Source organism: Phaeobacter sp. PT47_59, from assembly GCF_028890025.1.
Lineage (GTDB): Bacteria > Pseudomonadota > Alphaproteobacteria > Rhodobacterales > Rhodobacteraceae > Phycobacter.
Genome location: NZ_JARCJL010000010.1, coordinates 1 through 56,717 on the forward strand (window position 1 = coordinate 1; position 56,717 = coordinate 56,717).

Genomic DNA, 56,717 nt, shown 5'->3' on the forward strand with positions numbered 1-56,717 from the left:
AGATCAGACATGTTTACCGCTCGTTTTTCGAGCCGTGGATCATGCCGCCAACCGGAAATCAATGGGTCCTGAGCCTAATGTCTTTGGGGGATGAAATCGCTCCGCGTTTTCAGCATCGCTGCGTGGGTCCTGCTGTCATGACATGTGACGGCCAAGTGATTATCCTACCCGACATGATCGCTAATGCAACCATTCCACCTCAGCACGTATGGGTCGATGGCTGGACATAAGTACCATCTTTAGCTCGAACGAGACAGGTTCAGTCGTTATTGGTGCTATAGTCCGCTTCGGACTGAAAGTACCCCAAAACACTTTGCGAACCTCCCCCTCGGAAGTGCGCCCCCCGCGCCGCGCCAGCGGCGCCGGGCCCAACCGGGGCGGCCCATCTTCATAGAAGGGCCAGACACGGGCGGGAGCGCCCTGCCCTTCCGCACTCAGGCGTATTTCTCGAGGAACTCTTCCGCCTTCAGCGCACGGAAATCCGGCAGGGCAGCGCGTAAGGTCGCGTTGTCCCAGTCCCACCAGGCGAGATCCATCATCGCCTCACCCACCGCCTCGGGGTAACGGCGGCGGATCAAATGCGCGGTGTTGCCGCCGACGATGGTATAGGGGGCGACATCCTTGGTCACGACGCTGCCAGACGCCACAACCGCGCCGTGGCCGATGGTGACCTCGGGCTTGATCATCGCGCCGTGGCCGATCCAGGTGTCATGGCCGATATAGGCTGTACGGCTGGCTCGGTGGGCGAACCAGTCGGCGTCCGCTTCGGCATCGTCCCAGTAGTCGGCTGAGCGATAGAGGAAATGGTGCAGGGAGGCCTTCTCCATCGGGTGATCGGTCGCCCCGATGCGGGTGAAGCTGGCGATATTGGCAAACTTTCCCACCTGAACATTGGCGATGTCGCAGGTGCGGTCGCAGTAGCTGTAGTCGCCAAAGCGGCTGTTGGCGATGCGGCTGCCCGCACCGATCTCAACATAGGCGCCGAAGTGGCTTCCGGTGATCTGGCAATCGGGGTGGATGAAGGGCTGATCTGCCTGGAGGCGGGCCATACTCGGGTCTTTCTTTTGAGGGTCAGGGCAGCACGAAGGGCATGTTGCGCAGCGGCGGCTTCTTGGTGGTCTTGCGGCGCGGCTTGCCGCTGTCGCCCTGGATCAGGCGGCGACGCAATATCCCTGAGAACCAGTCCATGACCATCACCATCAGGATCACCAGCACGATGTAATAGGCCACCTCTTCCCAGTCCTTCTGGGTGATGATGGCCTGGGTCAGCAACAAGCCGATACCGCCGCCGGTGATGGCGCCGATGATGGTGGCGCTGCGGGTGTTGGATTCAAGGAAGTAGAGAAGCTGCGACAACAGAACCGGCGTCACCTGCGGGATCACCCCGAAACGGTAGCGCTGGATCGGTTTGGCGCCGGTGGAGGCGACGCCCTCGATCTGCTTTTCGTCGACGTTTTCCAGTGCCTCGGAGAAGATCTTGCCGAAGGTGCCGGTGTCCGTCACCAGGATCGCCAGCGCACCGGTCAGCGGGCCGGGGCCGAAGGCGCGCGCCAGCACAACCGTCCAGATCAGGCTGTCCACGCCGCGCACGAAGTCGAACAGGCGGCGGGTGGCGAACCTCAGCGTGCGGATCGGCATGAAGTTGCGGGTGGCCAGGAAGGCCAGCGGCAGCGCCACGATGCCTGCGCCGATGGTGCCGAGGAAGGCCATCAGCAGCGTCTCACCGATGGCCCAGGCTACATCCTGGTGCCGCCACATCTTGTTGGTCCAGAAATCATTGAGGATCGCACCGGCTTCACCACGGAAGGCTTTTTCCAAGAGCGCAACCGGGCCAAGGCCATGATAGGGGCTGTCGAGGGTGAAGAAGAACAGCTCCCAGCCCATGAAATAGCGGAACACTTCCGAACGGTTGCGGGTCACGGTCAGGCGGCCCGCCTCGGTCTTGATCGCCAGGCGGTTCTTGGAGACGCTGATCCAGTCCGGCACATCGCCCGCAGGCAGTTCCGCCTGCACGCCTGCACTGCGCGACGGGGTGGCACGCACGGTGCCGTAACCGGGAATGTCATATTCCACCGTCTCGGGGCCAAAGCGCACGATGTGACCGTTCTCCAGATCGATGACCGTGGTTTCTCCCAAGGTGACCCATTCGGGGGCCTCACCTTCGGGGTAGCTACCCTTGCGCTCCCCTTCGATGGCGACCGAGACGGAGGCATCGCGGTTGTCGCGGGTCACATGGGTCTTGTAGCTGTAGCTGTCGCTGACCAGGGTGCGGGCATTGTCCAGGCTGGCGCGCTCCCACAGGCCCGGCACCTCGAAGGCGAAGAAGACATAGGTCATATAGGCCAGCACGATCAGCGGCAGCGCGAAGGCCATCAGCTTTTTGGCGCGGAACAGCCGTGCCATATCCTGTTTCAGCGCGGCGGCGTCACGGGGCAGGGTCGCGCCCGGGTTCACATCAAGGGTGGTCATTGATTGGCTCCGTTGATCAGCCGGTCACGCAGCTTGCCAGAGATCTGGTCGACCACGACGATGGTGACAAAAAGCAGGATGAAGATGGCGGCGGCCTCGTCATAGCGGCCCTTGCCCCAGGACATGGCGTTCTTCAGCTCGTAGCCGATGCCGCCCGCGCCGACAAAGCCGAGGATCGCCGAGGCGCGAATGTTGATTTCAAACCGCAAGAGCGCGTAGCTGACGTAGTTCGGCCCCACTTGCGGGATCACCCCCAGCCACATGCGCTGCGCCCAGGTGGCGCCCACCGACGAAAGCCCCTCGATCGGCTTCAGCGAGGCGTTCTCGTTCACCTCGGAAAACAGCTTGCCCAGGGCACCGGCCGTGTGGATCGCGATGGCGATCATGGCGGGCACCGGGCCACCGCCCAAGAGGAAGATCAGCACCAGGGCAATGACGATTTCCGGGATTGCCCGGCAGATATCCATGACCCGGCGAAACAGCGGGATCAGTGAGGGCCAAAGCGCCATGCCCCGCGTCGCCAGGAGCGAAAACAGCGTGCCGAAGATCGCCCCGATCAGGGTCGAGGCCGCCGCGATATTCAGCGTCTCCACCAGCGCCGGGAAGAAATGCATCACATGGCCGGGCAGCTGAACGGCCTTTTCCGTGGCTTCGCTCAGCACCTCGGCCGGGTAGTCGAATATGCGCGTGAACCCGACGGCAAAAGATCCGGCGTTGCGGTCATCGGCGGTGCGGAAGCCCGCCACCATCATGGCGATGAAGACGATCAGAAGGATCGACCCGTAAAGGCGCTTGCGCCGCGTGAGGTCCACATATTGGGCGCGGATCGCCTCTGTCGTGGAGGCGCCGGAGGGCGGGGCCGCTGTCAGATCTGCCATGAGGATGTCCTGGTATTCGAATGAGGCTCTAACGGTCAGGCAATGGCACAAGGCCAGCCTCCCTCAGAGGAATACGGGGCCCGGCACAAAGACCGGACCCCGCCGTTTTGGTTCTGGGAAATTAATTGGACTTCAATTTGCGTGCTTCGATGATCACTTCGTAGGCGTCGTGGGTGATCGGCATGAAGCCTTTGGCTTCGCCTGCAGCCACACCGTAGAAGCAATCGGCATCCATCGACTTCAGGCTTGCCATCAGGCCGGTCATCTTGACCTTGACGCTTTCGGGCAGATCCTTGCGCAGAACAACGGGGCCTTCCGGGATCGGCTTGGACTGCCAGATTTTGACCAGATCGTTCATGTCGATCAGACCGGCATCGACCGCCTTGCGCAGGGCGCCGGAGTTGTAGCCGTCTTCCCAGTTGCCCAGACCGTCGGCCCAGGTCACGCCGCCGTCGAAGTCGCCGTTGTTGACGCCAACGATGGTCTGCTCGTGACCGCCGGAGAATTTGACCTCACCGAAGTAGGCGCCGGATTCCATGGTGGAGCCGGTGGCCTGCGGGATCTCGATCGAGGGGATCAGGTAGCCGGAGGTGGAGTTCGGGTCACCAAAGCCGAAGACCTTTCCCTTCATGTCTTCCAGCGAGGTGATACCGCTGTCCTTGCGGGCAAAACCGACCGAGTAGTAGCCGTAGCCGCCATCGGTGTTCACCTTGACCAGGATCGGCTCAACCGCGTCGGGGTTGGACAGGAAGGTCTTGGCATAGCCGGAGGCGCCCAGCCAGGCCATATCGATGGTGCCGCCCAGCAGACCCTGGATCACGCCGTTGTAGTCGGCGGGGGCGAACAGCTTGGTTTCGACACCCAGCAGCTCTTCGGTCTTGGCGCGCAGGCACTCGTTGTTGTTCAGACGGTCCTGGGCGTTTTCACCGCCAAGGATGCCGATACGGAATTCCTGAATGTCCTCGGCCATGACCGGGGTGGTCAGTGCGGTGGTCATCAGGGCGGCAGCAATCAGTTTTTTCATCTCTAGGTCACTCCGGTTTGGTTGGCCCAAAGCGTCGTGCTTTGGGGGGATGAAAAGGGTGGAATTCACAGCGCGGCGGCTTCGGCCTCGCGGATGGGGGTGTCGGCACGCTCCAGCGTCTCGATCTCGGTCGATGTGGCGGCTTCGGAGAAATCGGCGCCTGCGCCGTAGATCTCGCGGGCAACGCCGGTGGTCAGCTGTTCGGGCAGCCCGTCAAAGACGATGCGCCCGTCGCGCATGCCCACCACCCGGTCGCAATAGCGGCGCGCGGTATCCAGCGTATGGAGGTTGGCGATCACCGTGCGCCCGTCTTCCTCGTGGATGCGGCGCAGCGCCTCCATCACGGTTTGCGCGTTCATCGGGTCAAGCGAGGCAATGGGCTCATCCGCCAGGATGATCTTGGGATCCTGCATCAGGGCGCGGGCGATGGCGACGCGCTGCTGCTGCCCGCCCGACAGGGCCTCGGCCCGCTTGGCCGCATGTTCGGCAATGCCGAGACGATCCAGGATGTCGATGGCCCGGTGGATGTCCTCCATCGGGTATAGGTTGAACATGGTCGCCAGTGCCGAGCGGCGGTTGAGCGTGCCATGCAGCACGTTCGACACCACGTCCATGCGCGGCACCAGATTGAACTGCTGGAAGATCATCGCGCAGTCGGACTGCCAGGCGCGCTTCTCGCGGCCCTTCAGCGTGGTGACATCGCGGCCCTCGAACAGGATCTTGCCTTCGGTGGCATCGCCCAGGCGATTGATCATGCGCAGCAGCGTGGATTTGCCCGCACCGGAGCGACCGATGATGCCGATCATGCAGGGCTTGTCGATATCGAGCGTGGCGGCATCCACCGCGGTCTTGTCGCCAAAGCGTTTGGTGAGTTTGTCTATGCGCAGCACAATCGGCCCCCGTTCGTTTCCGGGACTGCCTAAAGGGGCTGCTCAAACCATTTGTGTAAGAGTCGTGAATTATTTGTAACGCGACGCGGGCCAGTCCCTCACGCCTGTCACAATCCGGTCATACGCATGCAGTCCGAACTCGCCTCCATCTGGCTCGCCCCCATCTGGCCTGTGTGACACCGGCAAGAGACAATCTGCCCCTGTGCAGGAGGCGCCAGCCGGTCTATATGGCCCTCAGACCCCAACCTTGCCCCAAGCCTGAAGGAAGCCTCCCCGATGTCCTTTGACCGCAGCGTGAAGATCGCGCCCTCTATCCTCTCTGCCGATTTCGCCAACTTCGGCCAGGAGATCCAGGCCATCGAGGCCGAAGGCGCCGACTGGGTGCATGTGGACGTGATGGACGGTCACTTCGTCCCCAACCTCACCTTCGGGCCGATGGCGGTGAAAGCCTTCCGCCCGCATGTAAAAACCGTGATGGACGTGCACCTGATGATCGCGCCGGTCGATCCCTACATCGAGGCCTATGCCGATGCGGGCGCCGATGTGCTGACCGCCCATATCGAGGCTGGCCCGCATATCCACCGCACCCTGCAGGCCATTCGCGGCGCGGGCATGAAGGCGGGTGTGGCGCTCAATCCCGGCACCCCGGCCGAGGCGGTGGCGCATCTTCTAGACCTCACCGATCTCATCTGCGTGATGACGGTGAACCCCGGCTTCGGCGGGCAGAAGTTCATCGACATGACCGGCAAGATCGCCACCCTGCGCCAGATGATCGGCGACCGCCCCGTGCATATCGAGATCGACGGCGGCGTCGATCCCACAACCGCGCCCAAGGTGCGCGCGGCGGGCGCCGATGTGCTGGTGGCGGGCTCGGCGGTTTTCAAGGGCGGCTCAGTCGACAATCGGTCGGTCTATGGCACCAACATCCGCGCCATCCGCGAGGCCGCCGAAGGCACCTGGGCCTGAGGCAGACACCCCCGCCCGCCACATGGCCTTTGGGGGAGATTCGGGTCAAGGGCCGCAACGCGGCCGCGCCCTGGCGCGGTTCACCCTTGAGGCGACTCTTCCCTTTCCAATACTGGACAACGCGCTTTCAGGGGCAGACCTGCCCCTGAAACGCTTCTCGGCAGGACCCTTTTGCGCCGCGCCAGCGGCGCCACGCCCAACCCCGAACAAGGTCTGCAGCGCAGACCGCCGGTCAGGGGGCGGGAGGCCGCCGCCTCACCTCAAGCAAGCTGCTCGGCAAAGGTATCCAGCAGTTTGTGCTTGAGGATCTTGCCCGTCGGCGCGGCGGGCAGCGCCTCCACCGCGATGATCTGGGCGGGGCATTTGTACCCCGCCAGCTGCTGACGCACGAAATTGGTCAGCTCGGCCGGATCGGGCGCATCGCCCGGTGCCACCTGGACAAAGGCCAGAACCTGTTCGTCGCCCTTGGCCCGGCGCCCCACCACCGCCGACTGCACCACCTGCGGATGGGCGTTGAGCGCGGCTTCCACCTCGGGGGGGAAGACGTTGAACCCGCCGTGAATGATCAGCTCCTTCGACCGGCCCTCGATATGCAGGAAACCGCGCTCGTCCAGCCGCCCCATGTCGCCGGTGCGCAGCCAGCCCTCGGCGTCCAGCACCTTGGCTGTCTCCTCGGGGTTACGGTAATAGCCCAGCATGATGTTCGGCCCGCGCGCCAGCACCTCACCCACACCGTCACCACCGCCCGGTACGGTTTCATCGATCCGTACCTCCACCTCCGGCAGCGCCGGTCCGGTCGAGATATCAGGATCCCCCAATTGGCTGTTCTTGGTGGCGCAGATCCCGGCAGTGGTTTCGGTCATGCCGTAGCCGTTCTGCAAGGCGACACCGTAGAACTCTTCCGCCTTGCGCTTCCATTCCGGATCAAGCGGTGCAGCCCCGGACGAGACATATTGCAACACGTCGCTGCCCAGGCGCACCAACCCCTGCTCCTTGGCATATTGCATCACCAGCGCGTGCATCTGCGGCACCGCCGACAGGCGCGTCACGCCATCGCGCAGCGCCTGATACAGCTTGGCTGCCGAAAACCGCGCCTCCAGCCGCACCTCGGCACCGGCATGGATCGCCGCCGTCATCACCGAGGCGAGGCCAAAGACATGGGTGAGCGGCAGCACACCATAGATCACGTCCCCCGGCGCCATATCGCGCAGCTCTGCCGAGGACTTGCCCCCAAAACGCACATTTGCATGGGTCAGCATCACCCCCTTGGGATCGCCCGTTGTCCCCGTGGTGTACAGAAGCACCGCCACGCCGTCGGGTGCATCGCCATCGGACGGAAACGGGCTGGTCAGATGCAGGCGGCCAAAGGCGCCTGTGATCTCGGAGGCCTGCATGCGCTCGGCATGGGCTTTGGCCTCGACCGAAATCTCGGAGGTGAACAAGACCGCCGCCGGGCGCGCATGGGACAGGATGCGGTCCACCTCGCCCGCGCTCATACGGGCATTGACCGGCACCGCAATGGCGCCAAGCGTCGAGGCTGCCAGCATCGCCGCCACGGCGGAACAGCAGTTTTCCGAAACCACCATCACCCGGTCGCGCGGCTCAACGCCCGCGCTGCGCAGATCTGCCGCCAGCTGCTCCACCGCGGCAGACAGGTCGGCAAAGGACCACTGCGCACCGCCACTGTCGGAAAAGGCCGGAGCCTCGGGGCGCAGTTTCACCTGCGCCGCCAATAGATCGTGCCAAAACTCCATCGCCGTCTCCTCTCACGTCAGGCGTAATTCTTCTTCCCCGGAGGCTAACCGCCGAATTGGGGGGCGCGTTTTTCCAGAAAGGCGGCGATCCCCTCGCCGGCTTCCGAGCCTCCTGCAGCCCGCGCCATGGCACTGCATTCGTGATCCAGCTGCGCCGCCTCGCTTGCCTCATAGGCATGCGAGACCAGCTGCCGGATGGTGCCCTGGGCCTCCCGAGGCCCCTGTGCCAGCGTATCGGCCAGGGCATGGGCGGTGCTGAGCACCCGCTGCGGCGCCACCACCTGATTGACCGCGCCGAGGGCGGCCAGACGGCCCGCCGTCACCGGACGGCCCAACAGGCACATCTCCATCGCTAAGGGGCGCGGCAGCATCCGGGCAAGCGAGGCGGTCAACCCGCCATCGGGCACCAGCCCGGCCTTCACATAGGCGGCCGTGAACTTTGCCCCGTAAGAGGCCACGATCAGATCCGCCGCCATCGCCAGCGACACGCCCGCACCCGCAGCACCGCCTTCGACGGCGGCGATCACCGGCACCGGACAGTCGCGGATGCCACGGATCAGATCATGCAGGTTGTTGACCTTGGCGCGGCGCTCGTCCTCGCTGAGGCCGCGCCGGTCGATCAACACGTTGAGATCGCCGCCGGCACAGAAGAACCCGCCTTCCGAGGTCAGAAGAACAGCGCGGATGCGCGGCTCCTGCGCCAGCTTCAGGGCTGCTTCGATCGCATCATAAAGGTCCTGCGACAGGGCACCCCGGCGCGCAGGATTCATGTTCACGACCACCGCGCGGTCGCCCAAATCGTCCATCCGTGCAAGTTGGCTCATTTGCGTATCCTCTTGAAAATCCCGTTGGCCGTGGCCAGCAGGCGCCCTTCATCATCAAACAGTTCACCAAAGATATAGGCGATGCTCTTGCCGCCTCCGGTGGGCCGCGCCCGGGCCGTGATCACCCCCTGTCGCGCCGCGGCCACATAGGACAGGTTCAGAGATACCGTGACCAGATCCGCGTGGTTTTCGGGATCGAAATACTGCGAGGCGGTGTTGCCACAGACCACATCCAGAACCGTCGCCACCATACCGCCATGCAGGATGCCATGGCGGTTGAGGTGCCTGGGTTCCAGCTCCAGCGTCACCGTGCAGGAGCCATCTGTCCGGTCGATCTCGGTCCGGTAGCCAACCATCTGCTGGCAACCGGGGTCCTCGATCAGGCGGATCTCGCCCCTCTCACGCGGCGCTGAGGTCAAGGAAACGCTCCAACTGCGTGTCCGCATCACCAAAGCGGTGCTCGGCCATGACGATGCGCTTGGCGATATGGGCCAGCTCATACTCCTGCGTCATGGCGATGCCACCATGTAGCTGGATCGAATCCTCGGCCACCAGACGACCTGCACGCCCGATCAGGTTGCGCGCCGCAGCGATATTGAGATCGCGCATGCGGGTGTCGCCCTCCAGGTGACCGGCGGCGTTGATCACCCCCGAGCGCGCCTGCTCAATCTCGATCAGCAGTTCGGCAACCCGGTGTTGCAGCGCCTGGAAGGTGCCGATGGGGCGGCCAAACTGGCTGCGAGTCAGCAGGTACTGGCGGGTGAGCTCGGTCGCGGTCTCCATCGCGCCCAGGGTTTCGGCGGCCAGGGCCACCTCGGCCCGGGCGATGACACCGGCGATCGCCTCCCAAGCACCTCCGGCGGCACCTAGACGCGCGCTGACAGGCAGGCGCACCGCGTCCAGATCAACTTCGGCAGCGCGTCCACCGGCCAAGAGCGCATAGCCCCGCAGCGACAGACCCGCCGTATCGCGCGGCACCAGGAACAGCGAAATCCCGTCCGTCGCATCCACATCGCCGCTTTCGCGGGCCGATACGATCAGGTGGTCGGCCGCTTCGGCATTGACGACAACCGCCTTCTTGCCGGTGAGGATGATCTCGTCGCCCTCGACCGTTGCGGTGGTTTCCACCCGCGTCAGTTCATAGCGGCTGGTCGGTTCTCCATGGGCAAAGGCCAGCTGCACAGCGCCGCCGATCACCTCTTCCACCAGCGCCTTCTGGTCATCATTGCCAAGGGCCGCGATCAGCCCGCCGCCCAGAAGCGCCGTATCCAGCAAGGGTTCGACCACGCCCGCGCGGCCCAGCTCCTCGAATACGGTGGAGATGTCAAAGCCCGCTCCGCCAAAGCCGCCGTCCTCTTCGCTGAACAGCGCGCCGATGACGCCCAGTTCGGCCAGTTGCCCCCAGATATCGGCAGAGTAACCTGCCTCGCTTTCGAGGATCTCGTTGCGCACCGAGGTGGTGTAGCGGTCGGACAGGAAACGGCGCAGGCTGTCCTGCAGCATCTGCCGCTCTTCGGTCAGGTCGAAATTCATGCCCGGCCTCCCATTTTCACTTTTGCGATGATGTTCTTCTGGATCTCGTTGGAGCCACCAAAGATCGACAGTTTGCGGTTGTTGAAATACTGCGCGGCCACGGCTGCGGTGCCTTCGGGGCCGATGGGCGGCTCGTTGCCCCCTTCCACCGCTTCCGAGGCGAAGGGCATCGCGTAAACGCCCGCGGCGCGGCGCGCCATGTCGTTGATCTCCTGGCGGATCTCGGTGCCTTTCACCTTCAGCATCGAGCTTTCGACGCCCGGCGCCTGCCCCGAGGCGGCGGCAGAGATGATGCGCAGGTTGGTGGTGGCCATGGCCATCAGATCGATCTCCGCCTGCGCCACACGGGCGGCGAAATAGGGGTTCTCGATCAGCGGGCGGCCCTTGTGCATCTGGCTGCGCGCCAGGCGCTTGACCGCATCAAGCCCCGCCTGGCTGAAGCCGACACCGGCAATATTCGTGCGTTCATGGGTGAGCAGGTACTTGGCGTAGGTCCAGCCCTTGTTTTCCTCGCCCACCAGGTTCTCGACCGGCACCTTCACATCGGTGAACCAGACCTCGTTCACCTCATGGGTGCCATCCAGAAGGATGATCGGGCGCACTTCGATGCCGGGCGTGTCCATGTCGATCAGAAGGAAGGAGATCCCCTCCTGCTGCTTGGCGTCCGGATCGGTGCGCACCAGGCAGAAGATCCAGTTGGCGTATTGGCCAAGGGTGGTCCAGGTCTTCTGGCCGTTGACGATATAGTGGTCCCCCTCGCGCACGGCCTTGGTCTTGAGGCTGGCAAGGTCCGAGCCCGCGCCGGGTTCCGAATAGCCCTGGCACCACCAGTGCTCGCCGCTCAGGATCTTCGGGAGGTAATAGTCCTGCTGCTCCTTGGAGCCGAATTTCTGCAGCACCGGCGCCAGCATGGTCAGGCCAAAGGGCACGATGCGCGGCGCATGGGCGCGGCAGCATTCTTCCTCGAAGATATGGCGCTGCACCGCGTTCCAGGCGCAGCCGCCGAAGTCCTGCGGCCAGTTCGGCGCCAGCCAGCCCTGCTCGTTCAGGATGGCGTGCCAGCGGTCGTGGCCTTCCTTGCCCAGGCCGCGTCCCTCGCGCACGGCGTCCGACATCTCCTTGGGCAGTTTTTCCTCCAGGAAGCTGCGCACCTCCTGGCGAAAGGCCTGCTCTTCTGCGGTATAGCTCAGATCCATTTCTTTCTCCTCCTGGCCGATCCCTGTGGACGGGCCAATGCACGGCCCCTTTCAAGGGGCCGGGTAGCGCCCGGTGGACCCTCGATGGGTTCGCCGGGCGCCGCCTGTTTTCATGTTGCGCTTCAGTAGATTTCGAACAGACCCGCCGCGCCCATGCCGCCGCCGACACACATGGTGACGACACCCAGCTTGGCACCACGACGCTTGCCTTCACGAAGGATGTGGCCGACCATCCGCCCACCGGTCATGCCGAAGGGGTGGCCGATGGCGATGGAGCCGCCGTTGACGTTGCATTTCTCGTCATCGATACCCAGCCGGTCCCGGCAGTAGAGCGCCTGGCTGGCGAAGGCTTCGTTCAGCTCCCAAAGATCGATGTCATCGACGGTCAGCCCGTGACGCTCCAGAAGACGCGGCACCGCAAAGACCGGGCCGATGCCCATCTCGTCGGGCTCGCAGCCTGCAACGCAGAAGCCCTTGAAGGCGCCCATGGCCTCAAGACCGCGTTTCTCGGCCTCCTTGGAGTCCATCAACACCACAGCAGCGGCGCCATCGGACAGCTGGCTGGCGTTGCCCGCGGTGATGAAGTTGCCTGCGCCACGCACCGGCTCAAGGCTGGCCAGACCGTCCAGGGTGGTGGAGGGGCGGTTGCATTCGTCGCGGTCCACCACGACCTCTTTCATCGAGATCTCGCCACTCTCCTTGTCCTTCACCGCCATGGTGGTGGTGACGGGGATGATCTCATCGGCGAACAGACCCGCCTCCTGCGCGGCAGCGATACGCTGCTGGCTGCGCAGACCATAGGCGTCCTGGTCTTCGCGGCTGATGCCATAACGCTGGGCCACGATATCCGCGGTTTCGATCATGGTCATATAGACGGCAGGCTTGTGCTCCATGAGCCAGGCCTCATGTGCGGGACGCAGTTTCGGCTGCACCATCGAGATGCTTTCGACGCCACCCGCAACCATGGGACCGGCGCCTTCGCAGATGATCTGCTGCGCGGCCAGGGCGATGGTCTGCAGACCGGACGAGCAGAACCGGTTCACGGTCATGCCCGATGCGGTGATCGGCAGGCCGCCACGCAGGGCGATCTGGCGCGCGATATTGGCGCCGGTTTCCCCTTCGGGAGCGCCACAGCCCATGATGCAGTCTTCGATTTCCGCACCCTCGATACCGGCGCGGGCCACGGCCGCCTCGACGGCCGCGCCGCCCATGGTGGCACCATGGGTCATGTTGAAGGATCCCCGGAAGGACTTGGCCAGCCCGGTACGGGCGGCGGAGACGATAACGACTTCTTTCATATCAGCTGTTCTCCTTGTTCAGATCGTCAAATGTACGCCCTTCGGCGACCAGCTGCTCAAGCAGAGGCGCGGGCTGCCAGAAGAAGTCGTCTCCCTCGGCATAAGATTTGATATTGGCCAGAAGCACATCCAGCCCCTGCATATCGGCCCATTTCAGCGGCCCGCCGCGATAGCGCGGGAAGCCGTAGCCAAAGAGCAACGTCATATCGACGTCCAGCGGACGGCGCGCGATGCCCTCGCCCACCACCTTGGCGGCCTCGTTGACCATGGCCGCCATGTAGCGGGTCACGATTTCCTCGTCCGAAAACGCTTTCGGGGTGATGCCCTTCTCGGCACGCTCGGCCTCGATCAGCGCGGTCACCTCGGGGTTCGGGGTGCCGCCGCGCTTGCCTGCCTCGTAGACATAGTAACCCTTGCCGGTCTTCTGACCAAAGTTGCCGGCCTCGCAGATCTTGTCCGCATAGGTGCTGTCGCGTTCGCGCGGGTCCATGCCTTCGGCGCGCTTGCGCTTGCGCACGGCCCAACCGATGTCGAGACCCGCCAGATCCGCCACAGCAAAGGGGCCCATGGCAAAGCCGAAATCGGTGAGTGCCTTGTCGATCTGATAGGGCGAGGCCCCGTCCAGCACCATGTGGTCGGCCGCCTTGCGATAGGTCGCCAGGATCCGGTTGCCGATGAAGCCATCGCAGACACCGGCGCGGACCGAGATCTTCTTCAGACGTTTGCCCAGCTCGAACCCGGTGGCAACCACGTCGAGCGCGGTCTTGTCGGCCACCACGATTTCCAAGAGCTTCATCACATGCGCCGGAGAGAAGAAGTGCAGCCCGATCACATCCTCGGGACGCGAGGTGCAGGCGGCGATCTCGTTCACATCCAGATAGGAGGTGTTGGAGGCCAGGATCGCGCCTTTCTTGCAGACCGCATCCAGCTTGCCGAACACCTGTTTCTTGACGCTCATTTCCTCGAAGACCGCTTCGATCACCAGATCCACGTCGCTGAGGGCGTCATAATCCGTCGCCAGCGTCAGCGCCTCACCGGTCAGGTGATCGAATTTCTCCTGGCTGATCTTGCCGCGTTTCAAGGCACCTTGCAGGTTGCCCGAAATGCGACCCTTTGCGGCCTCGGCGGCCTCGGGGGTCATTTCCAGCATGACAACCGGCAGACCGGACAGCAGCGCCGCCGTGGCAATGCCTGCACCCATGGTGCCGCCACCGATGACGCCAAGGCTGTTGACCTCGCGCGGCGCAACACCTTTCAGTTCCGGCAGCTTGCTGACCGCCCGCTCCGAGAAGAAGGCGTGGATCATGCCCTGACGCTGGTCGGTGCCCATCAGCTCCATGAAGAGTTCCCGCTCGCGCTTCATACCCTCGTCGAAGGGCAGCTCACAGCAGGCCTGGATGCCGCGGATCGCAACGGCCGGTGCCAGCAGGCCGCGGCCCTTTTTCAGGACAGTCTCGTATAGTGCATCGAAATCGACCGCTTCGGGTGCGGGCATTTCGCTGATGGCACGGCGGGTTGCGCCCTGATCCAGCAGCTCCTGGGTATAGGCCAGGCCGATCTCGCGCGGCTCGCCCTCTTCGACGCGGTCCAGAATGCCGAGGCTCAGCGCTTCCTTGGCGCCGACCTGACGGCCCGAGGTGATCACATCGACCGAAGCGTCAATACCGATGAGGCGCGGCAGGCGCTGGGTGCCACCGGCGCCCGGCATCACGCCGATCAGCACTTCCGGCAGGCCGATGCGGGCCGAGGGCACCGCGATGCGGTAATGCGAGCCCAGCGCGACCTCCAGACCGCCACCCAGTGCGGTGCCATGCAGCGCCGAGACCACCAAGAGCGGCGAAGCTTCGATGCGGGTGCAGACATCCGGCAGGAAGGGCCCCTGCGGCGGCTTGCCGAACTCGCGGATATCGGCGCCCGCGAAATAGGTGCGACCCTCACCGTAAATCAGCACCGCCTTGGCGCCCTCCGATTCGGCGCGCTCGATCCCGCTCACCAGTCCCTGGCGCACATCCAGTCCCAGCGCGTTCACCGGCGGATTCTGCGCCTTCAGGACCGCGATATCACCAACGCGCTCATATCCAATGGCATCCGTCATTCGTTTTTCCTCTCCTTTGCGGGGCTGGCAGCCTTGGCCCGCAACAGCACCGCTATTCCCGTCGAGATCTAGCCATGCTCCCCCTGCCTGCGCCAAGCCCTGCCTTTGCAACGTGTGCAAGAACCCGGCGTCAAATGCGGGCCACAGCGGTCAGGTCTCGAGGAGTGGCTTCACCTCAATTCCACTATGTGGAACATCGTTCCACTAATTTGACAACACCCTAGGCCGCGGCCTCTCCCATGGCAAGCAATATAATTGCGTGTATCGGACAGGTTGGACAGGAAAATGCTGTTTGGACCCGGAGGTCCGCCCCCATATGTAACAAGGGCGCCTGCATGAGCAAGCGCCCTGTAACTCATTAAGCGTGATGCAAGGGTTAGGCGGATCCGCCCGGAATCACCCCTTCCGCCACCCAGGCGTCGAAGATCTCCAACACCTTGTCCGCGAATTCCGCATCGTTGATGTGGCAGTCGAGGGCATGCAGCGCTGCATTCTTCGGGTAGGCCGCCTGCATTTCGTCGCAGAAGGCGGCAAGGCCTTCACCATCATGCAGATCGGCGCCGGGGCGGTCCCATTCATTGCAGCCCCCCTTGGGGAGCAGGACCGCAACCGGCCCCTTGGCCTGCCCCAGCTTGTCGCAGATGGTACGGGCCACCAGACGGCGTTCCTCCGCATCCAGAACGGCGGAGGTCAGCAGCCGGTTATGCGCATGGGTGGGGCGTCCCTGCAGTTGCGGCGGGGTCTCCTGCCAGCCGATGAAATCCACCAGATCATAACAGCCCGGCGCCACCAGCTGCGGCGTGCCTGCAGCACCTGCATTGGTCATCCGGTCCGCCCCTGCCGACAGCCCGCCAAAGAGGTGATTCGAGACCTCCTGCGGCGCAAAGTCCAATACGGCGGCAAAGGCCCCTTCGGAAGCTAGGCTTTCAAAGGCCCGTCCGCCCATGCCGGTGGCATGGAAGACGGCGACCTCATAGCCGCGCGCCTCCAGCGCCGGTTTCAGGCTGACCATGTAACGCAGCACCGTCTTGCCAAATGACGTCATCCCAATGAGGGGCCGGTCGCGTTTGGGGGGCTCCACCGCGCGCGCCGCGCCCAGGACCGCCCCCGCCGCCTGGCTCAGCGCCGCCTTGCAGACGGAATTGAGACCGTAAAGCCCCCCGGCCCAGAGGATCATCTGAACATCCGCCGCGATCCGCTCGGGCGGCATCAGGGGCGAAAAGGACACCGTCGAGACGATGTATTTCGGCACCCCCACCGGCAGCGCCGCGCAAAGATCCAGCGCCAGATCGGTGCCCATGGTGCCGCCCAAGACGATCACTCCGTCGATGGTGCCAGCCCGGTACAGCTCCAGCGCCTTTGTCGCCGCCCCCCGCGCCATGATCTGCATCGCGGTATTCTCATCACCACTGTCGATGGCGGCCTGGATCGAACTGCCGCCTGCCTCGGCCACCTCGTGCTTGCTGACGTCAGTGGGCTGGCTGGGATCGCCCAGGACACTCACATCCATGGTCAGCACGCCGCCGCCCTGCCCCCGGATCACATCGGCAAGATAGGCAAGTTCGGCATCCTTGGTGTCATAGGTGCCTGCAATCAGGATGGTCTTGTCGGGCATGGGGTGTCCTTCCGTCACAGCTGGATCCAGGCGGTTTTGAGATCCACGTATTTATCAAGCGCATGGAGCGATTTGTCATGGCCGTTGCCGGATTGTCCGACACCGCCCAGCGGCACCGTATTGTCGGCGCCGCCATAGGTGTTCACATGGACAACGCCCGCGCGGATACCCGCCACCATGCGATGCGCGCGGGAGAGGTTTGCGGTCCAGACACCAGAGGCGAGGCCAAACTCGGTCGCATTGGCAAGGCGCAGCGCCTCTTCTTCCGTCTTGAAGGGCGTGACCGACAGGACCGGGCCAAAGACCTCCTTCTGGAACAGGCTGTGACCTTGGGCGACACCGGTCACGATGGTGGGCGCCATATAGGTGCCACCGGTATCTTCCAGGATGCGGTTGCCGCCGGTCACGATCTCTCCGCCCTCGGCACGGGCCGTGTCCATGAATGATAGGTTCCGACTGAGTTGATCCTCGGAGTTCACCGCGCCGATAGTGTTGCTGAGATCCAGGGGATCGCCAACGCGCAGGGCCTCGGCCTCTGCCACCAGCAGGGCCACGAATTCATCATGGATGGACTGTTCCACCAACAGGCGCGAGCCTGCGACGCAGACCTGCCCCGAATTGCGGAAGATCCCGGCGGCCGAGACCTTGGCCGCGTGGCGCAGATCGGGGGCGTCGGCAAAGACGATATTGGGAGATTTGCCGCCCAGCTCAAGGTAGCAGCGTTTGAGGTTGGAGCGTGCCGAGGCCTCCAGCAGTTTGCGCCCCGTCGCGCCAGACCCGGTGAAGGCCAAGACATCGACGCCCATGGATTCGGCCAGCGCAGCACCCGTTTCCGCACCTGCGCCGGTGACGACATTCAGCACCCCATCTGGCAGGCCGCAGTCTGCGCAGATCTCGGCCAGGCGCAGCAGCGACAGCGAGGCGGTTTCGGCCGGTTTCAGCACCACGGAATTGCCCATGGCCAGCGCAGGTGCCAGTTTCCACGCCCCGATCATCAAGGGGAAGTTCCACGGCACGATGGCGCCCACGACACCCACCGGCATCCGGTGGACAAGGCCCAACACATCGGGGGCGGTCGGCGCGACCTCCCCGGCAAGTTTGTCCAGCGCTTCGGCATAGTAACGGAATGTGCCCGCCGCCGATCCCGGCTCGGCCTTCAGCGCCATGCCCATCTCGGTACCATTGTCGCGCACACCCAGAACGGCCAGCGCCAGCGCCTCTGCCTCGATCCGGTCAGCGATCCTGTGCAGCACCTTCTTGCGGGCAGCCGGGGCAAGCCGCGACCAGCGGCCATCCTCGAAGGCCGCGCGAGCGGCAGCCACGGCACGCTCCACATCTGCCTTTGACGCGCCCTCAAGGGTGGTCAGAACAGATCCGTCAATCGGCGAAGTAACTTCGCATGGCGTGCCCGTACCTGCTTGCCACGATCCTTCAAGAAAGAGTTTTTGCGGCGCCACATCAGCCCGCCGAAGCTCATTGATGAGGTTTTGATCTGCCATTCGGCCTCCTTCAGCTCCTTGCGGTCGCGGAAGGCACGGATGATGTGCAGCGCAAGGACCAGTATGATGATGGAAAACAGGATGAACGCCACCGGGCGGTCAATGAAATCAAAGGGGGTTTTGACCCGTGCCATGGCCGCGCGCAGCTTGACCTCCATGATGCCGCCCAGGACCATGCCCAGGATGATCGGCACCGCGGGCAGCGACAGGCGTTTGAGGATGTACCCTACAAGGCCAAAGGCCGCCGCCATCACGCAGTCGGTGGCAGAGTTGCGCAGGGAATAGACCCCCACGAAGCTGAGCGTCAGGATGCAGACACCAAGGAAGCGGTTGGGGATCTTCACCACCTGGATCAGGCTGCGGGTCGCGAACAACAGGAAGATCAGCACCAGCACGTTGAGGATCAAAAGCGCGAGATAAAGCGCAACGACAAAATCCATGTCGTTCTGGAACAGCCCCGGCCCCGGCACCACGTTGTGCACGTAAAAGACGCTCAGCATCATTGCCGTCAGCGCCTCGCCCGGAATGCCCAGCGCCAAGAGCGGCACCATGGCGGCGGCGGGCACGGCGTTGTTGGCGGTCTCGGCGGCAATCAGCCCTTCCGACGATCCACGCCCAAAATCCTGCGGTCGTTTCGAGGTCTTTTGCGCGTAGGTATAAGACATGAACTGCGCGGTGAATTCACCGACGCCGGGGATCATCCCCATCAACACGCCAAAACCTGCCGAGACCGACGCCACACGCGGATGGCGCGACAGCTCTCGCAACCCCTGGAACATGCCCCCCCGCAACCGGGTGAGGTGGATCTTCTCGTCCTCATCCGTCAGCAGCACAAAGGCTTGCGAGATCGCAAAGAGGCCCAGCACCACGACGATCAGGTTGATGCCGCCGCCCAGGAAATCCTGCCCGAAGGTGTATCGCTGGGTGTATTTCACCGGCTCCATGCCGATGGTGTTAAGGAAGATGCCGAAACAGGCCAAGGCGCCCGCGATCAGCGCCTGCCCGCGATGGGCCACGACGACAAGGATCAGCCCCAGAAGTGCGGCAAGGAAGATCTCGCGACTGCCGAACATGGGTGCGACCTTGGCCAGCACCGGCGCAAAGAGGATCAGACAGATGACCGAGAAGACCCCGCCAAAGAAGCTGGCGGAATAGGCAAGGCTCAGGGCGCGGCGCGGCTCTCCGCGTGCGGTCATCGGGTAGCCATCATAGGTGGTGAGCGCATTGACGGCGGTGCCGGGCGTGTTGATCAGGATCGCCGGGATCGCGCCGCCATACATGGAGGAGCCGTAGATCCCCAGAAGAACGGTGAGGCCGACGATGGGATCCATCGAGAATGTCGCGGGCAGCAGGATCGCGATCGCCACGGCCGGGCCGACGCCGGGAATGGCGCCGATCAAGACGCCGCCCACCGACCCCGCCAGAAGGGCCAGCGCCACGTCCCAGCGCATCAGGATCTCGATTGCAGAAAGGATAAGGTCCATCGGGGGTCCCGTCGAAATGAAGGCCTAGAGATAGAGAATGGCGAAGCTGCGCAGGGAACCGGGCAGGTATTCGTACAGCAGCGCGCCGGGGATGCGCACCGACAGAAGCCCCTTGAAGACCAGCACAACCGCGATGGCGAAACAGGCGCTGATCCACAGCATGCGCGGGCTGCGATAGCCCATGCGCCAGGTCAGCAAGGGCACGAAGACCAGCGTCACCGGCAGGTAGCCAACGATGGGCACCAACAGGACATAGCCCATGAACCACAGCACATATTCCAGCGCCTGCCCCCAGCGCCGCGCCTCCCAGCCGTCATAGCGCGTGACCCGCCGCCAGGGCATCCGGTAAAGATGCAGCCCCCCCATCAGCACCATGCCGCCAAGGGCCACGGCGGGCCAGAAGCGGGGCTGGGCAAAGAACTTGGTCTTTTTGACCCAGGCTGTCTGCTCACCGATCAGCGCCAGCAGCAGCGCCGCGAGCGCCACAAAGGCCAGGGCAAAGATCAGCTGTCCGCGCCGGGGTCCGGGGAAACGGCGTTCGCGTTCTGTGGTCATGGGAGGGGATCTTTATGTCGCGCGAAAGACATGCACCGGGACGCCCGAAAGCGCCCCGATACGGGAGGAGGACTTATTCGAGGATGGAGCCGATACGGTCCATGGTCTCGATGTCAGTGGCCACGCGGGCGGCACTGTCCGCAGCACTCTGCCAGTAGACCAGCGCGCCGGTCTCCTTGGCCACCGCCTGTGCGCGCTCGCTCATCACGGTCTTCTCGGCCACGGCGATGATCTTGGCGCGCACGTCCTGCGGCGTGTCCTTGGTCACGAAGAGACCGTTCCACAGCGCGATATTGAGGCTTGCGTCCAGCTCACCAATCGCGGGCGCATCGGGCACCAGCGGGATGCGCTCATCGGTGATCGAGACCAGCACCTTCACATCGTCAAGGCAGGGCAGGATCAGCTGCAGCGTGGTGTTTATCACATCCGCATCGCCCGAAGCCAACGTGTTGCAATCGAGCGCGTCAAAAGCCGCGTCAGAGCCCCACTCGAAACCGGCGTTCTTGGCAAAGGCCTTGGTCACCTGTGTGGGCGTCAGCACATCGCCGAAATGACCCAGCGCCACCTCGTTCTCCTTTGCGTAGGCCGCCAGTTCCTCCATCGAGGAATAGGGCGCATCGCCAGAGGTGGCGATCACGAAGGGATAGGTCAGGAAGATGCCCAGCGGGTCGAACTTGGCCGGGGTCAGCGGCGGGATGTCGATCTGGTGCCCCACCACCGGCACGCCAATCACGAAGGAGCCGATCGTGTAGCCATCAGCGGGCGCATTGGCGACCTCGATCGCACCGGGGAAAGGACCACCGCCGCCACCGGGCTTGTTCACCACCGCAGCCGCAACGCCATATTCCGCCTGGAAGTCCTCGGCGATCATCCGCGTCAGCACGTCTTCCAGATCACCCGGAGGCCAGGGCACGATGAAGTTCACCGGCTTTTCCGGATACTCGGCCTGCGCCGCAACGGCGCTGAGGCCAAGGGCGGCGGCTGCCGCTGCGCCTTTGACGATGGTGGTCAGTTTCATTGCAAGTCTCCCGGTTGTTGTCAGTTGGGGTCGGCCTATTGTCGGTTCATTATTTGAACCATTGGTTTGTTTTTAGATTGACAGCCTCCCCGGTTATCTGTCAACAAAATTGAAAGACGGGGGCGGATTTTCTTTGCATTCGCCTCATCACACAGCAGTCACGGGATCGCCGCACCACATGGGAACAGTCACCAAAGCCCTGTCCTTATTGGGATATTTCTCTCATGGCCGCCCCGAGATCGGGCTCAGCGACCTCACGCGCCTGTCGGGGATGAACAAGGCGACCGTCTATCGGCTGATGAGCGAATTGCAGGAATCAGGATTTGTCGAACAGGCCGATGGTGACCGCTCCTACCGGCTGGGACCGCAGGTTCTGCGCCTTGCCGCCCTGCGCGAGGCTGCCGTTCCGATCCTGTCGGTGTCGCGCCGGGTGCTGAAGGATCTGAGCACACAGACCGGCGAGACCACCCACCTGTCGCTGGTGCAGGGCAGCCAGCTCAACTCCCTCAGCCATGCTTATTCACCGCGCCACGCCACCCGCGTGATGATGGAGGACGCCGAGGTGCTGACCTATCACGGTACCGCCTCGGGCCTTGCAGTGCTGGCCTTTGCGGAACCCGATTTTGTCGACGCCATCCTGTCCGGTCCGCTGCACAGCCACACCGCCGCCACGGTCACCGATCCGGAGGCGATCCGCGCCCATCTGCGCGAGGTGCGAAAAGTCGGCATGGCGCAATCGGTCGGCGGCTTCGAGGCCGAGGTCCATTCCCACGCGGTGCCGGTCTTTGGCCCCGATGCCAAGGTCATCGGCGCGCTGGCCGTGGCCGCGCCGGTGTCGCGCATGACGGCGGACCAGGCCACCCTGATCCCCGAGGCCCTGCGCCGCGCGGGCCAGACCCTGACCCATCGCATCGGTGGCGCTGCCCCTGCCGATTATCCGAATGAGGCCGCGGCATGACCTGCCAAAGCCGACACCCGTTTTTCGCCCTTCCCCCCTTGCCCGCCGTCCATGGCGCCGCAGTCAGGAGCTGATTTCATGAAAGATTCCAACTACCTCAAGGAACATAATGCCAAATCCCTGTGGCATCCGATGGCGCATCCGGCCGACAGCCTCGCCAATCCGCCCACCATCGTGACCGGCGCCTCGGGCGTGCGCATCCGGGACGTGGACGGGCACGAGGTCGTCGATGCGGTCGGAGGTCTGTGGAACGTGAACCTCGGCTTTTCCTGTCAGCCGGTGAAGGACGCCATCGCGGCACAGCTGGATGTTCTGCCCTATTACTCGACCTTCCGCGGCACCACCAACGATCAGGTGATCCAGCTGGCCGAGGAACTGAAGGCGTTCTTCGCCCCCGATGGCCTCAGCCGCGCCTTCTTCACCTCTGGCGGATCGGACTCGGTGGAAACCGCCCTGCGGCTGGCGCGCCAGTATCACAAGATCCGCGGTCAGGAGGGGCGCACCAAGTTCCTCAGCCTCAAGAAAGGCTATCACGGCACCCATATGGGCGGCGCCTCGGTCAACGGGAACGCCAATTTCCGCACCCAGTACGAGCCGCTCCTGCCCGGCTGCCACCACATCCCGGCGCCCTATACCTATCGCAACCCCTTCAATGAAACCAACCCCGAACGCCTGGCGCAGCTGTGCCTGCAGGCGCTGGAGGATGAGATCGCCTTTCAGGGCGCAGGCACCATCGCGGCCTTCATCATGGAGCCGATCCTGGGCGCCGGCGGTGTGATCCCGCCGCATGAAAGCTTCATGCCGGGCGTGCACAAGATCTGCTCGAAACACGGGATCCTCTTGATAGCGGATGAGGTGATCACCGCCTTCGGACGCACCGGATCCTGGACCGGCTCGCGTCACTGGGGGGTGCAGCCCGACCTGATGTGCACCGCCAAGGCGATCACCAACGGCTATTTCCCCTTTGGTGCGGTGATGATCTCCGATGCGGTGGCCGAGGTGTTTGAAGGCGACGAGAGCGGCAAGGCCGCCATCGGCCATGGCTATACCTACTCCGGCCACCCGGTGGGCGCGGCGGCGGCGCTGGCCTGCCTGGCAGAGACCAAACGCCTGAACGTGCCGGAAAACGCGGCAGCGCGCGGAAGCGAGCTCCACCAGGGCTTGCTGGCGCTGAAGGACAAACACGGGTTGATCGGCGATGTGCGCGGCGGCCATGGGCTGATGTGCGCGCTGGAACTGGTCGGCGATCACGTCAGCAAGACCCCGGTCGACAAGAAGACCATCGGCATGCTGCAGGAGATCGCCTACCGCGAGGGCGCCATGGTGCGGGTGTCCGGCCCCAATATCATCCTGTCCCCGCCGCTGGTGCTGGAGACTGCGGATGTGCAGGCGATCCTCTCCGCACTTGATGCCGGATTTGCGGCGGTCAGCTAAGTCCTCGATAATGCGCGGGCGCCTCTGCAGGGCCCTTGGCCCTGCAGAGGCCACCAGATACCATGGCGGGCCCGAAGCGCATGCGCTTCGGGCCCGCGCCTTTTGGCGGCGCCGCTGGCGCGGCGCGGAATCGGGATATGGCAAGTAAAGCGGCTATCGCAGAAACAAAATCAGCCCCGGCATCAAGCCCGTGATCCGGAAAAGGTGATACCCCAGCCCCGTCACCTTCCAGACATGGGACCGGGTCAAAGCGCGACCTCGGACACTGTGATACCCGTGTCAGGCGTCGGGAACGATCAGCACCAGACCATCCAGCGCATCAGAGGCCTCGATCTGACAGCTGAGCCGCGAGGTCTCATCGCGGTCATCCGCCATATCCAGCATGGCATCCTCGAAATCCTCGGGCGCGCCGCAGGCCTCTGCCCACTCTGGCGCCACATGAACGTGGCAGGTGGCACAGCTGAGCGTACCGCCGCATTCGCCGATGACCCCCGGCACATCATGGGCGAGGGCCGCCTGCATCAGGTTTTGGCCAGCCTCGGCCGCGCCGGTGATTTCCGTGCCATCCGGCAGTTTCCACGTCACTTTCACTGTCATCTCTCCTGAGGTCATTCGCCGAGGGGCCGTCAGACAAAATGCACGTAGAAATCGCGCATCCCGTCGCCTTCCAGATCGCGGGTCTTGCGCACTTCCTTGCGCTTCATAAAGACGTGATTGGCGACCAGCTCGGCCCCGACCGCCTCGGCCAGAACCGTATCGCGCTCCAGATCGGCAACCGCGCCTTTCAGGTCGATGGCAGTGCCCTCACGCGCATCGGTCTTGTCGAACCCGTCGCCGGTCTCCATCGGCGGCAGGCTGTAGCCCTTGTCCACCCCGAGAAGAGACGCCTGCAGGACCGCAGCCACTGCGGTGTAGGGGTTGGCCGAGGCGTCCGCCATCCGGTGTTCCAGCCGCGCCTTGGCGCCGCCTTCGGAACTGATCCTTGTGGTGACATTGCGATGGTCGCCGCCCCAGTTCTGCCAGTAGCCCGACAGGCTCCCCGGCTGCAGGCGCATATAGCTGTTGGCGGTGGGCGCGATCAGACCCGCCAGCCCCTTGTGGTGATGCAGCACGCCCGCCAGGCAGCCACGCGCCAGGTCATTCATGTGTTCAGGCCCGCCACGCGGACCGGAAGACAAAGCATTGCCGCCCGCCTCATCCACGAAGGAATAGTTGATATGCATGCCCGATCCGCCCGCCTCGGCGATGGGTTTGGGCATGAAGGTCAGGACAATGCCGTATTCCAGCGCGATCTCCCGCGCCATCAAGCGGAAAAGCACGATATCGTCCACCGCCTTCACCGCATCGTCGAAGGTCAGCGTATATTCAAACTGCGGGCTGTCGAATTCGGCGGTGATCATATCGAGGCTAAAGCCCATCTCATCCGCCATCGCCCAGATCCGGTCGTTGAACCGCAGGGGATCGGCAAAGGGACCGGTGCCATAGACCACGCCGCCCGGTGCATCATAAGGCACAAGGCGCCCGTTTTCGTCCGCTTGCAGGGCAAAGGCTTCCAGCTCGATCCCCACCTTGGGTTGCAGGCCCTTCGCGGCCCAGGCCGCCACCGCCCGTTTCAGCGCCCCGCGCGGGCAAAGGGACAAAGGCTCCCCCTCATCGTCATAGAGATCGCCCAGCACCACCTTGGTGGAGGCATGCCAGCTGTCGCGGATATCGTCATGGAGCCATTTCAGCTCCATATCCGGCAGGCCCTGTTTGACCATGGACCCCGGCGCATCCAGCAGGTCCTTGTCGTAATGGGTGCCAAAGACCGAGCGGCAGAACCGCGTGGCATCGTCTCCGATCTTGGAGTTGGGGAGATATTTCCCCCGCATGATGCTGAGGTGGTCGCAGAACATCGCGCGCAGGCGGGTCTTCATAGCTTAAGGTCCTTCCAGTTGGACGGGCTGCGGAGTCTTATTGCACCGCTTGGCCCTGCATTCGGTGGCGCAGCACCATCGAGAGGGCGGCGCCCGATCCTGGGTGGGCGCGGTAGCGCCCTCCCGGGGGGAGGGTCGGGCGCTGCCCGGGCTTGCGCCCGGGTGTCCCGGATGTTTTCAGCCTATGCCGCCTCGACCCGCACCGGCAATTCCTTGATGCCGCCGACAAAGTTCGAACGCAGGAATTTATGCGGTCCGGCCGCCTCGATATGGCTGATCCGCTTGGCCAGCTCCTGAAACAGCACGGTAACTTCCAGCCGGGCAAGCCACATGCCCAGGCAGACATGCGGGCCGAACTGCCCGAAAGACACATGCCGGTTGGGGCTGCGCATCAGGTTGACGCGGAAGGGATCCTCGAAATGGCTCTCGTCGCGGTTGGCCGAGATGAACCAGTAGAGCACCTTGTCGCCTTCGCGGATCGTCTTGCCGTGCATCTCCACATCCCGCGTTGCGGTGCGGCGGAAGTAAAGCGCGGGCGTGGCCCAGCGGATGATCTCATCCGCCGCCGTGTCCCACACATCGCCACCCGCCTGCATCTGCGCCAGCAGCTCGGGCTGATGGCACAGGGCCTGAATGCCGGCCGCGATGGAATAGCGCGTGGTGTCATTGCCCGCCGCCACCAAGAGGCAGAAGAAATTGCGGAACTCCGTCTCGGTGATGGTCGAGCCATCCTTGGTCGGCTCCAGGATCAGGTTCAGCACACCCGAGGTGTCGCCCTTCTTCGCCTTATCCTCCATCAGCTCCTTGGCATAGACATAAAGCTCGGCCCCGGCGGGCGAGTTGAAGGGCATCATGCGGAATTCATCCGTGTCCATCTTGTCGAGCACATGCGTGGTGAAATCCGGGTCGGTATTGGCAATCAGCGCATCACCCTTTTCCACCAGCCAGGGCAGATCCTCCTCCGGCAGGCCCACCACGCGGCCCAGCATCCGCATCGGCAATTGCCGGGCGATTTCCTTGGTGGCATCAAACGTGCCTTTCGCAAGCGCCTGATCCAGGATCTCGGCGCACAGGGAGCGGATGTCTTCCTCATATTGCGCCATGGTGGTCTTGGAAAACGCCTTGAGCAGCTTCATGCGCACCTTGGAGTGTTCCGGCGGGTCGGTCTCCTGAAAGGTGCGGCGGGCCAGATATTCCTCGTAGGACTGATCTTCCATCCGGATCCCGCGCGCGGAGGAAAACACCTCGGTGTTCTTGTTCATCGCGGTGATGTCCTCGTAGCGGGTCACCGACCAGAAGTTTTCGCCGCCCGCGTAGTCCGTCCAGTGCAGGGGGTCATCCCGGCGCAGCCGGGCAAAGGTGTTATGCGGCGCGCCGGTTGCGAATGTGTCGTGACTGCTGAGATCGGCAAAGCCGTCGTCCTGCGGTGTCCAGATCGTCATGAGGGGCTTCCCGAATGGTTGCTTTGTGTATATTATTGGACCCCATAAATATGTAAATGAAAATCTTACGAGGCAAATCATGCACTTGGCCATTCTGATGACCAACACGGACGAGAGCGACTTTGCCGCGCGCCACCCAAAGGACGGGGTGAAATTCGCCGATCTCATCCACATGGCCCGCCCCGGCTGGCGGGTCTCGGTGTTTTCGGTGAAGGATGGGGAGTTCCCTGCGGACATGGCCGCCTTTGATGGCGCGATGATCACTGGCAGCCCGGCCTCGGTGCGCGATGATCTACCCTGGATCCCCCCGCTGATGCAGCTGATCCGGGATATGCACGCCCGCAAGCAGCCCCTGTTCGGGGCCTGTTTCGGCCATCAGGCCGTGGCGCTGGCGCTTGGCGGCAGCCTTGGTGACAACCCCTGTGGTTGGGTGCAGGGGCTGACGCTCAATACCTTGCAGAACACTCCGCCCTGGGCGCGGGAGCTGCCCAGCCCCTTGCGCCTTTATGGCTCTCACAAGGAATGCGTGACTGCCCTGCCGAAGGACGCCGTGCAGACCGCAACCAGCCGCGACATCATCGCGGGTTTCATCATCGGACGCCACATCTGGACCACCCAGCATCACCCAGAGATGACCCACGGCTTCATCACTGCCCTGACCAAAGAAATGAAGGGCATGCTGCCGGACAAGGTCCATGCGCAGGCCGTGGATAGCCTGACGCAGAGCTCCGATCAGGCGCGCTTTGCCGAGGCCCTGGCGCGGTTCTTCGAGCAGGCCGGGGCTTAGGCTCAGAAGATGAAGATCGTCGAATCAGGGCTACTGTCGTAAAAATGCGCAAGACGGTGATAGCCGGACAGAAGGATGATCGTCCCGGCACCATCGTCGATCACCGCTCCGGCGAAACTCAGCCCGCCCATCAGATCCTGGTAGCCCTGCTCATGCTCTGACGGGGGGATATATTCGCCCGCCTCGTAAAAGGTCACGTGATTGTCCACCAAGTCCTGAAAATCCACGATTTCACTGACCCGGGACAGATCGACCCGGTTGTACCGGTCACGGGTGGACCGGACGAGATTCAGGTCGTCATTGTCGGAGAAGACGAACACATCCCCCCCGTGCGTGTGATGAAAGGAGGTGTAGATCCAGTCATATCCGGCACCTGCAACGATCGTATCGTCGCCGCCGCCGCCATCAAGGCGGTCGTTGCCGTCCCCGCCATGCAACCGGTCGCGCCCGGCGCCGCCAAAAAGGCGATCTGCGCCGTCGCCGCCGCGCAAGCGGTCATGTCCCCCACTGCCGCTCAGGACATCGTCCCCGGATCCTCCTGACAGGCTGTCATTTCCGCTGCCCCCCCAAAGGGTGTCATCGCCAGCCCGCCCGCGCATCACATCGTCGCCGCGCCCCGACACGAAGATGTCGTCTTCGGGGCCGCCGAAGAATTCGCTGTCCAGGCGCGGAACGTTCTGGTGATACAGCGGCAACAGCCCGCCTCCGCCCTGAAGGCTACCGCCCAGATTGACCTCCACTGACCAGTTCTGATCCGTGAAGAACCGCGTCGCCGTCGCGTCCGACTGGCTGGCTGTGGCAAGCTCCGCAAGCGTCAGATCCGGCGTTTCGATACGGATGCGTTCCCCGCCGATCCGAATTCGGATGCCGGAGACCAGACCGCCTGACAGCTCCGGATCATCCGCATCCGGCGAAAGCCCGCTGCCATCGATCGCCAGATAACCGCGATAGGTCTCCTCGTGATTGCGACCAAAGCTGCGGGTGTATTCCACCCGAAAGCGCAGTTCGTCCGCCCCCGATGAGCGCGGATCGAAACCGGCAAGGGTCTGCGCCAGAATCTCGATCATGTCGTGATAGGAAAGCCGCGTGTGTTCCTCGAATTCTGCAACAAAAGTCATGGTCGTTCCTGTGAATGCTAAAAATAAATAAATGAAGGGCTCTATGCGGGCAGCCTATGGGAAAACCCGCCCCCCCACAAAGATAAATCCTCGGGTCAGCCCAACGCCGCCAGAAGGTCCATCACCGTCACCTGGTCGAACTGCACATGGGCGGCCATTTCGGCCTCGGCCGCCGCGCTGTCATGGGACAGGATCAGCCCGGCCAGCCTGCGGTGATCCCTGGCCGATTGCGCGATGGAGCCAGGGTATCGATAGCGCGCCCGGTAATAGGCCATCAGCTTGCGTGCGTTGGTCTTGATCATCTCCACCAGGAAGGAGTTGCCCGATCCCAGCGCGATCACCTCGTGAAACCGCAGGTTCAGCTGGTAATAGCCATCGGGATCTCCATCGCCCTTTGTCGCGGCATGGGCCTCGCAGGCAGAGACGATGCGCTCCAGCTCCTCACCTTGGGCCTTCGTCATGCGGCGCGCGGCAAGGCCGGCCGCCTGCCCTTCCAGCTTGGCATGGACTTCGAGGATCGCCAGGAATTCCTCCAGCGTCGGCTTGAACAGCACAGCCCCCTTGCGCGGCAGGCGGCGGATCAGACCGGCGGTCTCCAGCTGTATCAGCACCTCCCGCACCGGCGTGCGCGACACCTGGTGGCGGGTGACCAGCCCGGCCTCGTCCAGCACATCGCCGGGATTGAGCCGCCCGGCGTCAATATCGCTGAGGATCGCGTTGAGTAGCTGCTCGCTCTGCCCGGCCATGCCCGTTCCACTCTCCTGCCACATCGGCTTTTTTCCCAGGATAGGCCGCGACCCGACCAGAGGCAACGGCGCGGGCAAGTCGGTAGTATTCAGTTGCACGGCGTGCGCGACCAATCGGCGGAGCTCCCGCGCCCACAAGGACCACCGGCTAAGGCCGGATGATCCTTGCCGGGCTTGGGCATGGCACCGTGCGGCGCACGGTGCAGCGCCGCGCGGATGCGCGGCGCCAGGCCCAACGGCCTTGGGTCCATTGCCCAATGGGTCCAGGGCGGGCGGGAGCCCCACGTTGCCTGTGGAACACAGGACGTCACATTGCGCGCCGTCCGGTTTCCTGCCCGGCCATTTCCTGCTCTACCCGTCGGCACAATTGCCCCAAAGGATAGACAGCATGCCCGCCGCCGATGCAGCCGCGATCACCCTGCGTCCCGCGCAGCCAAGCGATTGCGCGGCACTGGCAGCCCTGTCGATCGAGGTCTGGACCGGCACCTACCTGCGCGACGGAGTGAATGAGACCTTCGCCGCCTTCGTCCTGGAGGCCTTCACGCCCGGCCACTTTGCCGCCCTGCTGCGGGATCCGGCAGAGACCCTCATCGTCTCGCAGAACCGGGTCGGGATCGATGGCTATATCCGCATCACGGAAGGTCGCCCCTCTCCCGTCGGCGGGCGCCATACCGAGATTTCCACCCTCTACGTGCAGCCGCGCCATCATGGACGCGGCATCGGGGAGGCCCTGCTGCGAGCCGGGCTGGACCATTGCAATACCAAAGGCCTTGGCGCGCCCTGGCTCACGACCAATTCGGAAAACACCCCCGCCATCGGGTTTTATCACCGGCAGGGGTTTGAAAGCCTGGGAGAGACCCTGTTCGAGATCGACGGAGTCGGCTATCCCAACACCGTGCTGCACTACGAAGGCGATTATCCCTCCAAGGCAGATTGAAGCCGCTCATAGCCCCGCAGGAAATCCTCCTTGAAGGCCTGCACCACTGCGCCCGCCGACATGGCCTGCGTCATCAGGCCGACGCCCTGCCCCACCCAATAGGTGGCCAGCTCCTGTGCCCCCACATCCCCCGCCTGGCTTAGCTGATCGATCCGCGCCAGCGCCGGTTCCGACACCAGCGTCTGCAGCGGCATCGGCAGCGGTTTGGGCGCAGATTTCCCCTCCCAGGCTTCGGTCCAGCCGCTGATCAACTGGCGCGAGGGCTTGCCGGTGCGCGAGCGTGCCCGCACCGTATCGGCGCTGCTGGCCGCCAGCATTTTTTCCTTCACCACCGGATTGGTCTCGGCTTCCGCCGTGGTGAGCCAGACCGAACCGCACCAGGCCCCCGCCGCGCCCATGGCCATGGCACCCGCCATCTGGGCGCCGCTGGCAATGCCGCCCGCCGCCAGCACGGGCACATCAGCCCCCATCGCCTCCACCGCCTGTACCACCTCTGGCACCAGCACCATGGTTGCGACATCACCGGTGTGACCGCCCGCCTCTCCGCCTGCGGCCACGATGATATCGACCCCCGCCTGGACCTGCGCGCGCGCATGCTCTGCGGTGCCGACCAGTGCTGCCACGGCCACCCCATGCGCCTTGCCCATCTCCAGCATGTCGGCAGGCGGCACGCCCAGCGCATTGGCAATCAAAGCGATGGGATGGCGAAAGGCCACCTCAAGACTGCGCCGCGCCCCGTCCACGCTGATATTGTCGCGAAAGACCAGCATCTCCTGCCGCCGCGCCTCCAGATCGCCGGGATCCAGCCCCCTGTCCCGCAGCACGGAAGCGGCGAATTGCTTATGCCCCTCGGGGACCATGGCCAGGATCTGCTTGTCCGGGATGTCCTGCCCCTTGGCCTCGAACGTGTTGGGGACAATCAGGTCCACACCATAGGGGCGCCCGTCCACGTGATCGTCGATCCAGCTCAGTTCCTCTTCCAGCTGCTCGGGGCTCATCATCGCGGCGCCAAAGACTCCCATGCCGCCCGCATTGGTGACCGCGGCCACCACATCGCGGCAGTGGGAGAAGGCAAAAAGCGGGAACTCGATGCCAAGCCGTCTGCACAGATCCGAGTTCATTGCGCCGCTCCTTCCACGTCAATCGCTACCAGAAGATCGCCCGCCTTGACCTGAGCGCCTGCAATGACCGGAACCTCGGCCACCACACCCGCAGCAGGGGCCAGGATTTCATGCTGCATCTTCATGGCCTCAAGCACCGCAAGGCGGGCACCTGCCTCGACCCTATCGCCAACGGCAACGCAGACCTCCAGAAGTGCTCCATGCATGGGCGCGGTGATCTGGCCACCGCCGTCGCTGGCCGCCGAAGCGGCCCCCGCACGGATGCGCGCGACCTCGAACAGACGCGCCCCCGTCGCGACAAAAAGCCCGTCGCCCTCGATCAGCGAATGGCGCAGATCTGCACGCGCGCCATCAAGGCGCAGATCCCGGCCCTGCCCCGTTACCTGATGTGACCACTCCCCAGAGGTGACGGTCAGGACACCGCCTGCCTCGCTCAGCTGCAGATCATGCACTGCCTCTCCGGCAGCAAGCTTCAGCCGCGATTGCAGAGCCCCTTGCCCTGACCATCCAATAAGTTCCGGAGCAACACCACTGGCCGCAGCCGCTGCAGCCTGATCGGCGTGGTAGATCAGCGCCGCCGCAAGGGCGATCTCCGCAGAGCCAAGCGGTTCCACCGCCCCCTCCGATAGGTGATCAGCAATGAAGCCGGTGGTGGCCTTCCCGGCGGCAAATTCGGGATGGCTCAACACCTGCAACAGGAAATCGCGATTGCTGGCCGGACCAAACAGCGCCAGATCCTTAAGCGCGCCGATCAGCCGTTCCAGCGCCTCGTCCCGTGTCGCACCATGGGCGATCAGTTTCGCCAGCATCGGGTCGTAATAGGGGGAAACCTCCTGCCCGCTGGTAATCCCGGCATCGACGCGAATGCCCGCGCCCTTTGGCGCCTGCCACAGGGCGATGCGCCCCGCCTGCGGCAGGAAATCTTGCGCGGGGTCCTCGGCGTAAAGACGTACCTCGATGGCGTGGCCGGTCAGGGCTACGTCCTGTTGCGCGATGCCAAGGGGCTGACCATCTGCCACGCGGATCTGCAGCGCCACCAGATCGAGGCCCGTCACGCATTCGGTGACCGGGTGCTCCACCTGCAGGCGGGTGTTCATCTCCAGGAAATAGAAGGCACCGCTATCATCCAGCAGGAACTCCACCGTGCCAGCGCCGACATAGCCAATGGCGCGGGCGGCCTCTACCGCAGCGCCCCCCATGCGTGCGCGCAAACCCTCATCCAGAGCGGGGCTGGGCGCCTCTTCCACCACCTTCTGATGGCGGCGCTGCACCGAGCAATCCCGCTCTCCCAGATGGATGGTATGGCCGTCCCTGTCGGCAAAGACCTGGATTTCCACATGGCGCGGGCGGATCACCGCCTTTTCGAGGATCACCTCGTCTGATCCAAAGGCCGAAAGCGCCTCGCTTTGCGCCAGCCCCAATGCGCCCGCGAAATCCTCTGGTCCGTTCACCAGACGCATGCCCCGCCCGCCGCCGCCTGCTGCTGCCTTGATCATCACCGGATAGCCGATGCCTGCGGCCTCTGCCGCCAGCACTTCCGCCGACTGGTCCTCACCCTCATAGCCCGGAACACAGGGCACGCCCGCCACGATCATGCGACGCTTGGCGGCGGCCTTGTTGCCCATCAGCGCGATCGCCTCGGCGCCGGGGCCGATGAAGATGAGGCCCGCCTCCGTGCAGGCGCGGGCGAAATCGGCACTTTCCGACAGGAAGCCGTAGCCCGGATGCACCGCATCGGCGCCCGCCTCCCGCGCCGCCGCGATCAGCTTTTCCGCCGAAAGATAGCTGTCGCCCACCGGCCCCGTGCCGATGCAAATGCTGCGGTCGGCATAGGCCACATGCGGGCTGCCCGCGTCCGCCTCGGTGTGGACCGCGATGCAGGTGATGCCCATGGCGCGGGCAGTTTTCATGATGCGCAGGGCGATCTCGCCCCGGTTGGCAACCAGAATGGAGGTGATCTGTGTCATGTCCCGTCTCCCTTCACGCCCGCGCCACGCCAAAGGCGTTGGGCCGCAACTCGCGCCCCCGCCCTTCGATACATGTGGCAAGGCAGAAGCCGATCACCCGGCGCGTGTCGCGCGGGTCGATCATTCCCATGTCGAGCATATGGCCCGAGGTATAAAAGGCATCCGACTGCCGGTCGAAATGCGCGGTGATCTTGGCCCGCTGGGCGGCAAGGCGCGCCTCATCCACCGGGAACCCCTTGCGCTCGGCGGTGCGGCGGGCGACCTGCTCCATGGTCAGCGCGGCCTGTTCCCCGCCCATCACGCCGGTCATCGCATTGGGCCAGGTGAACAGGAAATCGGCGCCAAAGGCATGACCGCACATGCCATAGTTCCCGGCCCCAAACGAAGCCCCCACATAGAGCGAGATCTTCGGCACCCGCAGGTTGGTCACCGCCTGGATCATCTTCGATCCATGCTTGATCATGCCGCCGCGCTCGTATTCGGTTCCGACCATATAGCCGGTGGTATTGTTCAGGAACACGACCGGCGTGCCCGCCTGATCCATCGCCTGCAGGAAATGGGTCGCCTTGGTGGCGCCATCGGGGTCGATGGGTCCGTTGTTGGCGAGGATCCCCACGGGCTGCCCCATGATCCGCGCCTGCAGACACAGCGTCGCCGGCCCGTAGCCCGGTTTGAAGTCCAAGAGATCCGAGCCATCGACGATCCGCGCCGCGACCTCGCGCATGTCATAGGGTTTGCGGTAATCGACCGGCACCACGCCGGCCAGTTCATCGGGGTCATAGGCAGGTGGCGCATAGTCCGGCCGCGCCACGGCTCCAGAGGCCCAGCCGAGCCCCGCCACCACCTCGCGGGCGATCTCGATCCCGTGGGCGTCATCCTCGGCCAGGTATTCCACCAGTCCGGTCACCTCGGCATGCATTTCGGCGCCGCCAAGGTCGGCATCGCGCGCCACCTCTCCGGTGGCGGCCTGCACCAGCGCCGCACCCGCCAGCATCGCCATGCCGTTGCCCTTGACCCCGATCACATAGTCCGACAGGCCGGGTTGATAGGCGCCGCCGGCGGTAGAGGCGCCGTGCAGCACCGTGATCACCGGGATCCCTGCCGCCGAGAGCCTTGCAAGCCCTGCGAACATGCCGCCACCATGGGCCCAGAGCTCCACCGTGTAGCGCATCAGATCGGCGCCGGCACTTTCCACCAGATGGATAAAGGGCAGCTTCTGGCGGTGCGCGATCTCAAGCGCCCCCAGCGCCTTGTCCACCGATTTACCGGTCATCGCTCCCGCATTGATGCCTGCATCATCGGCAAAGACCATGCAGCGCAGGCCCGAGACATAGCCAATCCCGGTGATGATCGACGCACCGGGAATGGATGTCTCCGGGTCCGGGTCATCCACCAGATAGGACGCCATGTTGTAGAGTTCGACAAAGGGCATGCCCGGATCCAAGAGCGCCGAGATCCGCTCCCGCGGGGAGAGCTGACCGCGCTTGTCGAACACAGGCCGCCGCTCATCGGACTTTGCCGCCGCGCGGGCCTCAAGATCGCGCATGCGCTCGACCAGCGCCAGCATATCGGCGCGGTTCTGTTGATAGGCATCGCTGGCCGGGCTGATCCGGCTTTGAAAGACTGTCATGTCACGGCTCCGTCTCTCTTATTCATTGGCGTCACTGGCTTCCAGTAGTGCGGCATCCACCGGCACCGGGGCCGCCAGCAGCAGCTGGGCATATCCCTTGGCCTGCGGATCATTGCGCAACGATGATGTGCCGCCGCCGCCCAAGGCGCCGTGCAAGAGGATGTTCATCGAGGCACTGCCCGGCAGGTAGAAGCGTTCGATCCGGCCTTTGGTGAAATGACCAAAGACGCGGGCGAGGTGATCTTCATCCAGCGCGGCCCAGATCCAGGGCATGAAGTCGGGGTGCCGCGCGAGGATGCCGATATTGGCAATGTCGCCCTTGTCACCGCTACGCCCATAGGCGAGGCGTAGCAGCGGGACCTCTACCACGGCATTCGCGGTCGGTTTGATGGGCAAAGCGGGGCGCGGCGCGGGGGTTGGTGCCTGCGCGCCAGCAGACGGCACATCAACCACTCCGGCCTCGTCTTTCAGCGTCACCTTCACCTGATCCTTGGGTGTCAGGTAGGAAAACAGCGCCAGCACCGGGCTGGGCCGGGGCCGTGTCCCGGCAAAACCCGACAGGCCCGGCGGGGTGGCGAGACCCAATCCGGTTGCCTCTTTCATGAACAGGCCGACGGCGCGGGCATCCACGTGGCGCACGGCAATCTTGGCAGCGACCTCGCGCGCGGGCGGGCTTTGGCGCATCTGGCCGAACTGGCTTTCGGCGCCGATCAGCTCAACGCTCACGTCCGTAAAGTCCGGCGCGTTCATACGTTTCAGCTGCGCACGGGTCCGTGTCAGGGCCGCATCGGCAAAGGCCTGGGCCTTTTCCTCGGCCTCCAAGCCATAGAAGGTGAAGATATGCCCGGCGCGGTAGCCATCGCCATGGGTGAGGCAGGTCTTGTATTCTCCCGGCACGCCAAGCCCCTTGGCGCCTGCGACGTGCACCCGGTCAGGGCCACTCTGCTCCAGCGTCACGCCGGAAAAGTCGCAGATCACATCGGGCAAGATATAGGCCTGCGGATCGCCGATCTCATAGAGCATCTGCTCGCCCACGGTCCCGCGCGAGACCAGCCCGCCGGTGCCTGCGGGTTTCACCACATCGAAACTGCCATCGGCGTTGACCTCGGCGATGGGGTAGCCGATCTCCGCCAGCCCCTCCACCACGTCGCGCCAGTCGGTATAGTTTCCGCCCGTCGCCTGCGGTCCGCATTCGAGGATATGCCCCGCCAGCGATCCGCCCGCGAGCTGGTCCAGATCCCGCGCCGTCCAGCCGAAGTGGTGGATGCAGGCGCCAAGGGTGACGGCGCTGTCGACGCAGCGCCCGGTGATGACGATATCCGCGCCCCGGTCCAGGGCGGCGGCGATGGGAAAAGCGCCCAGATAGGCGTTGATGCTGGCGATCCTGTCCTTGGGCGGAAAGGGCGCGCCCGAGAACATCTCGACCGGCGCCTTGGCGGCAATCTCATCCGCCTGCCCTGCCAGATCGTCGCCTTCGATCACCGCAACCTTCAGCGACAAGCCTTGCCGGGCGATCTCTGCCCGCAGCGCCTCGGCGCAAGCGCCGGGGTTGACCCCGCCCGCGTTGGAGATGATGCGCACGCCTTGCGCGGCGATCGCGGCCAGATTGGGCGCCATGGCGCCGCTGACAAAGTCACTGGCATAGCCAGCGGCAGGGTCCTTGGCGCGGGCGCGGGCCAGGATCGCCATGGTGATCTCGGCCAGGTAGTCATAGACGATAAAGTCCAGCCCGCCCGCCGCCAAAAGCTGCGGCGTTGCAAGGGCGGCATCCCCCCAAAAGCCACTGGCACCGCCAATACGAAAGGCCTTCGCCATGTCCCCTCCCTCGCCTCGATGTCCATCGCCGGAGCCTCCCCGCCCCACAACAGACCGATCGTTCTGTTTCAGCCTGCCTGAAAGCACACCCGCGCCGCAACAGAAATTCGCGCCCAGCGCGTCTGGACGTTAAGTCACTCTCCGGCGAGCCAATAGGGATCGAGAGGCAATGCGTTACAAGATTCTCCATTAATAACTTTTCGCGTTACATTTTACTTGCCGCGAATCGCTGCTTTAATGTACACCGACTACACGGTCGGCTAATTTTTGAGCCAAACAGGAGACGCGAACCCCATGGATGCATTCATCTGCGATGCCACCCGGACCCCGATTGGCCGCTACGGCGGCGCCCTTAGCCAAGTCCGCACCGACGATCTGGCGGCAGCGCCGATTGCCGCACTGGTCGCGCGCAATCCCGATGTGGACTGGGCCAGCATTGACGATGTGATCTTTGGCGACGCCAACCAGGCCGGCGAAAGCAACCGCAACGTGGCCCGCATGGCGGCCCTCTTGGCAGGTCTGCCGGTGGATGTGCCCGGCACCACCGTCAACCGTCTGTGTGCATCCGGCATGGATGCGGTGGGCATGGCCAGCCGCGGGATCCGGTCGGGCGATTATGACATGGCCATCGCAGGCGGCGTCGAAAGCATGAGCCGCGCGCCCTTCGTGATGCCGAAGGCGACCAGCGCCTTCACCCGCGCCAATGCGGTCTATGACACCACCATCGGCTGGCGCTTCGTGAACAAGAAGATGCACGAGATGTACGGCACGGATTCGATGCCGCAGACCGCCGACAACGTCGCCGAGGACTATGATATCTCCCGCGAAGATCAGGACGCATTCGCGGCCCGCAGCCAGGCCCGCTGGGCCGCCGCCCATGCGGCAGGTGTCTTTGCCGAGGAAATCACCCCGGTCACCATCCCCCAGCGCAAGGGTGATCCGCTGGTCGTGGACACCGACGAACACCCCCGCCCCGGCACCGATGCCGCAAAGCTGGCCAAGCTGAAGGGCGTCAACGGCCCGGATAAGACGGTGACCGCGGGCAATGCCTCGGGCGTCAACGATGGTGCTGCCGCCATCCTGATGGCAAATGAGACCGCCGCCGCGAAGAATGGTCTCAAACCCATGGCCCGTATCGTCGGCATGGCCGCCGCCGGGGTCGAACCCCGCGTGATGGGCATCGGCCCGGTGCCCGCAACGCAAAAGGTCCTGGCCCGCACCGGCCTCACCATCGACCAGATGGATGTGATCGAATTGAACGAGGCCTTCGCCTCGCAGGGGATTGCCACCCTGCGCGCCCTTGGCGTGGCGGATGATGCCCCCCATGTGAACCCCAATGGCGGTGCCATCGCCATCGGTCACCCGCTTGGCATGTCCGGCGCCCGCCTGGTGCTGACAGCCGCCTATCAACTGCAACGCACCGGCGGGCGCTACGCGCTCTGCACCATGTGCGTTGGTGTCGGACAGGGCGCCGCCCTGATCCTGGAACGTGTGTAAAGGAGGAGACGCGCCATGTATGCTCAGATGGTGAAATCCGAGGCGACGAATGACGACCCGGAGAAACTCGCGGCCTTTCAGGAACGCATCGACCGCGGCGAGAAGATCGAGCCGAAGGACTGGATGCCCGAGGGCTACCGCAAGACGCTGATCCGCCAGATTGGCCAGCATGCGCATTCCGAAATCGTCGGCCAGCTGCCCGAGGGCAACTGGATCACCCGCGCGCCGACGCTGGAGCGCAAGGCGATCCTGCTGGCCAAGGTGCAGGATGAGGCGGGCCATGGCCTGTACCTTTACTGCGCGGCGGAAACCATGGGCGTGTCCCGCGACGAGCTGACCGAAATGCTGCTGGATGGCCGCATGAAGTATTCCTCGATCTTCAACTACCCGACCCTGAACTGGGCCGATATCGGCGCGGTGGGCTGGCTGGTTGACGGTGCTGCGATCATGAACCAGGTGCCGCTGCAGCGGACCTCGTTTGGCCCCTACAGCCGCGCCATGATCCGCATCTGCAAGGAAGAGAGCTTCCACCAGCGCCAGGGCTATGACGCCATCCGCAAGATGGCCGAAGGCACGCCCGAGCAGAAGAAGATGGCGCAGGATGCCGTGAACCGTCTCTGGTTCCCGTCGCTGATGATGTTCGGCCCCTCGGACAAGGATTCCACCCATTCGGAACAGTCGATGAAGTGGAAGATCAAGATCAACACCAATGACGAGCTGCGTCAGAAATTCGTCGATCAAACCGTGCCGCAGATCGAATTCTTAGGCCTCGACCTGCCCGATCCGGGCATCAAGTGGAACGAGGAACGCGGCCACTACGATTACACCGATCCCGACTGGTCGGAATTCTTCGACGTGATCAAAGGAAACGGCCCCTGCAACGTGGACCGTCTGGCGGCGCGCAACAAGGCCTGGGACGATGGTGCCTGGGTCCGCGACGGTCTGCTGGCCCATGCCCAGAAAAAGGCCGCGCGCAAACACGCCGCCGAATAAGCGATCCAAGCCTTACCCGCCCCCTGCCCGCGCCTGAAACGTGACGCGCGGCAGGGCGGCCCCTCAGCCAGGAGGAACACCCCATGAAAAACGAATGGCCCCTTTGGGAAATCTTCATCCGCGGTCAGCACGGCATGAGCCACCGCCACGTCGGCTCGCTGCATGCGCCGGACGCCGAAATGGCGATCAAGAACGCCCGCGACGTCTACACCCGCCGCAACGAAGGCGTGTCGATCTGGGTGGTGGAAGCCAACCACATCGCGGCCTCCTCGCCCGGTGACAAGGGCCCGCTCTATGAGCCCTCTGAATCCAAGGTCTACCGTCACCCGACCTTTTTTGACATCCCCGAAGAAGTGGGGGCGATGTAATGACCCGTGATGAGGCGTTTACCCAGTTCCTTTTGCGGATGGGCGACAACACCCTGATCCTGGGCCACCGCGTCAGCGAATGGTGCGGCCATGCCCCGGTTCTGGAGGAAGACATCGCACTGGCCAATACCGCGCTGGATCTCATTGGCCAGACCCAGATGTGGCTTGGCCTTGCGGGCGAAGTGCAGGGTGAGGGCAAGAGCGCGGATGATATCGCCTTCCTGCGCGATGTCTGGGATTTCCGCAATCTGCTGCTGGTCGAGGTGCCGAACGGCGACTTTGGCCGCACCCTGATGCGCCAGTGCCTGTTTGATGCCTGGCACTCGATCCAGCTGGGCCACCTGATGAAATCCAGCGACGAGCGTGTCGCCGCGATTGCCGCCAAGGCCAGCAAGGAAGTTGCCTATCACCTGGAACGCTCGGCCGACACGGTCGTGGGTCTGGGCGATGGCACCGAGGAAAGCCACCGCCGCATGCAGGAGGCGCTGGACTACCTCTGGCCCTATGTGGGCGAGATGTTCCAGTCCGATGATGTGGACGCCGAAATGGTCAAGGCGGGCATCGCGCCCGATCCGGCCAGCTTGCGTGCCGACTTCGATGCGCTGATCGGCCGGATCCTGACCGAGGCAACGCTGACCATCCCGGACAGCGCCTTCGGTCACAAGGGCGGTCGCACCGGCAAGATGCACACCGAGCACCTGGGCCACCTGCTGACGCAGATGCAGTGGCTGCAGCGCGCCTATCCCGGCGCCAAGTGGTAACAACACGCACCGGGGGCGCAGGCCCCATTGGTTGGGGCTAAGGCCCCGGCCATCGCGGCGAACGGGCCTTGCCCGGCCAGTCGTGCTGCCGGGCCAGAACATCCGGCCGAGAACATGAGGACATCCACATGAGCCAAACTGTTGACAAGCCAAGCGTGGAACAGATCTGGGAATGGCTGGACGCCGTGCCCGACCCGGAAATCCCGGTGATCTCCCTGGTGGATCTCGGCATCATCCGTGGTGTCGCCTGGGATGGCGACACGCTGGAAGTGGCCGTCACCCCGACCTATTCGGGCTGCCCGGCGACCTCGGTGATCAACATGGATATCGAAACCGCCCTGCGCGATCACGGGCTGGACAATATCCGCCTCAAGACCCAGATCGCGCCGCCCTGGACCACCGACTGGCTGTCCGACAAGGGCCGCGCCAAGCTGGAAGAATACGGGATCGCCCCGCCGCAACCTGCGGGCGGCCCCGAGAAATGCCCGCATTGCGGCAGCAAGAACGTCACATTGGTCAGCCAGTTCGGCTCGACCCCGTGCAAGGCACACTGGCGCTGCCAGGACTGCCTCGAACCCTTTGATTATTTCAAGTGCATCTGAGGAGACCTCCATGGCGCGCTTCCACGATCTAGAAGTCACCGATGTCCGCAAGACGATCCGCGATGCGGTTGTCGTCTCCCTGAAGCCCGTCAATGGCGCGGCGGCGGAATTCGATTTCACCCAGGGCCAGTACCTGACCTTCCGCCGCGATTTCGACGGCGAGGAGCTGCGCCGCAGCTACTCGATCTGCGCCGGAAAGGACGAGGGCATCCTGCAGGTGGGCATCAAACGCGTCGATGGCGGCGCCTTCTCCACCTGGGCCAATACCGAGCTGAAAGCCGGTGACACCCTGCAGGCAATGCCGCCCATGGGCAGTTTCTTCACGCCGCTGGATGCAGGGGCCGAGAAATCCTACCTCGGCTTTGCCGGTGGTTCCGGCATCACCCCGGTGCTGTCGATCCTGAAAACCACCCTGGCGGCGGAGCCGAACTCCACCTTCACGCTGGTCTATGCCAACAAGGGCGTGAACACGATCATGTTCCGCGAGGAGCTGGAGGATCTGAAGAACCTCTACATGGGCCGCTTCAACGTGATCCACATCCTGGAAAGCGACGCCCAGGAGATCGATCTGTTCACCGGCCTGGTGACCGAGGAGAAATGCGCCCAGCTGTTCGAACACTGGATCGACATCCAGAACGTGGACACCGCCTTCATCTGCGGGCCGGAACCGATGATGCTGGGCATTGCTGCCGCCCTGCGCACCGCGGGCCTTGCGGATGATCAGATCAAGTTCGAGCTGTTCGCCAGCGCCCAGCCGGGGCGCGCGAAACGCAAGGTGAGCGCCGCGGATGCCGCCAGCGGCGCCAACCAGACCTCTGCCGCGATCACCCTGGACGGCGCGACCCAGACCATCCAGATGGACAAGGACACGACCCTTCTGGATGCCGCCCTGGAGAACGCCATGGATGCGCCCTATGCCTGCAAGGCCGGGGTCTGCTCGACCTGCCGCTGCAAGGTGCTGGAGGGCGAGGTCGAGATGGTCACCAACCACGCGCTGGAAGATTATGAGGTCGAAAAGGGCTACGTGCTGTCCTGCCAGGCCTATCCGGTCACCGACAAGGTGGTCGTGGACTACGATCAGTAACAGATGTCACGGCGCGCCCTTCGGGGCGCGTCTTTGCTTTCAAAGGTCCGTCGATTGTGCCCGGACCGATCCGAGGGAGGACCCCCATGGCCGAGGACATGAGCCTTGCGAGCTATCTTGCCCAGGGTGGCAAGCTCACCAACCCATCCAACGTGCCGCCGCGCTATCGTGCCGAGCTGCTCAAACTGATGGCCACCTTCGTGGACAGCGAATTGGCCGGGGCGGCCGGTTTTGCCGATATCATCAACGAAGGCCCCGGCATCAAGGCGCGTATCGCCGCCGCCAAGATCGTGCTGGAAAAGACCGCCAATGCCGAGAAGGTGCTGCAGATCATGGGAGACTTCGGCGCCGACACAGAGGCCTACGCCGATCATCACCCCTGGACCGCACGGCTGGAACGCGACGCCGACATCGGCCAGAGCCGCAGCAAGCACGACATGCGCCTGGCGGTGTTCAACTACCCGCTGGAGGGCTGGACCGACGCGGTGGTGATGAACCTGCTGATGGGCCGCGCCGTGGTGGTGCAGCTGGCGGAACTCTCGCGGGTGTCCTACCAGCCCCTGGCCGAGGCCTTTCGCGCGATCCTGCCGGTCGAGATCCGTCACGCGGAACTGGCCGGAGAAGGGCTTACGAGGCTGGTGAGCCATGGCGAGGGTCCGCAGGCCCAGGAAGCGGTCGAGTACTGGTGGCCCCGGGTGTCAGCCTCTTTCGGGGCGGACGACTCCCAGAAATTCGACGGCCTGGCGGCGATGGGCCTGCGTCATATCGCAAACGCCGACCTGCGCGGCCAATGGGCCAAGGACGCAGGCGCGATCCTGACCCAGCTGGATCTGAAACCGGGCAGCTGATCCCGGAGGTCCGCAGCGCACCGGGCCGCTCCCGCCCGGGCTTGGGCGCATCAAAGATGCCCCGCGCCCCGTTGGGCCCAGCGCGCCTTGCGGCGCGCATCCGCCTGTTGCCAGCCCCCGTTGCGTTGTTTCGCGCGCGAAACAGCCTATCCAATCCTTTCGCTCCCGCGCCTGAATGGCAACGCCCCAAGGGACAAGCGCAGGGGCCAATGTGCAAAAGAGCGCGCTTGCGGCACTGGACCTTGCCGGAAGAGGCTCCTAGGGTCCGAGGCAAGCAAGACAGATCGAAAGGCTCCGACCCATGGCAATTGGCAGCACCATCCACACCTATTTCAACGGTCAGTGGCACGCGGGCGACGTGCCGATCATGACGGCCGCCGATCACGCCGCCTGGCTGGGATCCTCGGTCTTTGACGGGGCGCGGCTGTTCGAAGGGATGACCCCCGATCTGGATCTCCATTGTGCGCGCGCCAACGCCTCGGCCACGGCGCTGATGATGAAGCCCACGGTCACTGCGGCCGACATGGTGGAGATCGCCCGCGAGGGGCTGAAACGTTTTTCGCCTGGCGCGGCCGTCTATATCCGCCCGATGTACTGGGCCACCGAGGGCGACGCGACGATGCTTGCGCCAGAGCCGGAAAGCACCAAGTTCGCGCTCTGCCTGGAAGAAATCGCCATGGCCCCGGCAGAGGCCAGCGCCACCCTGACCCGCACCCAATTCCGCCGCCCGGTGCTGGAAAACGCCGTGGTCAACGCCAAGGCCGGCTGCCTTTACCCCAACAATGGTCGCATGCTGCGCGAGGCGCGCGCCAAGGGGTTCACCAACGCATTGGTGCAGGATGCCATGGGCAATGTGGCCGAAACCGCGACCGCCAATGTCTTCATGGTGCGCGATGGCGAGGTCTTCACCCCCATTGCCAATGGCACCTTCCTGGCCGGGATCACCCGCGCCCGCCACATCAAGAACCTCAAGGCGGACGGGGTGACCGTGCATGAGACCGTGCTGACCTTCAAGGATTTCGAGGAGGCCGACGAGGTCTTCATGTCCGGCAACATGAGCAAGGTCACCCCGGTCACTGCATTCGACGACCGCCAGTACCAGATCGGCCCCATGGCCCGCCGCGTGCGCGAGATGTACTGGGACTGGTCCGCCAGCCATGGATGAAACGCTTGGGTAAGGGGCACCAAAGCCTGCTGACCCTGGCCGTCGGCGGGTTCGGCGCCCTGGTCGCCTCGCTTCTTCACATGCCCATGGCGCTGCTGGCCGGACCTGCCATCGCGGTATCCCTGGCCGGTCTGTGGGGCGCCCCCATGGATATTGCACGCCGGATCCGGAATGCGGCCTTCCTGGTGATGGGGATCAGCATCGGATCCATGGTCAGCCCCGAAAGCATCGCGGCCATGATGCGCTGGCCGGTGGCCTTTGGCCTGCTGGCGGCGGTGACCATCCTCACGCCCTTTGCGGGGCGCAGCCTGGTGCCGCGCCTGCTGCCCTTTGACCGGCACGAATCCTTTCTGGCCGCCGCGCCCGGCCATCTGGGGCTGGTCATTGCCCTGGCCGACAGCCTGTCGCTGTCGCTGTCGCGCCCGATCATCCTCGCCTCGATCCGGCTGATGACCCTGACCTTGCTGGTGCCGCTGGGCGCCACCCTGGCCGGTATGGAGGTGGGCTTTGGCCTGCCGGGCGGCAACGCGGTCACCCCCTGGGGTTGGATCGCCCTGCAGCTGGCCACGGCGCTGGCGCTGTCTCCGGTGCTGGCGCGGCTGAAACTCCCGGCACCGACGCTGTTTGCAGGCATTTCCGTGGCCGCCACGGCCCACCTTGGCGGCTGGACGGGCGGCAGCCTGCCGGATTGGACCGCACAGGGCGCCCTGGTACTGATGGGCAGCCTGATTGGCACGCGCTTCAGCGGCATGGCCTGGGGAGAGCTGCGCGACAGCCTGCTGGCCGGCGGCGTGATCGTGCTGTTGACCTGTGGTCTGGCGGGGGCCTTGGCCCTGCCTGCCGCCTACCTGTCAGGACTGCCGCTGCTGGATGTGCTGCTGGGGTTTTCCCCGGGCGGGCTGGAAACCATGATCATTCTGGGCGCGGCCCTGGGCGCCGATCCGGCCTTCGTGGCGGCGGCGCATCTGTTCCGGCTTCTGGTGCTGGCCCTGGTGCTGATGCTGTACGCAAGCCTCGTGGCGCGCAGCGCCCGCAAGCACGGCGATGGACAGGGGGATGAACAGGCAAAAGGACAGGGGGATGGACAGGGGCCGGTCCCTCGGGCAGATTGATCGCGATTGTGGAGGGTATAGATGCGCAAATTCCTGGTTGTGCTTGATGACAGTCGCGAATGCCTGAACGCCATGCGCTTTGCCGCCATGCGCGCGGCCAGCACCGGTGGCGGCGTCGCGATCCTGTCTGTCATTCCGCCTGACGAGTTCAACCACTGGATCGGCGTCGGCGAGGTCATGCGCGAAGAGGCGCGCGAACGCATCCACGCCCATTTCGAGGTTTTCGCCAAATGGATGCGCGACCGCCAGGGGGTGGACCCCGAGCTGATCATCCGCGAAGGCGATCCTGTCCCCGAAATTCTGGCCCAGATCGAGGCGGATCCGGAAATCGGCGTCCTGGTGCTGGGCGCAGGCACCGACCGCAAGGGGCCGGGGCCGCTGGTCAACCAGCTCAGCAAAACCTCGGGCAGCCTGCCGGTGCCGATCACCATCGTGCCGGGCGATCTGTCCAAGGACCGGCTGGAAGCGATCACCTGACCGCAGGCCGGATGCGGACCGCAGCAGGCGATCTTCCCAGATGCCCGACGCAATTTAGAACCATTCCAAACCTTGACTTATCGGCGCCTCGCGCGCATATCTGCCACAGACAAACGGAGGCCTCAGATGTTCATTCAGACCGAATCCACGCCGAACCCGGCGACGCTGAAATTCCTTCCGGGGCAGACCGTTCTGGAGGCAGGCACCGCTGATTTCGCCACCGCCGAAGCGGCCGAGGCCTCGCCGCTGGCCTCCCGCATCTTTGCGGTAAAGGGCGTGAACGGTGTCTTCTTCGGCAATGACTTCGTGACCGTGACCAAGGCGGACGACGTGGAGTGGGATCACATCAAGCCCGGCATCCTGGGCGCGGTGATGGAGCATTACCAGTCCGGCCAGCCGGTGATCAACGCGGGCGGCGAACAGGCCTCGGGCCATGCCGAACACACCGGCGAAGACGGTGAAGTGGTGAGCCAGATCAAGGAGCTGCTGGACAGCCGCGTGCGCCCTGCCGTGGCACAGGACGGCGGCGACATCACCTTCCACGGGTTCGAACGTGGCGTGGTTTACCTGCATATGCAAGGCGCCTGCGCGGGCTGCCCCTCCTCGACGCTGACCCTGAAGATGGGCATCGAGAACCTGCTGCGCCACTACATCCCGGAAGTGACCGAGGTGCGCCCCGTCGCCGTATAAGCGACCACAGCGGCTGTCGCTGTTTGAGCGACTTGAAAGGACGAAAGATGACCGCCGAACCGCTGGTTCTGGGATTTGACACATCGGCCGCGCATTGCGCGGCCGCTTTGCTGCGGGGCGACACCCTTGTGGCAGAGGCGCTGGAGCCGATGACGCGCGGCCAGGCCGAACGTCTGATGCCGCTGCTGGAAGAGGTGCTGGCGGTCGGCGGCGCGACCTGGGACGATCTGGATGCCATCGGCGTGGGCGTCGGCCCCGGTAATTTCACCGGTATCCGCATCGCGGTGTCCGCCGCGCGTGGCCTTGCGCTGGGGCTGGAAATTCCGGTGGTTGGCGTCGATGGGTTCGAGGCCCGCGCCGAGACAGGCAGCCTGGCTGCAATCCCCGCGCCGCGCGATCAGGTCTATGCCGCCCTACCGGGCGAAGCACCGCGTCTGATGCCCCGGCAGGAGGCCGAAGATGCCGCGCGCGGTGCCGGGCTCACCTTCGCGCCCGAGGCCAGCCCCGCAGGACTGGCCGCAATGATTGCGCGCATCGCCACCCAGCGCAAAGACGATGTGACAGCGCCTCCTGCCCCCCTGTATCTGAGGGCGGCCGATGCGGCCCCGTCCCGCGATGTGCCACCTGCGCTGATCGATGGCTAGCGCCCCCACCCCGGATGATATGGCCGCGACCCACAGGGTGGCCTTTACCCAATCCCGCCCCTGGAGCACCGGGGAATTCACCGCGCTCCTGGACAGCCCGCTGACATTTGCCATCGGAGACGCGCGCTGTTTCGCACTGGTGCGCGTGATCGCCGATGAAGCGGAACTGCTGACCATCGCCACCCACCCCGATCACCAGCGACAGGGTCTGGCCCGGCAGGTGATGAAGGATTGGCAAGCACAAGCCCGGACCCGCGGCGCAGATCAGGCCTTTCTGGAAGTCGCTGCCGACAACACCCCGGCGCAGGCCCTTTACCAGAGCAGCGGATTCGCGACCTGCGGCACAAGGCCCGGCTATTACCCCCGCTCGGGCGCCGCGCCTGTCGATGCCGTGCTCATGAAACGCAGCTTACGCTAGGCCACCCACGCGATTTCCCACCAAAGGGTCAAAAAGCGGTTGACCCTGTCCCAAAGCTGCAGGCTAAATTGTCGCACCTAGAACCTGTGCCCGGACACTCTATTTTACCGGGTGGCCGGACACCGGCTGTAACAATTAATAACGACTTGGGAGTATCCACATGAGCCTGATGAAATCCCTGATGGGCGCATCGGCCGCGCTTGCCCTGACCGCTGGCGCCGCATTGGCGGAACCTGCGCTGATCTTTGACCTTGGCGGCAAGTTCGACAAATCCTTCAACGAGGCGGCCTTCAATGGTGCCAAACGCTGGTCCGAGGAAACCGGCAACAGCTTCCGCGAGATCGAGCTGCAGTCCGAAGCCCAGCGCGAGCAGGCGCTGCGCCGCTTTGCCGAGGCCGGCTCCAACCCGATCGTGATGGCCGGCTTTGCCTTTGCCGACGCGCTGGGTCAGGTGGCAGCCGATTACCCGGACACCAAGTTCACCATCATCGACATGGTTGTCGACCAGCCCAACGTGCGCTCGGTCGTCTTCAACGAGCATGAAGGCTCCTACCTGGTGGGCATGATGGCGGCAGAGGCGTCGAAATCCGGCACCGTCGGCTTCATCGGCGGCATGGACATTCCGCTCATCCGCAAATTCGCCTGCGGCTATGCCCAGGGCGTGCTGGCGGCCAACCCCGACGCCAAGGTCATCGCCAATATGACCGGCACCACCCCGGCGGCCTGGAACGACCCGGTGAAGGGCTCCGAGCTGACCAAGGCGCAGATCAGCCAGGGCGCTGACGTGGTCTATGCCGCGGCGGGCGGCACCGGTGTGGGCGTTCTGCAGACGGCGGCGGATGAGGACATCCTGTCGATCGGCGTGGACAGCAACCAGAACCACCTGCATCCGGGCAAGGTCCTGACCTCGATGATGAAACGCGTGGACAATGCCGTCTACAGCGCCTTCACCGACGGTCCCGACATGGAAACCGGTTTCTCGGTCATGGGTCTGGCCAATGGCGGCGTCGGCTATGCGCTGGACGACAACAACGCGCCGCTGGTCTCGGACGAGATGAAAGCCATGGTGGATGCGGCTGCGGCCAAGATCGCCTCGGGCGAGCTGAAGGTGCATGACTACATGTCCGACGACAGCTGCCCGGCCCTGTCGTTCTGATCGGCTGAGACCCCGGCCCAGCATGCAACGTTGGACCGGCGTTCGCTTTGCCCGGAGGCGGCCCGCAATCGCTGCCTCCGGGTTTGCTTTATCCGCCCTGACCGGCAGCAGAGGCTGCCGATACCGTGGAGGCCCCACCCACGAGGCTGCATCCACGAGACAGTTGAGGAGCCAGAATGACGGCACCAGCGATTGAACTCAAAGGCATCTCCAAGGCCTTTGGCCCGGTCCAGGCAAACAAGGACATCTCCATCAGCGTCGCCCCCGGCACGATCCACGGGATCATCGGTGAAAACGGCGCGGGCAAATCCACGCTGATGAGCATTCTTTACGGATTTTACAAGGCCGACAGCGGCGAGATCTGGATCAACGGACAACGGACCGAGATCCCCGACAGCCAGGCCGCCATTGCCGCCGGGATCGGCATGGTGTTCCAGCATTTCAAGCTGGTTGAGAATTTCACCGTGCTGGAAAACATCGTGCTGGGCGCCGAGGACAGCGGCCTCCTGACGCCCTCTCTGCGCCGCGCCCGCAAAGAGCTGAAGGCGCTGGAGGAGGAGTACGAGCTTTTCGTCGATCCGGACAAGCGTATCGACGAGATCGGCGTCGGCATGCAGCAGCGGGTCGAGATCCTGAAGGCGCTGTACCGCAAGGCCGAGATCCTGATCCTGGATGAGCCCACGGGCGTTCTGACCCCGGCGGAGGCCGACCAGCTGTTCCGCATCCTGGACCGGCTGCGCGCCGAAGGAAAGACCATCATCCTGATCACCCACAAGCTGCGCGAGATCATGGAGGCAACGGATACGGTCAGCGTCATGCGCCGGGGCGAGATGACCGCGACCGTCAAGACCTCCGAGACCAACCCCGAACACCTGGCCGAGCTGATGGTGGGCCGCAAGGTGCTGTTGCGCGTCGACAAGGTGCCCGCCCAGCCCGGCAAGCCGATCCTGGAGGTCGAGAACCTGCGTGTCGTGGACGAGGCTGGCGTTGAGCGCGTCAAGGGCATCGACCTCAACGTGCGCGCCGGAGAGATCCTCGGCATCGCGGGGGTTGCAGGCAACGGACAGTCGGAACTCTTGGAAGTGTTGGGCGGCATGCGCCCCGGCACCGGAACGGTCCGCCTGAATGGCCAGCCCCTGCCCCTGACGGGTGTCGGATCGGACGGGCGCGCGCGCCGCGCCGCCCATGTGGCCCATGTGCCCGAGGACCGCCAGCGCGAAGGGCTGATCATGGACTTCCACGCCTGGGAAAACGTTGCCTTCGGCTATCACCACGCGCCGGAATACCAGCGCGGCCTGTTGATGGACAACGCCGCCCTGCGCGCCGACACAGCTGCCAAGATGGAGAAATTCGACGTCCGCCCCCCCGATCCCTGGCTGGCGGCAAAGAATTTCTCGGGCGGCAACCAGCAGAAGATCGTCGTTGCCCGCGAGATCGAGCGCAATCCCGACCTCTTGCTGGTCGGCCAGCCCACCCGTGGTGTGGACATTGGCGCCATCGAATTCATTCACAAGCAGATCGTGGCCCTGCGCGATCAGGGCAAGGCGATCCTGCTGGTCTCGGTCGAGCTGGAAGAGATCCTGTCGCTCTCGGACCGGGTCGCGGTGATGTTTGACGGCATGATCATGGGCGAACGCGCCGCCAATGAGACCGATGAAAAGGAACTGGGCCTGTTGATGGCCGGTGTCGCGGGGGAGGCCGCGTAGATGGACAAGATGCCGAAATGGGCCGATGTGGTCCTGATCCCGCTGATCAGCCTGGTGCTGGCGGCGATCCTCTCTGCCCTGGTGATCCTCGCCATTGGCGAAGACCCGGTTGCTGCGGTCAAGATGATGGTGACCGGTGCCTTGGGCTCCACCTATGGCTGGGGCTATACGCTGTATTATGCGACGAATTTCCTGTTCACGGGGCTTGCCGTGGCAGTGGCCTTCCATGCCCGCATGTTCAACATCGGCGGCGAAGGTCAGGCCATGCTCGGCGGGCTTGGCGTCGCCCTTGTCTGTCTCTACATCCCCTGGCCGCACTGGTCGGTGGCGCTGATCTTTGCCGCCCTGGGTGCCGCCCTGTTCGGGGCTGCCTGGGCCGCCATCCCGGCCTATCTGCAGGCCAAGCGCGGCAGCCATATCGTGATCACCACCATCATGTTCAACTTCATCGCCGCCGCGGTGCTGAACTACGTGCTGGTCAATGTGCTGAAACCCGCAGGCGCCATGGATCCGGCCACCGCGCGGTTTGTCGAAACGGTACACCTGCCCAGCCTGCATGAGCTGCTCGCGCCCTTCGGGATCAATTTCTCGAAATCCGCACCGGCCAACGTCAGCCTGCTGGTCGCCGTCGCCGCCTGTTTCGCCGTCTGGCTGCTGATCTGGCGTACGCGGTTGGGCTATGAGATCCGCGCCTATGGCCATTCGGAATCGGGTGCGCTCTATGCCGGGATCTCTCCGGTGAAGATCACCATGATCGCCATGCTGATATCGGGCGGTCTTGCCGGCATGATGGCGATCAACAACGTCATGGGCGAGGCCGAGCGCCTGGTGCTCAATTCCACCGAGGGCGCCGGCTTCATCGGCATCGCCGTGGCCCTGATGGGCCGCAGCCATCCATTTGGCGTCTTCCTTGCCGCGATCCTCTTTGGCTTCCTCTATCAGGGCGGGGCGGAACTGGCGCTCTGGACCTCGATCCCGCGCGAATTGATCGTGGTGATCCAGGCGCTGGTGATCCTCTTTACTGGCGCGCTCGACAATATGGTGCGGATGCCGCTTGAAAAACTCTTCCTTGCGCTGCGGAAGGAGAAAGCCTGATGGAAAAGTCTCCCAAAAGAGGCTGGCGAACAATTGCTAGCCGGATCTCCGGGTTCTCCACTCCACTTGGCGGGATGCAATGGACACCCCCCGCTGACGAACGGCAGGCTGCAAGAGAACTGGTTGCCCAACTTGAACATCATAGGGCACTGTACGTTCACCATGAGGCGGAGATCCCCGATCATTGTGTGCAAAGCATCGTCAAACTTAGAGAAAAGATTTCGGGGTTCATTCCTAAATTCACCGAAGAGTCAGACGCAGAAATTGCTTGCAGACGTATGCGAGCGGCCTGTTCTGAATTTCTGATTGCTGTGGATAGAACCGATGTTCGTAAATTCGGATTTGAAAACGGACACTATGCATCATGGATATTTCTCCCAGCACTTGGCGTGCTTCGAGCGCGCGTTGGTGAGGAGCTGGCGGTAGTTGCCTCCAAATACGGAATTGATGTCGAAGACGGTCTATCTTCAATACTCCCGCCAAGCGTAGAGAGACTGGAGGATATTAAATAATGGATGCCCTGACGATCATCCAGGTGCTGGACAGCACCATCCGTCTGGCGACGCCGCTCCTGCTGGCCTGTCTCGCGGGGCTCTATTCGGAACGCGCGGGCATTTTCGATATCGGGCTTGAGGGCAAGATGCTGATGGCGGCCTTCTTCTCCGCCGCCGTGGCCGCGCTGACGGGCAATGTCTGGCTGGGGCTGCTGTCGGGCATCGCCTCCTCGCTGGTGCTGGCGGGGCTGCATGGTGTGGCCTCGATCACCTTCCGTGGCAATCAGCTGATCTCGGGCGTGGCCATCAATTTCCTCGCGGCAGGCATGACCGTGCTGATCGCCCAGGACTGGTTCCAGCAGGGCGGGCGCACGCCCTCGCTCTTGGCCGAAGGGCGCTTTGGCGGGATCGAACTGCCCTTTGCCATCGGGCCCAGCGATGCCGAGGCTTCGGGCCGCCCTCTCTCCGAGCTGATCGCCGAGGCAGGCATGATCCAGCAGATCTATTCCGAGCTGCTCTCGGGCCATTCGATCCTGGTTTATGCCGCCTTCCTCTCTGTGCCGCTCACCTGGTGGGTGCTGTTTCGCACCCGGTTCGGCCTGCGCCTGCGTGCAGTGGGGGAAAACCCGGCTGCGGTGGATACCGCCGGTGTTTCGGTCGTGGGCTTGCGCTTTGCTGCGGTCGCGATCTGCGGGTTGTTGTGTGGCATCGCGGGCGCCTACCTGGCAACCGCCCTGCAGGCGGGCTTCGTCAAGGACATGACCGCAGGGCGCGGCTTCATCGCTCTGGCGGCACTGATCTTTGCCAAGTGGCGCCCCTGGCACGCGATGGGGGCCTGCCTGTTGTTCGGTCTGTTGCAGGCGGTGGCTTTGCGGTTCCAGAACATCGAACTGGGCAGCGTGACCATCCCGGTGCAGATGATGGACGCCCTGCCCTATATCCTGACCGTGGTGATCCTGGCCGGTTTCGTCGGCAAGGCGATCCCGCCGCGCGCCGGCGGCGAGCCTTACGTGAAAGAGCGCTAAGGCCTTCCGGCCCTGTCCACTCCACGCAACCGCCCGGCGCCAAACCGGGCGGTTTTTCCATGGGTGCTGCCGCGCTGCGCGTCAGCGCAGCGCCAGGCCCAAGCCCGCCAAGGGGGCTCTGGCACCGCCAGGGCCACCTGCGGGCGCGGGAGCCTTGCCCTTTCGCGCTCCCTCATCTGCAGCTGTCGCCATAGGTCCAGATTGATCCGGAATATCGATCCTCTATGCTGCGGGGCGGCATCGCCAGTTGATTTTGCCGCGGCAAAGCGCTCTAACTGATTCATGCAGATCTACCTTCCCATCGCCGAGGTTTCGGTCAACGCCTTCCTGCTTCTGGGACTCGGGGGCATGGTAGGCATTCTGTCCGGCATGTTCGGCGTCGGCGGCGGCTTTCTGATGACGCCCTTGCTGTTCTTCATCGGCATCCCCCCAGCCGTGGCCGTCGCGACCGAGGCAAACCAGATCGTCGCCTCCTCCTTCTCCGGCGTACTCGCCCATTTCCGAAGGCGCACCGTCGACATCAAGATGGGGCTTGTCTTGCAGGCGGGCGGGTTGATCGGCGCGGCCCTTGGTGTCGTGGTCTTCAACCACCTGAAACAGCTCGGCCAGGTCGATCTTCTGGTCAAGCTCTGCTACGTGGTCTTCCTTGGTGTCGTCGGCGGGCTGATGTTCGTCGAAAGCCTCAATGCCCTGCGCAAATCCCGCAAACCGGGCGGCGCACCGGTGCGGCGCCAGCGCGGCTGGGTCCATGCGCTGCCCTTCAAGATGCGCTTTCGCACCTCCGGCCTTTATATCTCGGTGATCCCGCCGATCATGGTCGGAGTCGCGGTCGGCATCCTCGCTGCAATCATGGGCGTTGGCGGCGGTTTCATCATGGTTCCGGCAATGATCTACATTCTCGGAATGCCGACCAAGGTCGTGGTCGGCACCTCGCTGTTCCAGATCATCCTTGTGACCGGTTTCACCACCATGCTGCATGCCACCACCAACTACACGGTGGATATCGTGCTGGCCGTGCTCCTGCTGGTGGGCGGCGTCATCGGCGCCCAGATCGGCACCCGCATCGGCACCTATCTCAAGGCCGAACAGCTGCGCATCCTTCTGGCCATCATGGTGCTGGCGGTCTGCGGCAAGCTGGGCCTGGATCTTCTCATCATGCCGGACGAGCTGTTCTCGCTCGGCGTGGCAGGAGGGCATTGATGCGCCGTCTGCTTCCCCTCCTGCTCTGCACCCTGCTCGGCGCAACATCCCTCCCCGCCGCCGACGCGCGCGAAGAGGTCGTCCTTGGCCTCAGCCAGAACCGGGTCGCGATCACCGCAGATTTCGATGGCTCCGAGATCCTCGTCTTCGGCGCGGTGAAACGCGAGACACCCATTCCCGACAGTGCGCCGCTGGAGGTGGTGGTGACCGTCTCCGGCCCCTCTTCCCCCGTCACCGTGCGCCGTAAGGAAAAGAAGCTCGGCATCTGGGTCAATGCCGACAGCGTGCTGGTGGACTCAGCCCCCAGCTTCTACGCGGTCGCCACCAGCGGCCCCTTTGATGCCGTACTCAGCGATACCGAGGACCTGCGCCACCGGGTGTCCGTCGAACGTGCGATCCGCTCGGTCGGGGCGGCGATGAACATCCGCGACGCCCAGGAGTTTGCCGATGCCGTGGTGCGGATCCGCCAGGACGAAGGGCTCTATTCCCTGCGCCCCGAAACCGTCAGCGTGGATCAGCAGACCCTGTTCCGCACCGCCATCGACATGCCCGCGAACCTGACCGAAGGCGCCTATACCACCCGCGTCCTGCTGACCCGTGGCGGCGAAGTGGTTTCGACCTATGAGACAGAGATCGACGTGCGCAAGGTCGGGCTGGAGCGGTTCCTCTATGCGCTGTCGCGCGAACAGCCCTTTATCTACGGCATCATGTCGCTGGTGATCGCCGTCCTCGCAGGCTGGGGCGCCTCGGCGGCCTTCCAGCTCTTGCGCGAACGATAGGCTTCGCGCCCTCTACTTTTGCACCAAGGCACCGCGCCCCGCGCGGTGCCGGGCCCAACGGGATGAGAGCTGCGCAAGCAGCTTGAAGACGGGCGGGAGTGCGCCGCCTTTCCAACCCAGTCCGCCCCCTCAGTCCGACCCTCAGCCGCGGCCGATATAGGGCATCTTGGTGGCCATCACCGTCATGAACTGCACGTTGGCCTCCAGCGGCAGATCCGCCATGTGAAAGACCGACCGTGCCGCATCCTCAACCGCGAAGGTCTGCATCGCCTCGCCTTCGGGGTTGGCCATGGAGTGACGATGGCTCAGATCCTCCACCATCGGCGTGCGCGCATTGCCGATATCGATCTGGCCGCAAGCGATGTCAAAGGGCCGCCCGTCCAGCGACAGGCTGCGGGTGAGGCCGGTGATCGCGGCCTTGGTCGCCGCATAGGGCACGGAGCCGGGGCGCGGCACATGGGCGGCGATGGATCCGTTGTTGATGATCCGCCCGCCCTGTGGCGACTGGTGCCGCATCTGGCGGAAGGCGGCCCGTGCCGCCAGGAACATGCCGGTGAGGTTCACATTCACCGCGGCGTGCCAGTCTTCCAGCGCGATCTCGTCAATGGTGCCGGGAGGCGTGAAAATGCCCGCATTGTTGAACAGCACATCCAGACGCCCCGCCTGCATGGCAAAGCTGTTCACCGCGTGATCCACCGCCGTGGCATCGGTCACATCGGCGGGCAGCACATAGGCGCGGTCATGGCCCAGCGCCACATCGGCCAGCTTGTCAGCCCGACGTGCGAGCAGGCCCACGGACCAGCCCTGGCTCAGGAACAGTTCCGCCACCGCCTTGCCAATGCCCGAGCTTGCGCCGGTGATCAGGATCGTCTTTCGGCTCATATCGTCGCCTCCTCCTCTGCCTCAAGTGTCAGGGCCGCCACCGGGGCGGCGCGCAGATCATCCACGCGCAGCGGCCCCGAAGGTTTGGCCAGCCGGTTGCGCACCACCCAGATCAGCCGCTCCTGCGCGCGGGTGATCGCCACATAGGCGAGCCGCTTCCACAGGGGCTGACCGGCCTCGACGCGGCCCATGCGGGCGGCGGCATAGATGTCCGGGGCAAAGACCTGCGCGGTTTCCCACTGCGACCCTTGCGCCTTGTGAATGGTCACCGCAGCCCCATGCAGGAAGGTCGCCCCCATGCGGGCGGCATAGGGGATAAACGGCTCTTCCTCGTCCGGTTTCTCGATCTTCACGATGGAGGCGGCCGAGACCTGCGGATCCTCGGCGCCCATCACGTGCAGGCGCGAGAAACCCGGTTTGCGGCCGGGGCCGAGGTAGATCACCTGCGCCCCCTTGATCAGACCGCGCGCCTCAAGGTCCAGCCGTTTCTTGCGGTGTTTCAGCGGCAGTTCGATGCCGTCGCAGATCAGCGGCTCGCCTTCGATCAGAGCGTCCTCGGGCGCGCCATGGACCGAGCGAAAGGCGTTGATCAGGCGGATGCGGGTCGCGTTGCGCCAGACCAGCACCGGAGAGCGCGCCATCAGGTCCACCTCCACCCGCTGCCCCCAGACCACGCGGGGGTCACGGCGGGCCACGTCCTCGACCATGCGTTCAAAGTCTTCAAATCCCAGCTGCGGGTCCGCCAGCGCATG

Annotated in this window: 54 protein-coding genes (1 of these 54 running past the window's edge); 26 read left to right on the top strand and 28 right to left on the bottom strand. The window is 64.3% G+C overall.

The window, feature by feature from the left end; genetic code table 11:
• Positions 1-230 (top strand): hypothetical protein (locus PXK01_RS11000; protein WP_274860044.1); only part of this gene is annotated, 230 nt, incomplete at its 5' end.
• Between the two features lie 204 nt (positions 231-434).
• Here the strand turns inward: PXK01_RS11000 and PXK01_RS11005 are convergent.
• From PXK01_RS11005 to phnC, 5 genes are all read right to left on the bottom strand, one after another.
• Positions 435-1,049: a chloramphenicol acetyltransferase gene (locus tag PXK01_RS11005; protein ID WP_274847394.1), complete on the bottom strand. Its 615-nt coding sequence runs from the start codon at positions 1,047-1,049 to the stop codon at positions 435-437.
• 22 nt (positions 1,050-1,071) lie between these two features.
• A complete protein-coding gene (phnE, locus tag PXK01_RS11010; RefSeq protein ID WP_274860046.1) occupies positions 1,072-2,469 on the bottom strand; it encodes a phosphonate ABC transporter, permease protein PhnE in 1,398 nt (465 codons plus the stop codon).
• The gene (gene phnE, locus PXK01_RS11015) at positions 2,466-3,347 is read right to left on the bottom strand and encodes a phosphonate ABC transporter, permease protein PhnE (RefSeq protein ID WP_274860047.1); all 882 of its coding nucleotides are present in this window, start codon (positions 3,345-3,347) and stop codon (positions 2,466-2,468) included. Before phnE (PXK01_RS11015) ends, phnE (PXK01_RS11010) begins: the two co-directional genes overlap by 4 nt.
• A 121-nt stretch (positions 3,348-3,468) precedes the next feature.
• Complete coding sequence (phnD, locus tag PXK01_RS11020; RefSeq protein ID WP_274847391.1) at positions 3,469-4,371, bottom strand: phosphonate ABC transporter substrate-binding protein; 903 nt, start codon at positions 4,369-4,371, stop codon at positions 3,469-3,471.
• 65 nt (positions 4,372-4,436) lie between these two features.
• A complete protein-coding gene (gene phnC, locus PXK01_RS11025) occupies positions 4,437-5,261 on the bottom strand; it encodes a phosphonate ABC transporter ATP-binding protein (RefSeq protein WP_274860048.1) in 825 nt (274 codons plus the stop codon).
• A 276-nt stretch (positions 5,262-5,537) separates the two neighbouring features.
• Here phnC and rpe point away from each other — a divergent pair, with 276 nt between their 5' ends.
• On the top strand, positions 5,538-6,227 hold the full coding sequence (gene rpe / locus PXK01_RS11030) for a ribulose-phosphate 3-epimerase (protein WP_274847389.1): 690 nt from the start codon (positions 5,538-5,540) through the stop codon (positions 6,225-6,227).
• A 260-nt stretch (positions 6,228-6,487) separates the two neighbouring features.
• Here the strand turns inward: rpe and PXK01_RS11035 are convergent, their stop codons facing one another.
• The 12 genes from PXK01_RS11035 to PXK01_RS11090 all read right to left on the bottom strand — a co-directional run bounded on the left by PXK01_RS11035 (position 6,488) and on the right by PXK01_RS11090 (position 21,098).
• Positions 6,488-7,981, bottom strand: coding sequence for a class I adenylate-forming enzyme family protein (locus tag PXK01_RS11035; protein ID WP_274860049.1), 1,494 nt, complete (start codon positions 7,979-7,981; stop codon positions 6,488-6,490).
• Between the two features lie 44 nt (positions 7,982-8,025).
• Positions 8,026-8,805, bottom strand: coding sequence for an oxepin-CoA hydrolase, alternative type (locus PXK01_RS11040; protein ID WP_274860050.1), 780 nt, complete (start codon positions 8,803-8,805; stop codon positions 8,026-8,028).
• On the bottom strand, positions 8,802-9,224 hold the full coding sequence (locus PXK01_RS11045; protein ID WP_446728355.1) for a PaaI family thioesterase: 423 nt from the start codon (positions 9,222-9,224) through the stop codon (positions 8,802-8,804). Before PXK01_RS11045 ends, PXK01_RS11040 begins: the two co-directional genes overlap by 4 nt.
• Entirely contained in the window at positions 9,205-10,338 is a 1,134-nt protein-coding gene (locus PXK01_RS11050) for an acyl-CoA dehydrogenase family protein (RefSeq protein WP_274847386.1), read from the bottom strand. The genes PXK01_RS11045 and PXK01_RS11050 overlap by 20 nt, the downstream gene beginning before the upstream one ends.
• Complete coding sequence (locus PXK01_RS11055) at positions 10,335-11,534, bottom strand: acyl-CoA dehydrogenase family protein (protein ID WP_274847385.1); 1,200 nt, start codon at positions 11,532-11,534, stop codon at positions 10,335-10,337. The genes PXK01_RS11050 and PXK01_RS11055 overlap by 4 nt, the downstream gene beginning before the upstream one ends.
• 122 nt (positions 11,535-11,656) lie before the next feature.
• Positions 11,657-12,832, bottom strand: coding sequence for an acetyl-CoA C-acyltransferase (locus tag PXK01_RS11060; protein WP_274847384.1), 1,176 nt, complete (start codon positions 12,830-12,832; stop codon positions 11,657-11,659).
• A gap of 1 nt (position 12,833) precedes the next feature.
• Positions 12,834-14,927: a 3-hydroxyacyl-CoA dehydrogenase NAD-binding domain-containing protein gene (locus tag PXK01_RS11065; protein ID WP_274860052.1), complete on the bottom strand. Its 2,094-nt coding sequence runs from the start codon at positions 14,925-14,927 to the stop codon at positions 12,834-12,836.
• A gap of 376 nt (positions 14,928-15,303) precedes the next feature.
• On the bottom strand, positions 15,304-16,542 hold the full coding sequence (locus PXK01_RS11070) for a Tm-1-like ATP-binding domain-containing protein (RefSeq protein WP_274847382.1): 1,239 nt from the start codon (positions 16,540-16,542) through the stop codon (positions 15,304-15,306).
• A gap of 14 nt (positions 16,543-16,556) precedes the next feature.
• Complete coding sequence (locus PXK01_RS11075; protein ID WP_274860188.1) at positions 16,557-17,999, bottom strand: aldehyde dehydrogenase family protein; 1,443 nt, start codon at positions 17,997-17,999, stop codon at positions 16,557-16,559.
• Positions 17,906-19,525 carry a tripartite tricarboxylate transporter permease gene (locus PXK01_RS11080; RefSeq protein WP_274847381.1) on the bottom strand — a complete coding sequence of 540 codons (1,620 nt, stop codon included), beginning with the start codon at positions 19,523-19,525 and terminating at the stop codon, positions 17,906-17,908. The genes PXK01_RS11075 and PXK01_RS11080 overlap by 94 nt, the downstream gene beginning before the upstream one ends.
• A 24-nt stretch (positions 19,526-19,549) precedes the next feature.
• The gene (locus PXK01_RS11085; RefSeq protein ID WP_274847380.1) at positions 19,550-20,080 is read right to left on the bottom strand and encodes a tripartite tricarboxylate transporter TctB family protein; all 531 of its coding nucleotides are present in this window, start codon (positions 20,078-20,080) and stop codon (positions 19,550-19,552) included.
• Positions 20,081-20,153: 73 nt separating this feature from the next.
• Positions 20,154-21,098, bottom strand: coding sequence for a tripartite tricarboxylate transporter substrate binding protein (locus PXK01_RS11090; RefSeq protein ID WP_274847379.1), 945 nt, complete (start codon positions 21,096-21,098; stop codon positions 20,154-20,156).
• A gap of 178 nt (positions 21,099-21,276) precedes the next feature.
• Here PXK01_RS11090 and PXK01_RS11095 point away from each other — a divergent pair, with 178 nt between their 5' ends.
• Both PXK01_RS11095 and PXK01_RS11100 read left to right on the top strand, forming a co-directional pair.
• Positions 21,277-22,056: an IclR family transcriptional regulator gene (locus tag PXK01_RS11095; RefSeq protein WP_274860054.1), complete on the top strand. Its 780-nt coding sequence runs from the start codon at positions 21,277-21,279 to the stop codon at positions 22,054-22,056.
• Between the two features lie 78 nt (positions 22,057-22,134).
• Complete coding sequence (locus PXK01_RS11100) at positions 22,135-23,490, top strand: aspartate aminotransferase family protein (RefSeq protein WP_274860056.1); 1,356 nt, start codon at positions 22,135-22,137, stop codon at positions 23,488-23,490.
• 279 nt (positions 23,491-23,769) lie between these two features.
• On the opposite strand, the gene PXK01_RS11105 is transcribed toward PXK01_RS11100, so the two are convergent.
• The 3 genes from PXK01_RS11105 to PXK01_RS11115 all read right to left on the bottom strand — a co-directional run bounded on the left by PXK01_RS11105 (position 23,770) and on the right by PXK01_RS11115 (position 26,848).
• Positions 23,770-24,087 carry a 2Fe-2S iron-sulfur cluster-binding protein gene (locus PXK01_RS11105; RefSeq protein WP_274860057.1) on the bottom strand — a complete coding sequence of 106 codons (318 nt, stop codon included), beginning with the start codon at positions 24,085-24,087 and terminating at the stop codon, positions 23,770-23,772.
• Between the two features lie 29 nt (positions 24,088-24,116).
• Positions 24,117-25,406, bottom strand: a complete 1,290-nt coding sequence (locus tag PXK01_RS11110) for a glutamine synthetase family protein (protein WP_274860059.1) — start codon at positions 25,404-25,406, stop codon at positions 24,117-24,119.
• Positions 25,407-25,588: 182 nt separating this feature from the next.
• Positions 25,589-26,848: a cytochrome P450 gene (locus PXK01_RS11115; RefSeq protein ID WP_274860060.1), complete on the bottom strand. Its 1,260-nt coding sequence runs from the start codon at positions 26,846-26,848 to the stop codon at positions 25,589-25,591.
• A gap of 79 nt (positions 26,849-26,927) precedes the next feature.
• Here PXK01_RS11115 and PXK01_RS11120 point away from each other — a divergent pair, with 79 nt between their 5' ends.
• Complete coding sequence (locus PXK01_RS11120) at positions 26,928-27,635, top strand: type 1 glutamine amidotransferase (RefSeq protein ID WP_274860061.1); 708 nt, start codon at positions 26,928-26,930, stop codon at positions 27,633-27,635.
• 2 nt (positions 27,636-27,637) lie between these two features.
• Here PXK01_RS11120 and PXK01_RS11125 read toward each other — a convergent pair whose 3' ends face one another.
• Both PXK01_RS11125 and PXK01_RS11130 read right to left on the bottom strand, forming a co-directional pair.
• On the bottom strand, positions 27,638-28,753 hold the full coding sequence (locus PXK01_RS11125; protein WP_274860062.1) for a calcium-binding protein: 1,116 nt from the start codon (positions 28,751-28,753) through the stop codon (positions 27,638-27,640).
• A 95-nt stretch (positions 28,754-28,848) separates the two neighbouring features.
• Positions 28,849-29,499, bottom strand: a complete 651-nt coding sequence (locus tag PXK01_RS11130) for a GntR family transcriptional regulator (RefSeq protein WP_274860063.1) — start codon at positions 29,497-29,499, stop codon at positions 28,849-28,851.
• A gap of 388 nt (positions 29,500-29,887) precedes the next feature.
• Between PXK01_RS11130 and PXK01_RS11135 the strand changes: the two genes are divergently transcribed.
• The gene (locus PXK01_RS11135) at positions 29,888-30,436 is read left to right on the top strand and encodes a GNAT family N-acetyltransferase (protein ID WP_274860064.1); all 549 of its coding nucleotides are present in this window, start codon (positions 29,888-29,890) and stop codon (positions 30,434-30,436) included.
• Here PXK01_RS11135 and PXK01_RS11140 read toward each other — a convergent pair.
• Genes PXK01_RS11140 through PXK01_RS11155 form a run of 4 tightly spaced genes read right to left on the bottom strand, consistent with a single transcriptional unit; the run spans position 30,415 to position 36,969 of the window.
• A complete protein-coding gene (locus PXK01_RS11140) occupies positions 30,415-31,557 on the bottom strand; it encodes a nitronate monooxygenase (RefSeq protein WP_274860065.1) in 1,143 nt (380 codons plus the stop codon). The genes PXK01_RS11135 and PXK01_RS11140 overlap by 22 nt on opposite strands.
• A complete protein-coding gene (locus PXK01_RS11145) occupies positions 31,554-33,524 on the bottom strand; it encodes an acetyl/propionyl/methylcrotonyl-CoA carboxylase subunit alpha (RefSeq protein ID WP_274860067.1) in 1,971 nt (656 codons plus the stop codon). The genes PXK01_RS11140 and PXK01_RS11145 overlap by 4 nt, the downstream gene beginning before the upstream one ends.
• 13 nt (positions 33,525-33,537) lie before the next feature.
• Positions 33,538-35,154: an acyl-CoA carboxylase subunit beta gene (locus tag PXK01_RS11150; protein ID WP_274860069.1), complete on the bottom strand. Its 1,617-nt coding sequence runs from the start codon at positions 35,152-35,154 to the stop codon at positions 33,538-33,540.
• Between the two features lie 18 nt (positions 35,155-35,172).
• Complete coding sequence (locus tag PXK01_RS11155) at positions 35,173-36,969, bottom strand: acyclic terpene utilization AtuA family protein (protein ID WP_274847366.1); 1,797 nt, start codon at positions 36,967-36,969, stop codon at positions 35,173-35,175.
• Between the two features lie 294 nt (positions 36,970-37,263).
• Between PXK01_RS11155 and pcaF the strand changes: the two genes are divergently transcribed.
• From pcaF to PXK01_RS11255, 20 genes are all read left to right on the top strand, one after another.
• Positions 37,264-38,466: a 3-oxoadipyl-CoA thiolase gene (pcaF, locus tag PXK01_RS11160; RefSeq protein ID WP_274860070.1), complete on the top strand. Its 1,203-nt coding sequence runs from the start codon at positions 37,264-37,266 to the stop codon at positions 38,464-38,466.
• Positions 38,467-38,481: 15 nt separating this feature from the next.
• Complete coding sequence (gene paaA, locus PXK01_RS11165; RefSeq protein WP_274847364.1) at positions 38,482-39,459, top strand: 1,2-phenylacetyl-CoA epoxidase subunit PaaA; 978 nt, start codon at positions 38,482-38,484, stop codon at positions 39,457-39,459.
• Positions 39,460-39,542: 83 nt separating this feature from the next.
• Positions 39,543-39,827, top strand: a complete 285-nt coding sequence (gene paaB, locus PXK01_RS11170) for a 1,2-phenylacetyl-CoA epoxidase subunit PaaB (RefSeq protein WP_192965606.1) — start codon at positions 39,543-39,545, stop codon at positions 39,825-39,827.
• Entirely contained in the window at positions 39,827-40,588 is a 762-nt protein-coding gene (gene paaC / locus PXK01_RS11175) for a 1,2-phenylacetyl-CoA epoxidase subunit PaaC (protein WP_274847363.1), read from the top strand. Before paaB ends, paaC begins: the two co-directional genes overlap by 1 nt.
• Positions 40,589-40,716: 128 nt before the next feature.
• Positions 40,717-41,190 (top strand): 1,2-phenylacetyl-CoA epoxidase subunit PaaD, encoded by a 474-nt coding sequence (gene paaD / locus PXK01_RS11180; RefSeq protein WP_274860071.1) that lies wholly within the window; start codon positions 40,717-40,719, stop codon positions 41,188-41,190.
• Between the two features lie 10 nt (positions 41,191-41,200).
• The gene (gene paaE / locus PXK01_RS11185) at positions 41,201-42,274 is read left to right on the top strand and encodes a 1,2-phenylacetyl-CoA epoxidase subunit PaaE (RefSeq protein WP_274860074.1); all 1,074 of its coding nucleotides are present in this window, start codon (positions 41,201-41,203) and stop codon (positions 42,272-42,274) included.
• An 86-nt stretch (positions 42,275-42,360) separates the two neighbouring features.
• Positions 42,361-43,122 carry a Phenylacetic acid catabolic protein gene (locus tag PXK01_RS11190; RefSeq protein WP_274860075.1) on the top strand — a complete coding sequence of 254 codons (762 nt, stop codon included), beginning with the start codon at positions 42,361-42,363 and terminating at the stop codon, positions 43,120-43,122.
• 301 nt (positions 43,123-43,423) lie between these two features.
• Positions 43,424-44,287, top strand: a complete 864-nt coding sequence (locus PXK01_RS11195; protein WP_274860077.1) for a branched-chain amino acid aminotransferase — start codon at positions 43,424-43,426, stop codon at positions 44,285-44,287.
• A gap of 5 nt (positions 44,288-44,292) precedes the next feature.
• Positions 44,293-45,399, top strand: coding sequence for an AbrB family transcriptional regulator (locus tag PXK01_RS11200; protein WP_274860078.1), 1,107 nt, complete (start codon positions 44,293-44,295; stop codon positions 45,397-45,399).
• A gap of 21 nt (positions 45,400-45,420) precedes the next feature.
• Positions 45,421-45,876, top strand: coding sequence for a universal stress protein (locus PXK01_RS11205; protein ID WP_274860080.1), 456 nt, complete (start codon positions 45,421-45,423; stop codon positions 45,874-45,876).
• Between the two features lie 126 nt (positions 45,877-46,002).
• Positions 46,003-46,566 (top strand): NifU family protein, encoded by a 564-nt coding sequence (locus tag PXK01_RS11210; RefSeq protein WP_274847356.1) that lies wholly within the window; start codon positions 46,003-46,005, stop codon positions 46,564-46,566.
• Between the two features lie 47 nt (positions 46,567-46,613).
• Entirely contained in the window at positions 46,614-47,210 is a 597-nt protein-coding gene (gene tsaB, locus PXK01_RS11215) for a tRNA (adenosine(37)-N6)-threonylcarbamoyltransferase complex dimerization subunit type 1 TsaB (RefSeq protein WP_274847355.1), read from the top strand.
• Positions 47,203-47,628 (top strand): GNAT family N-acetyltransferase, encoded by a 426-nt coding sequence (locus PXK01_RS11220; protein WP_274860082.1) that lies wholly within the window; start codon positions 47,203-47,205, stop codon positions 47,626-47,628. Before tsaB ends, PXK01_RS11220 begins: the two co-directional genes overlap by 8 nt.
• A 160-nt stretch (positions 47,629-47,788) precedes the next feature.
• Positions 47,789-48,784, top strand: coding sequence for a BMP family lipoprotein (locus tag PXK01_RS11225; RefSeq protein ID WP_274847353.1), 996 nt, complete (start codon positions 47,789-47,791; stop codon positions 48,782-48,784).
• Between the two features lie 176 nt (positions 48,785-48,960).
• A complete protein-coding gene (locus PXK01_RS11230) occupies positions 48,961-50,490 on the top strand; it encodes an ABC transporter ATP-binding protein (RefSeq protein WP_274860083.1) in 1,530 nt (509 codons plus the stop codon).
• A complete protein-coding gene (locus PXK01_RS11235) occupies positions 50,491-51,585 on the top strand; it encodes an ABC transporter permease (RefSeq protein ID WP_274860085.1) in 1,095 nt (364 codons plus the stop codon).
• On the top strand, positions 51,585-52,097 hold the full coding sequence (locus tag PXK01_RS11240; protein ID WP_274860086.1) for a DUF6650 family protein: 513 nt from the start codon (positions 51,585-51,587) through the stop codon (positions 52,095-52,097). Before PXK01_RS11235 ends, PXK01_RS11240 begins: the two co-directional genes overlap by 1 nt.
• On the top strand, positions 52,097-53,104 hold the full coding sequence (locus PXK01_RS11245) for an ABC transporter permease (protein WP_274860088.1): 1,008 nt from the start codon (positions 52,097-52,099) through the stop codon (positions 53,102-53,104). The genes PXK01_RS11240 and PXK01_RS11245 overlap by 1 nt, the downstream gene beginning before the upstream one ends.
• Before the next feature lie 282 nt (positions 53,105-53,386).
• Positions 53,387-54,304 carry a sulfite exporter TauE/SafE family protein gene (locus PXK01_RS11250; protein ID WP_274847349.1) on the top strand — a complete coding sequence of 306 codons (918 nt, stop codon included), beginning with the start codon at positions 53,387-53,389 and terminating at the stop codon, positions 54,302-54,304.
• Complete coding sequence (locus tag PXK01_RS11255) at positions 54,304-55,083, top strand: TIGR02186 family protein (protein WP_274860089.1); 780 nt, start codon at positions 54,304-54,306, stop codon at positions 55,081-55,083. Before PXK01_RS11250 ends, PXK01_RS11255 begins: the two co-directional genes overlap by 1 nt.
• A 141-nt stretch (positions 55,084-55,224) precedes the next feature.
• Here the strand turns inward: PXK01_RS11255 and PXK01_RS11260 are convergent, their stop codons facing one another.
• Together PXK01_RS11260 and PXK01_RS11265 are read right to left on the bottom strand one after the other, a co-directional pair.
• A complete protein-coding gene (locus PXK01_RS11260) occupies positions 55,225-55,965 on the bottom strand; it encodes an SDR family oxidoreductase (RefSeq protein ID WP_274860091.1) in 741 nt (246 codons plus the stop codon).
• Positions 55,962-56,717, bottom strand: the final stretch of a protein-coding gene (locus PXK01_RS11265; RefSeq protein ID WP_274860093.1) for an ATP-dependent DNA helicase. It continues 780 nt past the right edge of the window; only the last 756 of its 1,536 coding nucleotides appear in the window; its start codon lies beyond the right edge, outside the window; the stop codon is at positions 55,962-55,964. Before PXK01_RS11265 ends, PXK01_RS11260 begins: the two co-directional genes overlap by 4 nt.

Excerpts from the sequence above, each read along its gene's own strand:
- paaC (WP_274847363.1), top strand. The coding sequence starts at position 39,827 with ATGACCCGTGATGAGGCGTTTACCCAGTTCCTTTTGCGGATGGGCGAC.
- PXK01_RS11080 (WP_274847381.1), bottom strand. The coding sequence starts at position 19,525 with ATGGACCTTATCCTTTCTGCAATCGAGATCCTGATGCGCTGGGACGTG.
- PXK01_RS11245 (WP_274860088.1), top strand. The coding sequence starts at position 52,097 with ATGGATGCCCTGACGATCATCCAGGTGCTGGACAGCACCATCCGTCTG.
- tsaB (WP_274847355.1), top strand. The coding sequence starts at position 46,614 with ATGACCGCCGAACCGCTGGTTCTGGGATTTGACACATCGGCCGCGCAT.
- PXK01_RS11155 (WP_274847366.1), bottom strand. The coding sequence starts at position 36,969 with ATGGCGAAGGCCTTTCGTATTGGCGGTGCCAGTGGCTTTTGGGGGGAT.
- PXK01_RS11110 (WP_274860059.1), bottom strand. The coding sequence starts at position 25,406 with ATGAAGACCCGCCTGCGCGCGATGTTCTGCGACCACCTCAGCATCATG.
- PXK01_RS11070 (WP_274847382.1), bottom strand. The coding sequence starts at position 16,542 with ATGCCCGACAAGACCATCCTGATTGCAGGCACCTATGACACCAAGGAT.
- pcaF (WP_274860070.1), top strand. The coding sequence starts at position 37,264 with ATGGATGCATTCATCTGCGATGCCACCCGGACCCCGATTGGCCGCTAC.
- PXK01_RS11125 (WP_274860062.1), bottom strand. The coding sequence starts at position 28,753 with ATGACTTTTGTTGCAGAATTCGAGGAACACACGCGGCTTTCCTATCAC.
- PXK01_RS11140 (WP_274860065.1), bottom strand. The coding sequence starts at position 31,557 with ATGAACTCGGATCTGTGCAGACGGCTTGGCATCGAGTTCCCGCTTTTT.
- PXK01_RS11195 (WP_274860077.1), top strand. The coding sequence starts at position 43,424 with ATGGCAATTGGCAGCACCATCCACACCTATTTCAACGGTCAGTGGCAC.
- rpe (WP_274847389.1), top strand. The coding sequence starts at position 5,538 with ATGTCCTTTGACCGCAGCGTGAAGATCGCGCCCTCTATCCTCTCTGCC.
- PXK01_RS11090 (WP_274847379.1), bottom strand. The coding sequence starts at position 21,098 with ATGAAACTGACCACCATCGTCAAAGGCGCAGCGGCAGCCGCCGCCCTT.
- phnE (WP_274860046.1), bottom strand. The coding sequence starts at position 2,469 with ATGACCACCCTTGATGTGAACCCGGGCGCGACCCTGCCCCGTGACGCC.
- PXK01_RS11035 (WP_274860049.1), bottom strand. The coding sequence starts at position 7,981 with ATGGAGTTTTGGCACGATCTATTGGCGGCGCAGGTGAAACTGCGCCCC.
- PXK01_RS11255 (WP_274860089.1), top strand. The coding sequence starts at position 54,304 with ATGCGCCGTCTGCTTCCCCTCCTGCTCTGCACCCTGCTCGGCGCAACA.
- PXK01_RS11130 (WP_274860063.1), bottom strand. The coding sequence starts at position 29,499 with ATGGCCGGGCAGAGCGAGCAGCTACTCAACGCGATCCTCAGCGATATT.
- PXK01_RS11135 (WP_274860064.1), top strand. The coding sequence starts at position 29,888 with ATGCCCGCCGCCGATGCAGCCGCGATCACCCTGCGTCCCGCGCAGCCA.
- PXK01_RS11230 (WP_274860083.1), top strand. The coding sequence starts at position 48,961 with ATGACGGCACCAGCGATTGAACTCAAAGGCATCTCCAAGGCCTTTGGC.
- paaB (WP_192965606.1), top strand. The coding sequence starts at position 39,543 with ATGAAAAACGAATGGCCCCTTTGGGAAATCTTCATCCGCGGTCAGCAC.
- PXK01_RS11250 (WP_274847349.1), top strand. The coding sequence starts at position 53,387 with ATGCAGATCTACCTTCCCATCGCCGAGGTTTCGGTCAACGCCTTCCTG.
- PXK01_RS11260 (WP_274860091.1), bottom strand. The coding sequence starts at position 55,965 with ATGAGCCGAAAGACGATCCTGATCACCGGCGCAAGCTCGGGCATTGGC.
- PXK01_RS11235 (WP_274860085.1), top strand. The coding sequence starts at position 50,491 with ATGGACAAGATGCCGAAATGGGCCGATGTGGTCCTGATCCCGCTGATC.
- PXK01_RS11100 (WP_274860056.1), top strand. The coding sequence starts at position 22,135 with ATGAAAGATTCCAACTACCTCAAGGAACATAATGCCAAATCCCTGTGG.
- PXK01_RS11145 (WP_274860067.1), bottom strand. The coding sequence starts at position 33,524 with ATGACACAGATCACCTCCATTCTGGTTGCCAACCGGGGCGAGATCGCC.
- PXK01_RS11105 (WP_274860057.1), bottom strand. The coding sequence starts at position 24,087 with ATGACAGTGAAAGTGACGTGGAAACTGCCGGATGGCACGGAAATCACC.
- PXK01_RS11150 (WP_274860069.1), bottom strand. The coding sequence starts at position 35,154 with ATGACAGTCTTTCAAAGCCGGATCAGCCCGGCCAGCGATGCCTATCAA.
- PXK01_RS11065 (WP_274860052.1), bottom strand. The coding sequence starts at position 14,927 with ATGACGGATGCCATTGGATATGAGCGCGTTGGTGATATCGCGGTCCTG.
- PXK01_RS11115 (WP_274860060.1), bottom strand. The coding sequence starts at position 26,848 with ATGACGATCTGGACACCGCAGGACGACGGCTTTGCCGATCTCAGCAGT.
- paaD (WP_274860071.1), top strand. The coding sequence starts at position 40,717 with ATGAGCCAAACTGTTGACAAGCCAAGCGTGGAACAGATCTGGGAATGG.
- PXK01_RS11040 (WP_274860050.1), bottom strand. The coding sequence starts at position 8,805 with ATGAGCCAACTTGCACGGATGGACGATTTGGGCGACCGCGCGGTGGTC.
- phnD (WP_274847391.1), bottom strand. The coding sequence starts at position 4,371 with ATGAAAAAACTGATTGCTGCCGCCCTGATGACCACCGCACTGACCACC.
- PXK01_RS11205 (WP_274860080.1), top strand. The coding sequence starts at position 45,421 with ATGCGCAAATTCCTGGTTGTGCTTGATGACAGTCGCGAATGCCTGAAC.
- PXK01_RS11095 (WP_274860054.1), top strand. The coding sequence starts at position 21,277 with ATGGGAACAGTCACCAAAGCCCTGTCCTTATTGGGATATTTCTCTCAT.
- PXK01_RS11240 (WP_274860086.1), top strand. The coding sequence starts at position 51,585 with ATGGAAAAGTCTCCCAAAAGAGGCTGGCGAACAATTGCTAGCCGGATC.
- PXK01_RS11210 (WP_274847356.1), top strand. The coding sequence starts at position 46,003 with ATGTTCATTCAGACCGAATCCACGCCGAACCCGGCGACGCTGAAATTC.
- PXK01_RS11055 (WP_274847385.1), bottom strand. The coding sequence starts at position 11,534 with ATGGATCTGAGCTATACCGCAGAAGAGCAGGCCTTTCGCCAGGAGGTG.
- phnE (WP_274860047.1), bottom strand. The coding sequence starts at position 3,347 with ATGGCAGATCTGACAGCGGCCCCGCCCTCCGGCGCCTCCACGACAGAG.
- PXK01_RS11085 (WP_274847380.1), bottom strand. The coding sequence starts at position 20,080 with ATGACCACAGAACGCGAACGCCGTTTCCCCGGACCCCGGCGCGGACAG.
- PXK01_RS11220 (WP_274860082.1), top strand. The coding sequence starts at position 47,203 with ATGGCTAGCGCCCCCACCCCGGATGATATGGCCGCGACCCACAGGGTG.
- PXK01_RS11190 (WP_274860075.1), top strand. The coding sequence starts at position 42,361 with ATGGCCGAGGACATGAGCCTTGCGAGCTATCTTGCCCAGGGTGGCAAG.
- PXK01_RS11060 (WP_274847384.1), bottom strand. The coding sequence starts at position 12,832 with ATGAAAGAAGTCGTTATCGTCTCCGCCGCCCGTACCGGGCTGGCCAAG.
- paaA (WP_274847364.1), top strand. The coding sequence starts at position 38,482 with ATGTATGCTCAGATGGTGAAATCCGAGGCGACGAATGACGACCCGGAG.
- PXK01_RS11225 (WP_274847353.1), top strand. The coding sequence starts at position 47,789 with ATGAGCCTGATGAAATCCCTGATGGGCGCATCGGCCGCGCTTGCCCTG.
- paaE (WP_274860074.1), top strand. The coding sequence starts at position 41,201 with ATGGCGCGCTTCCACGATCTAGAAGTCACCGATGTCCGCAAGACGATC.
- PXK01_RS11120 (WP_274860061.1), top strand. The coding sequence starts at position 26,928 with ATGCACTTGGCCATTCTGATGACCAACACGGACGAGAGCGACTTTGCC.
- PXK01_RS11005 (WP_274847394.1), bottom strand. The coding sequence starts at position 1,049 with ATGGCCCGCCTCCAGGCAGATCAGCCCTTCATCCACCCCGATTGCCAG.
- PXK01_RS11050 (WP_274847386.1), bottom strand. The coding sequence starts at position 10,338 with ATGAATTTCGACCTGACCGAAGAGCGGCAGATGCTGCAGGACAGCCTG.